The organism is Deinococcus sp. JMULE3 (genome assembly GCF_013337115.1).
Taxonomy (GTDB): Bacteria; Deinococcota; Deinococci; order Deinococcales; family Deinococcaceae; genus Deinococcus.
Genome location: NZ_SGWE01000001.1, coordinates 65,001 through 122,671 on the forward strand (window position 1 = coordinate 65,001; position 57,671 = coordinate 122,671).

Genomic DNA, 57,671 nt, shown 5'->3' on the forward strand with positions numbered 1-57,671 from the left:
AGGGGCCGTCGCGGCCGGTCACGGTGATCGCCTCGGCGGGCGTGACCGGATTGCCCAGTTCGTCGCGGATGTCGCGGTACAGGTCCCCGTCGCGCCGCAGCTGCCGGGCCGGGCCGGGCAGGAGGTCCACCTCCCCGACCTCCCCGGCGGCGCTTCCAGTGGTCGCCACGACCCGCATGAGGCCTGTGACGCGCCCCGGTGGCAGGAAGGACCACGCGGTCAGGTGCGTGACGGGCACGCGGCGGCGCAGGTTCACGCCGTCCGGGCGGCGGATCAGGATGTCCACCGGGAGGTCCGTGACGTTGCCCTGGTCGTCCAGTGGGTGCAGGACCAGCGCGGGTGGGCGGCCCTGCGTGACGCGCACGCCGCGCGCCCCGACCTTCAGCGTCAGGGGCGTGATGGGTGCTCCCGGCTGCAGCCGCAGTTCGCCGCCGAGGCGCTGCCCACCGAACTGCACGCTGAAAGGCGTCAGGCCCGCGCGGGCGTAGGGGGCGTTCAGGCTCAGTTGCCCGCCCTGCGTGGCGCGTCCCTCGGTGTGGACGGCGCCCGCCGGTGTGAAGAGCGTCAGGGTGGCCCGGTCGCCCCGGCGGATGCCGGCGCCGGAGAGGAGGACGGTCACGTCCCGCGCGCTGACGCGGGTGCTCAGCGTGGGAGGCTCGCGGCCCGGCGCGGCGCACGCCGTCAGGCACAGCAGCGCCCCGAGACTCATGGCCGCCCGCAGGTTCCGGATGGCTGCCCTCTTCACGGGCGCTCCGGGGCGGGGAGGGTCACGAAGGTCAGGCGGTACTGCCCGCCGCCCGGCAGCGGGAACGTGCCGGGCGGAACGGCGCGGGGCTGCACGGTCGCCAGGTCGGTCAGGGCGGGGGCCGCGACGTCCAGGAGGTCCTCGTGCGGCGGGGGCGTGGCGGGCAGCGTGAACGTCCAGGTCGCGCCGGGCGGCAGTTCCGGTCCGGCGGCGGCGTACACCCAGCTCACGCCGCGCGCGTCGAACAAGGTCAGCAGCGCCACGGGCGTGGCGACCGCGCGGCTGGACGCGTTGCGGGCCTGGACCTCCACCCGTCCGGCGCGGACGCGGCTGCGACTGACCAGCGGCCGCTCAAGGTGGCGTCCGGTGACGACCGCGCGGGCACTGACCTCCACGCTCAGGGCTGCCCTGGCGCGCGGATCGTCGAGGTTCACGGTGTCCGGCAGGGGCAGCCGGACGCGCAGGGGGCTGCGTTCCCCGCTGCGGAGCTTGTGCTGCGCGAGCAGTCCGGCGTTCTCCTCGGCGACGCGTTCACCGTTCACGCGCAGGATGACCGTGACGGTCAGGTCGGCGGGGCGCGCGTCGGCGCACAGGACCTCGGTGAGGTACCACACGTGGCCCCGCGCGTCCCTCGTCAGGCGGCCCGGCAGCACCTTCAGCACTGGGCGGTCGAGGACGTCGGCGGGCGCGGTGACGTTCGTGGTGATGCGGCGCGGCGCGCGGTAGAAGGTCACGTCCGGCTGCGGACTGAGGACCGGGGGGCGCAGTGTCAGGGCGCTCCCGCCGGCCTCGCTGACCTGCCAGCCACCGCGCCAGAGGGTCAGGTCGAGGCGGCGCGTGGCGAGGCGAACGCCGAGCGGAGTCCACCAGTGTTCGTTCACCTGGGCGACCGCCTGGCCCGGCCCGGTGCGGGTGATCCTCACCTGCGCCCGGTCGAGGCGGCTGTACGCGCCGCGCAGTCCGCCGGACGTCGCCAGGGGCAGCGTCGCGAGGTGCCGCTGCGCCGCCCACGCGGGCCGGTACGCCTGTGCGAGCAGCAGCAGTAGACCCGCGCCGAGCAGCAGCAGCGGCACGCGGATCAGGTCCGCGCTGCGGACCACCGCGCCCGGCAGGTGCGGGTCGGTCCGCCACGCCTGGGCGCCCAGCGGCAGCAGCAGCAGACTGCCGGCCAGGGCCAGCAGCGGCAGCGTGCCCCACAGCGCGCCGAGAGGAATCGGCAGCGCGGGGCGTGCCAGGCGGGCCGGGACGGGCGGGATGTCCTCGCGTTCCCAGACGTTCACGCCGTTCTCCAGGGTGCCGATGTTGTGCCAGCCGTGCGCGTACAGCAGCGGGTCCATGACGTCACTGCGGGCGTACACGAACTTCAGGTAGCTGCGTTCCGGGTGCGTGAGCAGTTCCGCCAGTCGCCCCTGACCGGGCACGTCCAGGCGTTCCGGGAGGGCGCCGGCCGCGCCGGGCGGCGCGAACGGCTGCGGCAGGTCCGGCGGGACGTGCCACAGGCCCGCCGGGGTCGCCGCGCGCGTCTGGGCGCTGAGCAGGCCCAGCTGCGTGCCGAACCCCACCGTGAGGTACCGGTAACGCCAGTGTTCGTCCTTCTCGATGAAGTTCAGCAGCGGCGTCAGGTTCAGCGGTGGCCCTTCGAGGACCCGCGTGGCGTTCAGGGCGCTCATGCTGACCGTCCCGAGAATCACCAGGGTGGCGCTGATCAGCAGCGGCAGCGGTGGGCGGGGCGTGCGCCGCGCGGCGTCCCAGCCGCTCAGGGCGACCAGCGCCGCCAGGGGCGTGAGCAGCAGCGTGCCCAGCAGGGTCAGGGTCTCGGGCGCGGCGCGCCACGGCACCGGCAGCAGCAGCGAGGTCAGGGCCGCGAGCAGCAGTACCGTTCCGGTCAGCGCGGCGCGGACGCTGTCCGGCGCGGCCGCCCACCGCACCGCCGCGCGCCGCAGAGGCGGGCCGGGCGCGTCGTCCCAGGCGGTGCGGGCGGCGCGCAGCAGCGTGGGCATCACCCACGCGACCGACAGCAGCGGCAGGCCCCACGTGAGCCAGATGCTGCGGCCCTCGCGCAGATCCGGGATGGGCACGCGGGTGGTCGGCCCGACCCACGCGTGGTCCGGTACGGCCAGCAGGATCAGGGCAGCCGGAACGGCGAGGGCCGCCTGCAGCGCTCGTCGCCGGGGCTGACGCGGCGCCGGGAGGGTCAGCGCCAGGGTGCCCAGCAGCAGCAGCGGCGCGGCGCTGTGCGCGGCGGCCGCCGCGACGAGCGGAACGGTCCAGCCGAGCAGGTCACGGGTCCGCGCGCGGCTCACCCAGGCGTGCAGGGTCGGCGCGGCGTTCAGCGCGAGTCCCGCGCCGAGCACGGCGCCCAGCTGACCGAACACGCTGACGCTGAGCGTCAGGGCGCTGCCCAGCAGCGTCAGGAGCGCCGCGACGCCCGCCCCGCGCGGCCCGGCGCCGACGAGCAGCGCGAAGCGGTACGTGCCGTACAGCAGCGTGACGACCGCGAGGAACTGCGCGGCGGCGTACCCGCCGTCCAGGCCCAGCTGCCCGCTCAGCGCGGCGATGAGTTGCGGGAGCAGGGGGGACTCGCCGGTCAGGGGCACGCCGCCGTACCAGCGGTCGTCGAAGGGGTCCAGTGGCGCGCGGGCGTACGCGCTGGCCAGGAACAGCCACTCGGCGGCCTGCGCGGATTTCAGTCCGGCGCGCGTCAGGACGAGCACGCCGTGGTACGCGCCGGTCAGCAGCAGCGCCAGCAGCAGCAGTCGGGAAGGGCGGCGGGTCACGGTCCCCGTCCGGCGCGCCGGGCCAGGTGGGGGCGGCGGGATGGGGGAGACCAGGTCAGGGCACGGGACCGGAGAGGGGTGGTCATGCCAGACGCGGCCGCGCGGGGGTTCACGGGTTTAGCCTACCGTCCGGGGCGCGCCGGGCGGTGTGGGATACGCCCCCGTCGGGGGCGCGTCCACGCAGGTCGAGGTGAGGCAGCGTTCCGGCGCGGGGTGTGCCAGAGTGAACGGGCGTCGCCTCGTTGGACCCGGTTCAGGTGGTGTGTTGAAACTGAGTTTCCGTTCCGGGTGAACCGTTCTTCCGGTGAGTGATGGCAGGGTGCGGATCGTTGCCTCCGGTGGGCTGGCGTGGCGTCTGACAGGAGTTCCCCTTGATCTCTGCGGTGTTCCCTGATCTCTTCGTGAACCTGTGCGTCCTGGTGACGCTGTCGTTCGTGCTGAGCCTCACGTACCGGGACTGGCCGCCCCCGCCGGGGCGCGCCCTGCGCTGGGGGCGCCTGCTGTTCACGGCGGGCATGTCGGCGGCGCTGTTCCTGCTCGCCACGCCGCATGCGGGTGGGCGGGTCAGTCTGACGCTGGTGCCGGTGGTGTTGATGACCCTGCGGCACGGCTGGCGTGGACTGTACGTGGGTGTCCCCGCGACGCTGCTGGCCGGACTGGACGGTGCGTGGGCGTTCGCCAGTGCGGCGCTGTCCCTGCTGTGCGTGACGGCGTGCACGGTCCGGGCGCGGCACCTGCTGGATCTCAGTGACGTGAGCGGTTCCCTGCAGCGGCACGGGTGGGTGGCGCTGGTGCTGTTCCTGCCTGCGAGCCTGCCGCAACCGGGCGGGCTGGAGGACTGGGCGCGGGTGTATCCGCTGGCGGTCCTGATGAACGCCGTGGGGTTCCTGAGTACCGCGACGATGCTCACGTCGCGTGTCGCGTTGATTCAGAGTACGACCCGTTACCGGACTGAGGCGCATCACGACGCGCTGACGGGACTGGCGAACCGGCGGCAGTTCGAACTGGACTTGCCGTTTACGCAGGTGGGGGACGCGCTGCTGCTGTTCGACCTGGATCACTTCAAGCGGGTGAACGACGAGTTCGGGCACCCGGTCGGGGATGAGGTGCTGCGGGTGGTGGCTCAGGCGCTGGCGGCGGAGTTGCGTGGTCGGGACCGGGCGTACCGGTACGGGGGGGAGGAGTTCGCGGTGATTCTGCGCCGCGTGCCGCCTGCGGAGCTGGAGCGGGTGGCGCGGCGTATGGCGCGGGTGGTGTCGTCGCTGGAGCCGGTGGAGGTGGCGGGCGTGAGGGGCCCGCGGGTGACGGTGTCGGTGGGTGGGGCGCCGTTCGGGTTGTGGTCGCGCACGCGGACGCTGTGGGACGCGGATGAGGCGCTGTATCAGGTGAAGAGTGCCGGGCGGGATGGTGTGCGGATCGCGGGTGGGGGGGCGCGGCGGGAGGTGGAGTATCAGGTGTGAGGGTGCCTGGAGTCTGGAGGTGTGGGTATGCTCACCTCATGCGTATCCGATTGCAGATATGAAAGACAATCGGATCTCGCCGTCGCCAGTCTGCATCTGTCCCTGTTGACGTTTCTGCATGACCAGCCTGGGGAGCCGGGCCGTGGAGCTCCCGCTCGCGCCCCACCTGCCTGGGCTGTCGCCGAAGCGGAGCGTTGCCTGTCGTGGCGTGTGTGCTGGTTGATCTGGCTGCTACAGGAACCTTCATCTGACGGCATTGCTGCAGGACTGGTATCTGAACCTGAGCTTTGGCATGAGCCGCGGCGGACTGGGGTTGTCAGGGAGTGGTCGGGTTCCGGAAAGTCGTGGAATACAGCGAGTACAGGGTATGAATCTGTTTCATATCTGCACACAGGATATAAATGAGGATGCGGCTGGCTGTCCCGACCTCTCACCCCCACCGGCCGAACGCCAGCGCCGACGCCACGTCCTCGAAAAAACGGGGGCGCAGAATCGCCAGGAAGGGGTCTCCGATCAGTTCCGAGGGGGACAGGAGGGGGGCACGCACCGCGGGCCTCTCATGACCGCTCCAGGCGCAATCACTCTCGATTGCCTCTCCGTTTCACACTAATTCCAGTTAGTGTGAAACACAGTCACGGTTGACCACCTGTTCACCGCAGCCGAGGTCCCGTCAGTTCGCATCGATCCAGGCCGCCAGCGTCGCCTTCGGCACGGCGCCCACCTGCCGCCCTGCCAGCTTCCCGCCCCTGAACAGCAGCAGGGTGGGAATGCCCTGCACGGCGTGATCGCCCGGCGCGCGCGGATGCTCGTCCACATTCACCTTCACGACCTTCAGCTTCCCGGCGCGTTCACGGGCGAGGTCCTCCAGGATGGGGCCGATCACGCGGCACGGACCGCACCAGGGCGCCCAGAAATCCACGAGGACCGGCACGGCCGCCTGCACGTCCCCCGCGAAGGTGGCGTCGGTGCCGCTGATCAGCCAGGGCAGCGCGGCGCCGCAGCGGGCGCACATGGGCACCTGTCCGGCGGGAACGGTCGCCACGCGGTTCTTCGCGCCGCACGCGGCGCAGGTCAGCACGTCACTCATGCTCCGAGTATGCGCGCCGCCCGGCCCAGGCGCGCTTTACGCAAACTGAACACAGGACCGCTAGGGTGCGCCGCATGAAACGGATGACCCTCCTGCTGGCCGCCGCCCTGTCCATCTCTCCTGCGCTGGCGCAGACTGGTCACTCCGGTCACGCCATGCCCGGCATGACCGCCCCACAGGGCCCGGACCTGAACGCACTGAGCGGCCAGGCGTTCGACCGGGCGTACCTGAGCATGATGATCGCGCACCACCAGGGGGCGCTGGACATGGCCCGCGCCGCGCAGCCGCGCCTGAAGGACAGGCAGGTGAAGGCCTGGGCGGCGGCGGTCGTGAAGGATCAGACGCGCGAGATCACCCTGATGACCGGCTGGCTGAAGGGCCTGGGCAGCGTGGACCCTGCGGCGCGCTCGCACATGCAGGGCATGATGGCGGGCATGGTCGCCCCGTTGAAGTCGGCGGCAGACGCCGACCGGGCGTTCGTGCAGGGCATGCTGCCGCACCACCAGGGGGCGCTGGAGATGGCGGGTGTGGCGCTGGCGCGCAGCGGCGACGCGCGGGTGCTGAAGCTCTCGCGGGACATCGTGCGGGCCCAGGCGGACGAGATGTACGCGTTCCGGCTGTGGCTGCGGCGCTGAGCTACCCTGGGGCGGTATGGCGCGCGTCCTGATCGTGGATGACGACCCGGCGATCCTGGAGATCCTGGGCGCGTACCTGCGGGCCGACGGGCACGACGTGCGCGAGGCCACGACCGGCGTTCAGGCGCGGGCGCTGCTGCCGGAGGTGGACCTCGCGGTGCTGGACTGGATGCTGCCGGGCGTGAGCGGGCTGGACGTGGCGCGCGAGCAGCGCCGCGCGCACCCGGACTTCCCGCTGATCCTGCTCAGCGCGCGCGGCGAGGAGGAGGACCGCCTGCGGGGCCTGGACGTCGGCGCGGACGATTACGTCACCAAGCCGTTCTCGCCGCGTGAGGTCGCCGCGCGCGTGCGGGCGCTGCTGCGGCGCAGTGGCGTGCGGGACGTGGTGGGCGGCGCGGGCCTGAGCGTGAACGCCCGCACGCGGGAGGTGACGCTCGACGGCGCGCCCCTGACCCTGACGCGACTGGAATTCGAGCTGCTGCTGACCCTGGCCGGTCACCCCGGCATGGTCTGGACGCGGGAGCGGTTGCTGGACCGGGTGTGGGGCGCGGACGACCCGGTCGTGGAGCGGGTGGTGGACGTTCACCTGGCGGGCCTGCGGCGCAAGCTGGGTGAGGACGCCGCCCGCCCGCGCTTCATCGAGACGGTGCGCGGCGTCGGGTACCGGTTCCGGGACGGCGCGTGAAGCTGTTCCCCCGGCTGCTGCTGGCGCACCTGCTCGCCGTGCTGGTGGCGCTGGGCGCGCTGCTGCTCGTGGCGGAACTCACGCTGCCGGGCGTGTACCAGCATCACGTGGATCAGATGGTGCGGGCCATGGGCGAGCCGGGCCGGGCGCTGCGGCCGGATCTGGAGGCCGGGATGCGCGGGGCGCTGACGGGCGCGCTGCTGCTGGCCCTGCCGTTCGCGGCGCTCGCGGCGGCGCTGTCGGCGCTGCTCACGTCCCGGCGGGTGGTGCGGTCCGTGGCGCTGCTGGGCCAGGGCAGCCGCGACCTGACGGGCGGGGCGTACGCGCGGCGGCTGCCGGAGGGCGGGCGGGATGAACTGGCGGATCTGGCGCGGAACTTCAACCGGCTGGCGGCGGCCCTGGAGCGGGTCGAGCAGGACCGCGTGACGCTCATCGGCGAGGTCGGGCACGAACTGCGCACGCCGCTGGCGGCCCTGCGCGGGTACAGCGAGGCGCTCAGTGACGGGGTGCTGCCCCCGGCGCAGGTGGCCCCGGCGATCGCGCGTGAGGTGCGCGTGCTCGAGCGGCTGGCGCAGGACCTGAGTCTGGTGTCGCGCGCCGAGGCGGGCCACGTGGACCTGCGCCCCGAGGCGGTGCCCGTGCAGGCGCTGCTGGACGCGGCGCGCGAGCGCTTCGCGGACGTGTACGCCGCGCGCGGGGTGACGCTGCGGGTGGGTGGGTCCGGCGCGTGGGTGCAGGCCGATCCGGAGCGGGCCGGGCAGGTGCTGGCGAACCTGCTGCACAACGCCGCGCGGCACACCCCGCCGGGCGGGACGGTCACACTGGAGGCGGCCCCGGCGGGCGGGGCGGTGGCCCTGACGGTCCGCGACACGGGCGGCGGGATCGCCCCGGCGCACCTGGAACGGATCTTCGAGCGCTTCTACCGCGTGGACGAGGCCCGCACGCGAGGCGAGGCAGGCGGCGTGGGCAGCGGCGTGGGCCTGACGGTCGCGCGGGCGCTGGCGCGGCGCATGGACGGCGACCTGCGGGCCGAGTCCGGCGCGGGCGGCAGCATGTTCACATTCACGCTCCCGGTCGCCCCGGTGGGCGGGGCAAGACCAGACACGCTAGATTGACGGCCATGCGCCCGCTGCCCGACCCGAACCTCCCCGCCCTGCTGAGGGTGCGGCTGGGACGCGGGCGGGCGGCGGCGAACGAGATCGCCCCGAACCTGCACGGGTGGTGGTGCGCGAACCTGGGACGCCCCCTGCGCCTCCTCCGGACGGACTGATTCCCGGCCGCGCCCCTGACGGCGCGACCAGCCTCTTTCCCCTGTCCCGGAGGACACCCCATGACCCTGACCATTCCCGACCACCTGCTCGCCCTCGATGCCCGTGATCCCCTGGCGCACAAGCGCGGGGAGTTCCACCTGCCGCGCGGGGTGGTGTACCTCGACGGCAACAGCCTGGGCGCGCTGCCCCGCCGCGTGCCCGCGCGGCTCGCGCAGGCCGCGCAGACCGAGTGGGGCGATCAGCTCATCCGCTCGTGGACCGCCGGGGCCGACGCCGGGCAGGACTGGATGGCGCTGCCCGACCGCGTGGCGGCCAAGATCGCCCGGCTGATCGGCGCAGCGGCGCACGAGGTCGCGGTGGGCGATTCCACCAGCGTGAACACCTTCAAGGTGCTCGCCGCGGCGCTGGGCGTGGCCGGGCCGGGCCGCCGCGTGATCCTGACCGACGCGGACAACTTCCCCACCGACCTGTACGTCGCGCAGGGCCTGAACGCGCTGCTGGGCGACACGCTGGAACTGCGCCGCGTGCCCGCCGACGACATCGAAGCGCACCTGACCGAGGACGTCGCGGCGCTGCTGCTCACGCAGGTGGACTACCGCACCGGCCGGAAGCTGGACCTGGAGGCGATCACCGCGCAGGCCCGCGCGCAGGGCATCGTGACCGTGTGGGACCTCGCGCACTCCGCCGGGGCGTTCCCAGTCGATCTGAATGGCGCGGGGGCTGACTTCGCGGTGGGCTGCGGGTACAAGTTCCTGAACGGCGGCCCCGGCGCGCCCGCGTTCCTGTACGCCGCCGAACGGCACCACGCCGCGGCCCCGGTGGCGATCAGCGGCTGGATGGGACACGCCGACCCCTTCGAGATGGCCCGCGACTTCACCCCGGCCCCCGGCGCGCGCCGCTTCGTGGCGGGCACGCCGATGGTGCTGAGCCTCAGCGCGCTCGACGAGGCGCTCGACGTGTTCGCCGACGTGGACCTGGACGCGCTGCGCGCCAAGAGCCTGTCCCTGACCGACACGTTCATCGACCTGATGGAGCCGCTGGCCGCCCGCTTCCCGCTGACGCTGGTCACGCCCCGCGACCACGCGCGGCGCGGCTCGCAGGTCAGTTACCGCCACCCGCAGGCGCGTGAGGTCATGGCCGACCTGACCCAGGCGGGCATCGTCGGCGACTACCGCACGCCGGACATCCTGCGGTTCGGGTTCACGCCGCTGTACCACTCGCACGCGGACGTGTGGCAGGCCGCGCGGGGCGTGCAGGCGGTGCTGGAGGCCCGCGCGTGACCGCGCCGCTGCCAGACCGCCCCGGCGCCCCGGACCGCGACGCGCCCGAGCAGGCGTACACCGACTTCACCCGCAGCCTCAGCTACGGCGACTACCTGCAACTCGACGTGCTGAAAAGCGCGCACCGCCCGGTCACGGCCGCGCACGACGAGCACCTGTTCATCGCCGTGCATCACGTCTCGGAGGTCTGGCTGGACCTGATCATCCGCGAATTGCGCGCCGCGATGGACCAGCTCGCGCGCGGCATCACCGACGCGCCGCAGAAGGGCCTGTCGCGCGTCGTGCGTGCCCAGGAGCAGCTCACGAACGCCTGGGAGGTCCTCAAGACCATGACCCCCGCCGACTACCTGCAGTTCCGCGACGCGTTCGGGCAGGCGTCGGGCTTCCAGAGCGCGTCGTACCGCATGGTGGAGTTCCTGCTCGGGAACCGGCACGCGGTGCTGCTGCGCCCGCACGAGCACCGCCCGGACCTGATCGGGCCGCTGCGGGAGGCCATCGAGGCGCCCAGCGTGTACGACCTGACGCTGCGCCTGATGCACGCGCGCGGCCTGATCGTGCCGGACGAGGTGCTGAACCGCGACCTCACGCTGCCGCCCGTGCTGAACGAGACGGTGCTGGAACACTGGCTGACCGTCTACCGCCACCCCGAGACGTACTGGGACCTGTACGAACTCGCCGAGAAGCTGCTGGACGTCGAGGACAACTTCCGCCGCTGGCGCTTCAACCACCTGACGACCGTGGAACGCACCATCGGCTTCAAGCGCGGCTCGGGCGGCACGAGTGGCGCCGGGTATCTGCGCCGCGCGCTGGAGACCGTGCTGTTCCCGGAACTGTGGGAAGTCCGCACCCGCCTGTGAGACGGCCTCCGGTTGAAAGGTTTGCAAAAACGTTCAACCCGAGCAGGAGCGAAACGGGTTCCGGGCGTGGAGTTGGCACCCCGGTGTGGTTCCGGGGTGTGAACGCAACAGACGGAATCCGTATGACGCGAATCCCGGTGAGGGCCTAGCGTGCCGCTGCTGGCCGCGCTGGCCTTTCTGGGCCTGAGCCTGCTGCTGGGCACCACGCTCGCCCGCGCCGCGCTGGACGTCCCGGTGCGGCTGCGCCTCCCGGCGCTGGGGCTGGCGCTGCTGGCGCTGGGCTGGGCGGGACAGGTGGCCGTGACGCTGGGTGCGCTGGGCCTGGGCTGGGCGGACGCTCCCGCGTTCCTGACCGACACGCTCACGGGTCGCGCGGTGCTGACCGGGCTGCTGGGGGGAACGCTGCTGCTCGCGGCGCGGGTGGCGGGCGCGCCTGCCGCGCTGCTGCTGCCGGGCGCGCTGCTGCTCGTGTGGGGCGCGTCCGGTGTCGGGCACGGCGCGGGGCACGCCCTGTGGGTGCGGGGGCTGCACGCCGCGCACCTGACCGCCATGAGCACCTGGGTGGGGGGCGTGCTGGCCCTGACGGTCGCGCAGCCCCTCGCGGCGCGGGCCGCGGCGCGCTTCACGCCACTGGCGACCGCGAGCGTGGCGGTCCTGGCCGTGACGGGCCTGCTGCTGGGTGCGGAGCACCTGCCCACCCTGGCCGAGTGGACCGGCACCCGCTACGGGCAGACGCTGCTGCTCAAGCTCGTACTGGTCGCGCTGGCACTGGGCGCGGCGGCACTGGTCCGGCGGGCGTTCGCCGGACGGGACCGCCGGGTGCGGACGCTGCTGGCGCGCGAGGCGCTGCTGCTGCTGGCCGTGCTGGGCGTCACGGGCGTGCTGAGCACCACCGACCCGCACGAACACCCGCCGCAGGCGACGCTCAGGGTTGCGCCTGACCGTAGTTCAGGCTGAGGTCCAGCGTCTGCCGGGCGTTCAACGTCACGGTCTGTGGGGTGGGGGCGCGCCAGGGCAGGGCGTCCACGCCGGTCACGGTGTACGTGCCGGGTTCCAGCGTGACGCTGCGGCCCGCGGACGTGACGCCCGTCAGCGTCTGATCGAAGCCTGCGCCCTGCACGCGCACGTCCGCGCTGGCCGGTCCAGTCACGAACACGGTCAGGACCGCGCGGGTCGCCTGCCCGGCCGGCTGGTACGTGAAGGTCACCTCACCGCCCCCGGTCACGCCCAGCTGACGCGCGCCGGGCGTGTCCCAGCCGTCCACTGGTTGCGGCGTGAGGGTGTACGTGCCGGGATCGACCGTGAGCGTCTCGCTGCCGCGCACGCTCACGGTGCGGACCGTGCCGCCGTTCTCGACGCGGACGCTGGCCTGCGCGGGACCCTCGACACGCAGGGTGAGGGGCACGCCCTTCAGACCGGCGCAGGCACTCAGGGCGAAGGACAGGGACAGGGCCGCGAGGAGCAGGGGGCGCATGCCCGCAGCGTACCCCACGCCCGCCCCGCGCGGAACGGTGTCCAGAGAGGTGCTCGGGACTCGGCGATCAGGGGGTGGCGATCAGGGCGCGTCCGTCACCGCTCAGGGTCACCTGCCCGGCGTGTGCCGGGACGAGCACCGTCCCGAAGGCCGGGACCTCCAGCCTCTCCCCCGCCGCCGCCAGCGTCAGGGTGCCCTCGACCACCGTCACGAGCCCGAAGGACGTCAGGGGAACCGCATCGCCGCCGCGCGCGCCCACCAGCGTGAATTCCGGGCAGCGCACCAGTTCGCCCACGCCGCCCGTCTCGGCGGCGGCCTTCCAGTCGCCACGCAGGTCGGCGCGGGTGACCGCCACGGACTCCTCGAGGTGCAGCGCGCGCCCCGCACTGGCGGGCCGGTCCCAGTCGAACACGCGGTAAGTGGTGTCGCTGGCCTGCTGCACCTCGTACAGCAGCAGCCCCGGCCCGAGCGCGTGCAGCGTCCCGGCCGGAATGAACAGCGTGTCGCCCACCTCGGGCGCCGCGCGTTCACTCACATCGAGAATGCCGCCGTGCCGGATGGCGTCCGCCAGCGCGTCGGGGGTGGTGCCGGGCGTGACGCCCGCCAGGAGTTCCGCGCCGGGTTCGACGTTCAGGAAGTGCCACGCCTCGGTCTTGCCCCGCTCTCCGGGGCCGACCATGACCTGCGCCTGCGCGTCGTTCGGGTGCACCTGCACGCTGAGCCAGTCGCGGCAGTCGAGGAGTTTGATCAGCAGCGGGAACCCCGCCCGGGGGTCAAGGTCCGGGCCGAGCAGGTCGCGGGGGTGGGCGCGCATGAGCTCATCCACCGTCTGCCCGGCCAGCGGTCCCGCCGCGACGACGCTGTGCCCGTCGGCGATCCAGGCCTCCCCGACCGGGGTGCCGCCGATCGGCGGGGCGAGGCGGTCCCCACCCCACACGCGGGCGTGAAAGCGGGGCGTCAGGAGCAACAGCGCGGGCAGTGGGGCGGGCAGATTCACGGTCATGGGATCTCCTCGGTGGACAGGTCCGGCTGAGCCGGCAGGGCAGGCGGCGTCCAGGCGCGCCACCAGCCGGGCAGGGCGTCGGGCGGCAGGGGCCGCGCGAACAGGTACCCCTGCATGTGCGCGCAGCCTAATTCCTGCAGGCGCGCGGCCTGCAGCGGCGTCTCGACGCCCTCGGCGATCACGGCGAGGTTCAGCGCGCCGCTGAGCGTCAGGATGGCCCGCACGATCGACGGGTCGGGTTCCGGGCCGTCCAGGTCACGCACGAACGACTGGTCGATCTTCAGGCCCGACACCGGCAGCCGCTTGAGGTAACTGAGGCTCGCGAAACCCGTCCCGAAATCGTCGATGCTGGCCGTGACGCCCAGGTCGCCCAGGACGTTCAGGACCCGCTGGGCGAGCGGGACGTCCTGCAGCAGCATGCCCTCGGTGAGTTCCAGTTCCAGCCGCAGCGGGTTCAGGCCGGTCTCCCGCAGCGTCCAGGCGACGACCTGCGTGAAGTTCGGGTCGCTGAACTGCGCCGGGGAGACGTTCACGGATACGTTCAGCGGCCCGAGGTCCGCCGTCCAGGCCTGCACCTGCGCGCAGGCCTCGCGCAGCGCCCACGCGCCGATCGGGACGATCAGGCCGGTCTCCTCGGCCAGCGGAATGAAACTCAGCGGGGGGCGCATCGACCCGTCCGGCTGCGGCCAGCGCAGCAGCGCCTCCACGCCGGTGACGCGGCCCGAGGACAGGTCCACCTTCGGCTGGTAGTGCAGCCGGAACTGCGCGTGGTCCAGCGCGGCGCGCAGGTCACTGACGAGCTGCTGGCGGGCCAGCAGGCCCGCGCGGACCTCGCCGGAGAAGAAGTGGTAGCGGTTACGCCCGTCGCGTTTGGCGCGGTACATGGCGGCGTCCGCGTGGCGCATCAGGTCCTCGACGGTCGTGCCGTCCTCCGGGTACAGGGCCAGTCCGGCACTGAAGGTCACGTTCAGGACCTGTCCCTCGACCGTGAAGGGTCCCTGCATCCCCGCGAGAATCTTCGCCGCGACCTGCTGCGCGTCCTGCGCCGAACGCAGGTCTGTGAGCAGCAGCACGAACTCGTCCCCGCCCAGGCGACTGACGGTGTCCGCCGCGCGCAGCAGGCCGCGCAGCCGCCCCGCCACCTGCCGCAGCAGTTCGTCCCCGGTGGAATGCCCCAGCGTGTCGTTGATGTCCTTGAAGTGATCGAGGTCCAGGAACATCAGCGCGAACCCCGACTCCTGCCGCTGGTAGTACGCCGTCGCCTGCCGCACCCGGTCGAGCAGCAGCACCCGGTTGGGCAGGTCCGTCAGCGCGTCATGCTGCGCGAGGTGACTCATCTGACGGGTCAGGGCGCGGCTCTCGGTGACGTCCCGCACGACCATCACCGCGCCCGTCACGCGGCCGTCCGCGCCGCGCAGCGGCGAGACGGTCACCGCCACCTCCCGCGGGCCGCCGGGCAGGTCCAGCAGGGCCGCGCGGTCCGCCGGGGTGCGCTGCACCTCACCGGACTGCAGCGCCCGCGTCACGAGGCGCTGACCGTCCGCGTCCGGCAGGTCCAGCAGTCCCAGCGCGCCGCCCAGCAGGTCCCCGAAGGTGTCCAGGGCGGCCGTGTTCTGGAAGGTCACGCGCCCCGCCGGGTCCACGCGCAGCACCGCGTCGGTGATGCCGTCCAGCGTCACCCGGTAGGCTTCCTGCGCGTCCAGCAGCGCCAGTTCCGCTGCGCGGCGCGCGGTGATGTCGGTGCCCAGCGCGTAGAAGCCCTGCACCTGCCCCTCGCGGACGTCCGGAATGTACGTGGCCTGCATGTACCGCGCGCCGTCGGGCGTGAGGATGTCCCGCTCGAACACGCTGCCGCGCCCGGCGAGCGCCGCCTGGATCGCGTCGGCGTTCTGCGCGTACAGCTCCTCGCCCAGCAGGTCACGCATGGTCATGCGGCCGATCTGCTCGGGCGTGCGCCCGAACACCTTCCGGTACGCGGCGTTGCTGAAGCGGTTGCGTTCCTCCCGGTCCCAGTACCCGATGGTGGCCGGCAGGTTGTCCAGGATCGCCTGCAGGTCCGCGCGGGTCTGTTGCAGCTCCAGGCGGGCCTGCACGCGCTCGGTGACGTCCAGTTGCGTGCCGGTCACGCGGGTGGGCTGACCGGCCCCGTCCCGCTCGGCGACGCTGCCGCGCAGCTGAATCCAGCGCCAGCTGCCGTCCGGCACGCGGATGCGGTACTCGGTCTCGTAGTAGGGCGTGCGCTGCTCGGCGTGCTGCAGGTACGCGCCGACCAGGCCGGGCAGGTCGTCCGGGTGGATCAGGGCGACCCAGGCGTCCTGATCGCCGTTCACCTGCGCCGGATCGAAACCCAGTCGGGACAGCCACGCGTCCGACAGGTTCACGCGCCCCTCGGACACCCGCCAGTCCCAGATGCTCTCGTGACTGCCGTCCAGGGCCAGCTGCAACTGACCCTGCAGCGCCAGCAGCTGCTCGCGCTGCTCCCGCTGCACGCTGCGGTCCTGCACCTGCGCCGCGAACAGCAGCGGCTCGCCCCCCTCGTCCCGGATGAGTGCCACGTTCAGCTGCGCCCAGATGACGTGACCGTCCCGATGAACGTAACGCTTGCTCAGCTCGAACGACGTGATCTCCCCGGTCAGCAGTTGCCGCTGCAGGTCCACGTTTGGCTGCAGGTCGTCCGGGTGCGTGACCATCTGGAATCCCGCCCCCAGGAGTTCCTCGGGCCGGTAGCCGAGCAGGTCGCACAGGCTGCGGTTCACGCGCACGAACCGCCCGTCGGTGGACGTCAGCGCCATGCCGATCGCGGCGTGCTCGAACGTCGCCTCGAACAGTTGCGTGTCGGTCGTCACGAAGGCCCCGACTCGACGATCTGGCCGCTCGGTCCGGGCCTCAGGGGCAACGCCCGGTGTTCACCGTGCATCACAGAAACAGACGGAATCCAGCTCACACCCGCTTCACCTCCCCGGTCGGTCACGCGGCCCGGAGCGTCCCCCCGGTCACCGCATCTTACGGTGCCAGCGAGCCGCACGGCACGCCAAAATCGGCACGCCGGGGGGGATACCCCTCCACGTGCCCCGCCGGGGTTCATACGGGCTGCGTTTCGCTCCTGCTCGCGCTGCGAAGCAGCTCTGCGAGTCTGCTCGGATTGAGCGGCTGTGTCCGCCATTCAGGCGGAGTCCGGATCAGAGGCCGAACACGGCGCGCTGCTGCGGGTGGATCAGGTCGTTGTACTCCGGGTGGCGGCGGATGTACGCCGCGATGAACGGGCACATCGGCAGCACCAGTTTTCCCTGCTCACGGATATCGTCCAGCGCGGCGCGGGCGAGCTGACTGCCGAGCCCCTCGCCCTCGTGGCCTTCCTCGACCTCGGTGTGGGGGAGCATCACGGCGTTCCCGACCGGGCGGAACTCCGCGAAGCCCAGCACGCGGTCCCCGTCAGTCAGTTCGTAGCGTTGCGTGTCGTCGTTGCGGCGCACCTGTGTCATGCCCGTCATGGTGCACGTCCGCGCGGGCCGGGCGCCTTGACCGGACCTTCACGCGCGCCGGGGCTGGGCAGGCGACGCAGGGCAGGACCGGGCTCATCAGGGCATACGCCGGGGCGGTATGCTGGGCGCACGAGATGAGCGACGTCCCCCCTGCCCTGACCGACACCGACACCCGCGTCCTGCTGCGCCTGCGCCGCATCGAGGGTCAGGTGCGCGGCCTGCAGCGCATGATCGAGGAGGGCCGCGACTGCCACGACATCCTGACGCAACTGTCCGGCGTGCGCAGCGCCCTCGACGCCGCCGGGGAGCAGATCCTCGAGCAGTACGCCTCCGGCTGCCGCGCCCGCCCCGGCGAGGAGATCACCCCGCAGGACGTCGTGCGGGCCGTGAAACTCCTGCGCCGCTGACCACACACCCACCCGCGCCACTCAGCGCGCGGTGTCCGAGGGACTGAGCAGTTCGTTGCGCCGCTCGAAGGCCCGCATGAAGCGGCCCAGCACCTCCGTCTGCGTGCGGTAGGCCGCCACGGCGCGCGTCTTGACCGCCAGATCCTCCGCATCCAGCGGCACCCGCTGCCACGGCAGGTGACGCGCCAGCGGCGGCGGCACCAGCGGCAGATTCGGGTGTGCGCCCTTGGGCAGCGGCCACTCCAGCCCGCCGTGCACCACCCAGTAGCGCAGGCGACCTTGCAGGCCCAGCCGCGCCGTGACCCGCTGCGCGAACAGCGTCAGGGTGTGATGATCCAGGTGGAAGTCCTCGTGGGCGGGAATCAGGATCACGTCGGGCTGCACGCGGCGCAGGACGCGCTCCAGGTCCGCCTCCAGCGCCTCGCCGGTGAAGGGCGCGCCGGGCGTCTGCGCCTCCCGCAGGTACGTGGCCGACGTCCCGGTCCGCGGGGACGTGTACGGCCGGTCGAAGTTCACGCCGTTCAGGAAGCGCAGGCCACCGTCCGGGTACCCCAGGACCACCTGATGGTCCAAGGGGATGCCCAGCACGACGGCGGCCGCGCGGGCCTCCCCGACACGGCGTTCACCCAGCGCCCGCAGCGCCAGGCCCTGCGGGTGCAGGGTCCGTTCGGTCAGGGCCGCGTCGAACTCGAAGCCGTCCCCGGCGGTGATCCAGGTGACGAACACCTCGGCGCCCGCCGCGCGCGCCCGGTTCAGCATGCCCGCGCAGCACAGCGTCTCGTCGTCCGGATGCGGTGAGAGCAGCAGCACCCGCTGCCCCGCCCGGAACGCCGGGGCGACCGGCAGGGCCGCCACCGCGCGCGCCTCGCGGCCCGTCACGCCAGGAATCGGCTCGTTGATCCACGCGGCCAGCCCCAGCAGGACCAGCAGCGTCGCGGGCAGGGTCCAGCGGGGCAGGGGTCGGGGCAGCGCGCGGCGCGGGCGGGTCATCACCGCGGAGTGTAGCGGTCAGCGGGCCGCCTGCTCAGGCCTTCAGTGTCCGTCGTGGCTGGCGTCCGTATGACCATCCGTGTGACCGTCCGTGTGGGTATCGCCGTGGGCCTCGTCGTGGGCGGGCGCCGTCACGGGCGTGGCGACCGGCTGGGCGGCACCTGGGGAGGTCTCGGCTTCCGGAACCGTGGTGCGGACGGGCGCGGCCGTGATCTTCTCCGGCGTGGCGGCGGAGGTGTCGGCTGGCGCGGCTGAGTGGTCGGAGGCACCGTGAACCCACCGGTTGTTCCCCAGGCGGAGACAACACCGGCTGGTCAGGCTCAGTGCTTTTCCGTAAAATGAAATTCAAGTTCATCCAGTGAAAAACCCCGAGCTGTCTGTCCCCCCAAGGAGTGCCCGCATGACCCAGACCCTGCCCGCCGGCCTGACCATCACCGCCCCCATCACGGACGCGCAGCGTGAGATCCTCATGCCCGAGGCGCTGGCCTTCGTCGCCGACCTGCACCGCCGCTTCGAGGAGCGCCGCCGCGACCTGATGGCCGCCCGCGAGACCCGTCAGGCCGCGCTGGACGCCGGGGCGCTGCCGGACTTCCTGCCCGAAACCCGCTCAGTGCGCGAGGGCGACTGGCGCATCAATCCGCTGCCCGACGACCTGAAGGACCGCCGGGTGGAGATCACCGGCCCCGTGGACCGCAAGATGATCATCAACGCGCTGAACAGCGGCGCGCGGGTGTTCATGGCCGACTTCGAGGACGCGAGCAGCCCCACCTGGGAGAACTGCGTGGACGGGCAGATCAACCTCCGCGACGCGGTGCGCCGCACCATCCGCCTGGACACGAACGGGAAGACGTACCAGCTGAACGAGAAGACGGCCGTGCTGCTCGTGCGCCCACGTGGCTGGCACCTCCCGGAAAAGCACGTGCAGGTGGACGGCGAGACCGTGTACGGGGCGCTGTTCGACTTCGGGCTGTACGTGTGGCACAACGCGCAGGAACTCCTGGCGCGCGGCTCGGGGCCGTACTTCTACCTGCCGAAGATGGAATCGCACCTCGAAGCGAGACTGTGGAACGACGTGTTCAACCTCGCCGAGGAGACGCTGGGCCTGACGCGCGGCACGATCAAGGGCACGGTGCTGATCGAGACGATCCTCGCCGCGTTCGAGATGGACGAGATCCTCTATGAGCTGCGCGAGCACTCGGCGGGCCTGAACTGCGGCCGCTGGGACTACATCTTCAGCTACATCAAGAAACTTCGCACGCACAAAGGCCGGATCCTGCCCGACCGCGCGAAGGTCAGCATGGCCGTCCCGATGATGCAGGCGTACAGCAAACTCGCCATCCAGACCTGCCACAGGCGCGGCGCGCCCGCCATCGGCGGCATGAGCGCCTTCATTCCCGTCAAGGGCGACGAGGCGAAGAACGCCGCCGCGTTCGAACAGGTGCGCCTCGACAAGGAACGCGAGGCGACGAACGGGCACGACGGCACCTGGGTCGCGCACCCCGGCATGGTGGCCCTCGCCACCGAGGTCTTCGACCGGCTGATGCCCGAACCCAACCAGATCGGCAGCGGCAAGCAGGCCGACCTGACCGTCACCGCCGCCGACCTCCTCACCCCGCCCGACGGCACCGTCACCGAGGCGGGCGTGCGGATGAACGTGAACGTCGGCATCCAGTACCTCGCGGCGTGGCTGCGCGGCTCGGGCGCCGTGCCCATCCACAACCTGATGGAGGACGCCGCGACCGCCGAGATCAGCCGCGCGCAGCTGTGGCAGTGGCGGCACCACGGCGTGACCCTGGAGGACGGCCGCGTCCTGACCCCGGAGCTGTGGGACGAACTGTTCGACGACGAGGCCGCCAAACTGGGTGAGGGGTACGCGGACGCCGCGCGGCTGTTCCGCACCACCGCGACCGGCACGCCCCTGATGGACTTCCTGACCCTGCCCGGCTACGAGGCGCTGGCCTGAGCGTGACCGAGAACGCCTCTCGCGGGGGACGCCCGCGCGGCGCGGACGCACCGGGCGGCGTCCGCACCCTGGAACGCGGCCTGAGCGTCCTGTGGGCGCTCGCCACGCTGCGCGAGGCCCCGCTGTCGCAGGTGGCGCGCGCCGCCGGACTGTCGGCCAGCACCGCGTACCGCCTGCTGGAGACGCTGCGGCAGCAGGGCTTCGTGGAATGGGAGGAAGCCTCGGGACTCTTCCGGGTGGGTCTGCGGGCCTATCAGGTGGGGGCGGCGTTCGACGCGGCGCACGCCCTGACCGCCGCTGCCGCGCCGGAGATGCGCGCCCTGGTTGCCGAGCTGGGCGAGAGCGCGAACCTCGCGGTGCTGCGCCCGCACGGGGCAGGGCTGGAGGCCGCGTACGTGCATCAGGTCGAGGGGCCGCAACTCGTGCGGATGTTCACGCAGACCGGCGCGAGCGCGCCCCTGCACGCGTCCGGGGTGGGCAAGGTGCTGCTGGCCGCGCGGCCCGAGGCGGAGGCGCGACGGGCGCTGGAGGCCACCACCCTGACCGCGTACACGCCGCACACCCTGACCACCGTGGACGCGGTACTGGCCGCCGTGCACCGCGTGCGCGAGGACGGCTACGCGCTGGACGACCAGGAACGTGAGCTGGGCGTGCGCTGCGTGGCCGTCCCGGTGCCCGGCGCGGACGGGCGGGTCGCGGCGGCGCTGAGCGTCTCGGCCCCCACGTCCCGCCTGACGCCCGAGCAGGTGCCGCGCTTCCTGGCGGCAGCGCAGGCGGCTGCCGGGCGAATCTCGTCCCGGCTGGGCCACCGGGACGCCTGAGCGGCTCTATGCTGCGGCGCATGCCCGACCCGTGCCGGTGGTGTCCGTGAAGCCGCCCGATCTCCCCTCCCCCACCGCCCGCGCGCTGGCGGCGGCGCTGCACGCCGCGCTGGCAGACGCGTGGACGGCCGTGGACGCGCCCGGCCCGCTGGACGCCGCGCCGCCCGTCACGGACTACCGCGCCGCTCCCGTCCCGGACGACCTGAGCGCGGGCCGCGCGGAACTGATCGTGGAGGCCAGCGACCTGCCCGCGCTGCGCGCCGCCCTGAGCAGCGGCGCGGACGCCGTCGTGATCGACTTCGACGATACCTTCGCCCCCACCCCGGCGAACGTCGCGGCGGCCTGGGCGGCCCTGCCGGAGTGGCTCGCGGCGGACGTGCCGCTGCTGGCGCGGCCCCGCGCGCTGTACGCCCCGCAGCCGGGCCTGACCTTCGCGGGACAGCCCGCGCGGGGCGCGCTGTGCGATCTGGCGGCGCTGCTGACCGCGCGGCCGGGCCGGGTGCCGCACCTGTACCTGCCGAAACTGGAATCCGTGCCGCAGGCCCGCGCGTGGGCGACCGCGCTGCGCGCCTCGGAGGCGCACCTGGGCCTGAACCCCGGCACGCTGCGGGTGTGCCTGCAGATCGAGACCCTGCCGGGCCTGCTGCACATGGACGCCCTGCTGTCCGAACTGCGCGGGTGGGCGTTCGGGCTGAACGCGGGCCGCTGGGATTACGTGTTCAGCCTCGTGAAGACCACCGGGGCCACCCGGCCTGTGCCGTTCCCACCCCGCTCCGGGCTGGGAATGGACGTGGACGCCATGCAGGCCTACGCGCAGGCGCTCGTGGACGTGTGCCGCGCCCGCGGCGCGCAGGCAGTCGGCGGGACGGCAGCGGTGAGCCCCGACCCCCTCGACCCCACCCCGGCGCTGGACGCCGTGCGGGCCGACAAGGCCCGCGAGGCCGCGCAGGGCTTCCAGGGCGCGTGGGCGGGCCTGCCCGAACTCCTGGACGCGGTGCGGGAGGGACTGGCGACCCCCGCTCCTCCCCCTGCCCCGACCGGTCCCGTGACGCGCGAGCAGCTGCTGGCCCTCCCCGACCCCGGCCCGCTCCCCGCCGCCGAGGTGCGGGACACGCTGGGCCTCGCGCTGGACGTCTTCGGCGCGTGGTTCGACGGGCGGGGCGTGATCACGCGGAACGGGCGGATCGAGGACACCGCCACGGCGGAACTCGCCCGCGCGCTGCTGTGGCAGTGGGTGCGGGTGGGTGCACCGCTGGACGACGGCAGCGTCTTCGACCGCGCCGCGTACCGCACGCTGCGCCGCGCCCTGCGCCCCGACGACGCCCCGGAAGCCAGGCTGCTTGATCATGTCGTCCTGGCCGACGCGGCCCCGGCGTATGTTCCCCTGGAAGCCCACCGCCTGACCCTCACCCCAACCAGCCCCGCATGATCATCCCGTTCCGCTGGTCTCGACGCCCCCTCACCCTTCCGTCGCTCCGCTCCACTGCTGCGCAGCTCTCCGAGTCCATCCCTCTCCCACCAGGGGAGAGGGGAATATGGAACGAGTTTCCGTTGGCTCCAGGCCCTGACCTTTCACCTTCAAGGACCTTCCATGACTGACCTGACCCTGCTGTCGCGCCGCGCGCACGACGCCTGCGCGACCCTGGCTGCCCACACCGAGGTGCCGGGCGAGATCACCCGCACGTTCCTCAGCGCGCCCAGCCGCGACGTGACGGCCTTCCTGACCGCCTGGGCGCACGAGCTGGGCCTGGAGGTGCGCGTGGACAGCGCCGGGAACCTCCGCGCGCGGCGGGCCGGGCCGACGCCGGACGCGCCCACGCTGTTCCTGGGGTCGCACGTGGACACCGTGCCGGACGCCGGGGCCTTCGATGGCGTGCTGGGCGTGACGCTGGCCTTCGCGGTCGCGGAGGCGCTGCGGGGTGAGGCGCTGCCGTTCGCGCTGGAGCTGCTGGCGTTCAGCGAGGAGGAGGGCGTGCGCTTCGGCGTGCCGTTCATCGGGAGCCGCGCCCTGACCGGCACGCTGGAGCCGCTGCTGACCCTGCGGGACGCGCGGGGCATGAGCGTGCTGGACGCCATCCGCGCGTACGGCCTGGACGACGCGGCCCTGCCGGACGCCGTGGTGCAGGGCGGGGCGCTGGGCTTCCTGGAGTTCCACATCGAGCAGGGGCCGGTGCTGCAGGCGGCGGGCGCAGCGGTGGGGGTGGTGAGTGCCATCGTGGGGCAGGACCGCGTGCTGCTGGACTTCACGGGGCAGGCGGCGCACGCGGGCACCACACCGATGGGGCACCGCCGGGACGCGCTGGCGGCGGCCGCGCGCTTCGCGGTGGCGGCGGAGGATCTGGCGCGCGCCACGGCGGGGCTGGTGGCGACGGTGGGCGTGATGACCGCGCGGCCCGGCGCGATCAACGTGATTCCGGGCTCGGCGCACTGCACACTGGACCTGCGGCACGAGGACGACGCGGTGCGGGCCGGGGCGCTGGAGACACTGCTGAGCTCGGCGCGCGCCTTCGCGGAGGAGCGGGGCGTGACCCTGGACGTCACGCACAAGATGGCGCAGCCCGCCATCCCGATGGACGCCTCCTTCCGTGAGCTGCTGCGCGCGGCGGCCGCGCAGGAAGGCCTGAGTGCGCCCGATCTGGTGAGCGGGGCGGGGCACGACGCGATGATCCTCGCGGAGCGGATGCCCGCCGCGATGCTGTTCCTGCGCTCGCCGAACGCGCTGAGTCACCACCCGGACGAGATGGTGAACCCGGAGGACGTGGACGCCGCGCTGCGGGTGGGCGTCGCGTTCGTCCGCGCGCTGGCGGCCCGCGAGGGGACGCGCTGATGGCGCTGGACCTGCTCGTCCGGGGGGGACGCTGGTCACGCCGCACGGCCCGGTGCGGGCCGATCTGGCCGTCGAGGACGGGCGGATCGTGAGCCTCGCGCTGGACGTGTTCGCGCCCGCCCGCGAGGAGATCGACGCGACCGGGCTGCACGTCTTCCCCGGCGTGGTGGACGCCCACGTGCACCTGAACGAACCGGGCCGCACCCACTGGGAGGGCTTCGACACCGGCACCCGCGCGCTGGCGGCGGGCGGCGCGACGAGTTTCCTGGACATGCCGCTGAATTCCTCGCCGCCGCTGCTGGACGCGCGGGCCTTCGCGGAGAAACGCGCGCTGGGCGAGGCGAAATCCCGCCTGGATTTCGGCCTGTGGGGCGGCCTGACGCCGCTGAACCTCCCGGAACTGGACGAGCTGGCGGCGTGCGGCGTGATCGGCTTCAAGGCGTTCATGAGTCACAGTGGCCTGGACGAATTTCCCGCCGCAGACGACGTGACGCTGTTCGAGGGGATGCGCGCCGCGCGCCGGGCCAGGCTGATCGTCGCGACGCATGCCGAGAGCGACGCGTTCACCCGCACGCTGTCGCAGGCGGCCCGCGAGCACGGGCAGACGGGCGTGCGGGACTACCTCGCGTCACGCCCGCCGGTCACGGAGGCCGAAGCGGTGGGCCGCGCGATCCTCTTCGCCGAGGAGACCGGCGCGGCCCTGCACCTCGTGCACCTCAGCACCGCGCGCGGCGTCGCCCTGGCCGCCGAGGCCCGCGCGCGCGGCGTGGACGTCACCGCCGAAACCTGCCCGCACTACCTCCACTGGACCGGGGAGGACGTCGAGCGGGTCGGGGCGCTGCTCAAATGCGCGCCGCCCATCCGGGACGCCGGCACCCGCGAGGCGCTGTGGACGGCGCTCAGGGCCGGGCGGATCGACACGGTCGGCAGCGACCACTCCCCCGCCCCGCCCGAACTGAAGACCGGGGAGGACTTCTTCGCCATCTGGGGCGGGATCAGCGGCGCGCAGTCCACCCTGAACGTGCTGCTCGACGGCGGGTACTGGCAGCGGGACGTGCCGCTGGAACTGATCGCGGCGGTCGCCTCGCTCAATCCCGCGCGGCGCTTCCGGCTGGCCAGCAAGGGCGCGCTGCGGCTGGGTGCGGACGCCGACCTCGCGCTGGTGCGGCTGGACGAGACGTTCACGCTGACCGAACTGCACGACCGCCACCACGGCAACCCGTACCGGGGGCAGAGCTTCCGGGGGCGGGTGCAGGCCACGTACCTGCGCGGGCAGCGCGTGTTCGCGCAATTGCCCGGCGGGGCGATTTTCGACGAGTCCGTACGGGGGCAGCTACTGCGCCCGGCGAAGGAGACCGCATGAAACACCTGGGAGTCACCCGTTCCGCGTTGCGTGAGGCGCACGCGGTGATCACGCCCGACACGTTCGTCCGCACGGCGCTGGCCGAGTGGCCCGGCAGCGCGGTGGTGCTGCACATCGCGCCGGTGATCGGGCTGGGGGCGAGGTTCGTGCAGTTCACGGCGGAGATGACAGCTGGGGCGCGGGCGCGCGAGTCGGCGCTGGGCTACCAGCGGTTCGTATTCGTGCTGAGCGGCGAGGTGCAGGTGGAGGTGGACGGCGAGTCGCGGACGCTGCGCGAGTCGGATCACGTGTTCTTCCCGGCGGGGGTCATGCACACGCTGGAGGCGCGGGGTGCGGCGCGGGTGGCGGTGTTCGAGAAGCCGTACCAGGGCGCGCCGGGCGTGGACGCCCCGCCGGTGTGCTGGGGGAACGAGCGGGAGAATCCGGGGGCGCCGTTCGAGGGCGACGAGCGGCTGATCGCGCGCAAGCTGCTGCCGGACGATCCGCGTTTCGATTTCATGATGAGCACCATGAGTTTCGCGCCGGGCGCGACCCTGCCGTACACGGAGGTGCACTACATGGAGCACGGCCTGCTGCTGCTCTCGGGCGAGGGCCTGTACAAGCTGCAGGAGGCGTATTACCCGGTGCAGACGGGGGACGTGATCTGGATGGGCGCGCACTGCCCGCAGTGGTACGGCGCGCTGGGCCGTGACTGGAGCAAGTACCTGCTGTTCAAGGATATGAACCGCCATCCCCTCACCCTGACCGGAGGCCAGCCGTGAACCGACGCACCCTGCCCCTGACCGACCACTACGACGTCCGCCGCGGCGAGGACGGCCACCGCTATCTCCACCCGCTGGTGCGCGGGTTTCCGCTGCTGCGCTTCCCGCTGCTCAACAAGGGCACGGCGTTCACGGAGGCCGAGCGGGAGGCGCTGGGCCTGGACGGCCTGCTGGCCCCGCAGGTGGACACGCTGGACGCGCTGGTCGAGCGGCAGTACGCGGAGTACGCGCAGATCACCGAGCCGCTGGACCGGCACGTGTTCCTGCGCAACCTGCAGGACCGCAACGAGGTGCTGTTCTACGCGCTGCTGTCCGCGCATGTCGAGGAGATGCTGCCCGTGGTGTACACACCGACGGTGGGCCTGGCCGTGCAGAAGTTCAGCCAGATCTACCGCTACCCGCGCGGCCTGACGCTGAGCACCCGGAACATCGACCGGGCCGGGGCGGCGCTGGCGAACGTGCCGCTGAACGACGTGCGGATCATCGTGGCGACCGATTCCAGCGCGATCCTGGGCATCGGGGATCAGGGTTTCGGGGGCATGGCGATCAGCATCGGGAAACTGTCGCTGTACACCGTGGCGGGCGGCGTGGGGCCGGACAAGACCCTCCCGGTGGAACTGGATGTGGGGACGGGGCGCGCGGACCTGCGGGACGACCCGGCGTACCTGGGCGTGAAGCACGAGCGGCTGACCGGGGACGAGTACCTGCGCTTCGTGGACCGTTTCGTGGAGGCGACGCTGCAGCGCTACCCGAAGGCGATCATCCAGTGGGAGGACTTCAGCAAGGACGCGGCGTTCGAGGTGCTGCGCCGCTACCGCCGGGTCGTGCCGAGCTTCAACGACGACATCCAGGGGACGGGCGCCGTGGTGCTGGCCGGGGTGCTGAACGCCTGCCGGATGAAGGGCGAGGCGCTGCGCGATCAGGTGGTCGTCGTGCATGGCGCGGGCGCGGGTGGGGCAGGGGTGGCCCTGGCGATCCGCGAGGGAATGCGCCGCGAGGGCCTGAGTGAAGCGGGGATCGCGGCGCGGGTGTTCGTGCTCGACTCGCGTGGGCTGCTGACCGACGACCGCCACATGGAGGACTACAAGCGGGCGCTGGCCACGCCGAAGGCCCTGACGGACGGCTGGGCGGGCACCGACCTGGAAAACGTGATCCGCGAGGCGAGGGCAACGGTGCTGCTGGGCCTCAGCGGGCAGCCCGGCATCTTCAGCGAGGGGGTGGTGCGCGCCGCGCACGCCAATACGCCCCGCCCGCTGGTGTTCCCGCTGAGCAACCCCACCGCGAACACGGAAGCCCTCCCGGCGGACATCCTGGCCTGGACTGGCGGGCAGGCGATCGTGGCGACCGGCAGTCCCTTCGACCCGGTCCGCCTGCACGGCGAGATGCACGAGATCGGGCAGGGGAACAACGCGTTCATCTTCCCCGGGCTGGGTTTCGGCGCGATCCTGGCGCGCGTGCGCGAGGTCACGGACGAGATGGTCACCGCCGCCGCGTACGCCCTGGCGGAGTACACGCAGGCGAACCACCCGGGCCGCACGTACCCGCCGGTCGATGAACTGAGTCACGCGAGCATTCACGTGGCGGTGGCCGTGATCCGGCAGGCCCTCGCGGACGGCGTCGCCACCGAGTTTACGCTGCGCGGTCAGACCGACGCGCAGCTGCTGGACACGGTCCGGCGCAAGTTCTGGCAGCCGAAGTACCTCCCGTTCCGGCCGCGCGAGTAACGCGGGGCAAACCGCCACGCGGATGAGGAGGCACTGAAAGAATCCTGCATGACCTCACGGCTTACGCTGCCCCCATGAGCGACGTTCCCGTTCCGCCCGCCGCCGAGGTGCCCGCCGAGGACCCCCGGCTGCAGGAACTGCGCCTGTACGCCGCGCAGCTCGAACGGTACGCCGAGGAGTTCGGCGCGCTGTTCCACCGCTACAAGATGCAGGAGGCGGAACTGGAAGCCGCGACCCTGGCGGTCGTGAACGCCTTCGTGGTGGCGCTCGGCGCGCACGACGCGTACACCCGCGACCACACGCAGCGCGTGCAGCGCAGCGCCCTCATGATCGCCCGGACGCTCGGCTGGAGCGACACGCAACTGGAGGAGGTCCGGCTGGGCGCGGTCCTGCACGACATCGGCAAGACGTCCATCTCGGACACGGTGCTGTGTAAACCGGGCCGCCTGAGCGACACCGAGTACCGCAACATCCAGCGGCACCCGGTGATCGGCGCGCACATGATCAGCGGGTTCCCCGCCCTGACCTCCGCCCGGCCGTACGTGCTGTACCACCATGAACGCTTCGACGGGACCGGGTACCCCGAGGGCCTGCGTGGACAGGACATCCCCATTCAGGGGCGACTGCTGGCCGTCGCGGACGCCGTGGACGCCATGCTCACCCTGCGCCCCTACCGCCCCCGCTGCGGCTGAAGGAAGTGCTGCGCGAACTGCGCGCAGGCAGCGGCACGCAGTTCGACCCGCAACTCGTCGAGGCGTTCCTGATCAGCGGCGCGCTGAACCTCTACGATCTGTCCGACGAACCCGAGCCGACCTGACGCCGGGTGCGCCGCGCGTGGGGGACGCAGCGGGCATGACGTCCTCCCCGGGGTCTCTCACGCGCGGGGGACCTATAGTGACCGCATGAACGACACGCTCCTGAACGCCGCGCTCGACTGGCAGCGTGGGGCGCTGACCCGCGACGCGCTGGTCACGCAACTGACCGCGCTGGGCCGCGAGGACGCCCCACTGATCACCGACCTGATCGTGCGCCTGCGCGCCCACACCGCCGGACACGAGCAGAACGGGGACGCGCCGCGCAGCACCGACGGCTGGCGCGACGAACTGATGGGCAGCCGCGCCTGCACCTGGGGCGGCGCCGGGATGCTGGTCGGCCCGAGCGTCCTGATCCTCACCGACGGGCAGCGGGGCGTGGTGCTGGGCGAGCACGACACCCGCGCGCTGTCCAGCAGCGTCAGCGGGTCCCTGATGCTGCTGTGCCAGACCATCGTCATGGCCGAACACGCCCTGAACCAGCGGGAGATGCAGGACCTGCGCGAGCAGCGCCTCCAGAGTGCGTCCACGTCCCTGAGCGAGATCGACCCGATCCGCTGAGCGGAAACGCCACCCTCGGCGGGGACGAGGGCGGCACCTGTCCTTCTTCCCCGCCGCCCCGCTTCAGCTCAGGGCGTTCAGGATGCCGCCCAGGTCGCGGTGCAGTTCCCCGGTGCGTTCGAAGTGCTTCAGGGGGCTGGGGAAGGTCGCCTGGAGCCACGCGGGGCCGCGCGCGGCGAGCGGGTCGCGCAGGTGGGGGACGCCCAGGTCGGTGAACAGTCGGGCCAGCGCGTCGGCGTAGCCTTCGGGCGTGCGGGGTCCGGCACTGGTGAACACCTTCTTCGGGGGGGTCCCGGCGCGGGTCATGCGGCGGTAGACGTCCAGCGCGTGCCGCGCGAGGCGCAGTTGCTCGGGCGTGAGCTTGCCGGGCGGCTGGTGCACGGCGCGGCTGACGGCGCGGCGGTGCGCTGAGGGCACGAGGCTGGACAGGCCGCGACCCCAGCCGTCCTGGTACTCGGCGCGTTCGGCGGCCAGCGGGTCGCCGGGCACCGGGGCGTCGGCCTTCGGAGGCTGTGCCGCCTGCTTCTGAGCCTTCTGTTTCTTGGGGGCCTGCGCGGTGGGCTGTGCCGGGGGCGTGGCGGGCGTCTGCGCACCTTTCCTGCGGCTCTGGCCTGCCTGCTGGGTGGCGTTCGCGGCGGGGCTGTCCTTGCGGGTGCCGTTCGTGCCGGGGCTGTCCTTGCGGGTGCCGTTCAGCGCGCGGCCGATCAGTTCACTCTCGGGGATGGGTTTCCCGTCGCGGTAGCGTTGCCACAGCCCGTCCAGGACGACCAGGCTGGTGGCCTGCCGCCGCTGGTGCAGCAGTTCGCGGGCGCGCTCGACGCGTTTCTCGCGGCCCAGCAGCAACGCCACGTAAGTCAGGAACTGCCGCGGCGTGCGGGGCTGACCGGGTTCGGCCTGTTCGGGCAGGGCCAGCAGCGTCTGCCTCAGCGCGGCGTAATCGTCGGCGCGCAGCGCGCCGGTGTTGATCCCGGCCTCCACGCGCCGCCACTGCGCCGCGCCGAACACGGCCTTCAGGCCCCACAGCCACTCGCGGGCGCCCTGCACGTGCGTGTCGTCGCGGACGTCGAGCAGTTCCAGGCCGCTCTCGGGTTCGATGACGCGCACGGCGCGTGGCGCGCGGGTGGCGGGCCGCAGTCGTTCAGGGGGCCCGAGGTCGCGCAGCTGCTCCAGCACCGCCTCGTCCCGCGCGAGGCCCTGCAGCAGCGTCAGGTCCTCCAGGCGGAAGGGTCGGCGGCCCCGGATGGTCTCCAGCAGGAAATCGCGGGTGTCCTCGGGCAGGTCGAGGGTGTCCTGCACGGTCATCCAGTGACCCACGAGGTTCGTGAGGCGGCTGGCGCGCAGGTACTCCTCCCACTCGGTGTGGTCCATGCGGTTCCCGGCGCCCGCGCGGGCCTTGCGGGTCTTCTTCGGCCGGGCGAGGTCCGGGGTGGCCTGCGCCTGGAACGCGGCGGGGGCGGGCACGAAGGCGCTCGGGGCCGGGGTGTCCTCGCGCGCGCGGGTCAGGACGCGCAACTCGGACAGCACCGCCAGCGGCAAGGGCTTGCCCTCGTCCTGGAGGCGCTGGAGTTTCTCGCGCAGTTCGGCGCTCAGGCCGCCGCCGCCCGCCATGGCGGTCAGGACCCAGTCCAGGCCCTGGGCGCGCAGGTACTCGCGCCAGTTCCCGGCAGCTGCGAGGCGTTCGGCCTGCGTCTGCACCTGCGTGCGCCGCACGTGCGCGCCGACCTGATCGGTGAGGTGCGCGCCCACCTGCCGCCCGCGTTCCTCGCCCAGCACACGGGCGAACACGCAGGAACTCCCGATCGGGCCGATGACCTCGCCGCCCAGGGTGGTCACGCGGAACTCGTAGCGCAGGTGGTGGCCGCTGCCGGGCGGGCACAGCAGGCACTTCAGGTGCGCCTGCCGGGTCTCGTGGTCCACGACGTGCAGGCCGGTGAACAGGTCGAAGGGCAGCGCGTCCTCGCGCCCCGGTACGGCCAGGGTGGGGTGCGTGAGGCCCTGGGCGGTCAGCTGCTGGTGGACGTGCTCCAGGGTGGCACGCGCGGCGGGAACGTGGGCAAGCAGGTACATGGTGACTTCCGTTTCGGGTGAGTGGGAACGCGGCGCGGGGCCGCGCGGACAGGCAGAGCACACGTCCGGGGTGGGCGCGGGGGTCTCCCCGGCTGTCCTGAGCCCGCCGCACGATGGCCTCCGTTATGGAGCACCGCGGGGCGGGCCGCCGCGTGACGCGGCCCGGAACGTGACCGCGCCGGTCGGGCGGGCGCGGGTGAACACCCCAGCATACGACATGCCCCCCGGCGCCGGTCACGCGCCTTCAGGTCAGCACCAGCCGCCCCAGCTTGCGGTACTCGAGGTGCAACGCCTCCTCCACCAGGGCGTGCGTGAGCGCCTGCCCGCGCGACACGCTGATGAAGACCGCGTTCAGCGCCACCGAGCGGATGTTGCCCCCCGCGACGTCCGCCTGCGCCAGCCGCGCGAAGTCCACGTCGGTGGTATCCAGCGCGGGTGGGAACGCGCCGCGCCACAGCCGCTCGCGTTCGGGGGCCTGCGGCGCGCGGAAGTTGATCACGAACTGCAGGCGGCGCATGAACGCCACGTCCATGCTGCTCTCCAGGTTGGTGGTCAGCAGCGCCAGCCCGTTGAAGGTCTCCAGGCGTTGCAGGAGGTAGTTCACCTGGGTGTTGGCGTAGCGGTCGTTGCTGTCGCGGACCTCGCCGCGCTTGCCGAACACGCTGTCGGCCTCGTCGAACAGCAGCACGCACCCGCCCTGATCGGCCGCGTCGAAGATCTTTTTGAGGTTCTTCTCGGTCTCGCCGATGTACTTGCTGACGGTGCTGCTGAGGTCCACGCGGTACAGGTCGAGGTTCAGTTCGCGGGCCAGGACCTCGGCGCTGAGGGTCTTGCCGGTGCCGCTGGGGCCACTGAACAGCGCCGTGATCGAGCGGCCCCGGCCCGGCCGGGCGAGACCCAGGTCCTCGAACACCACCGAGCGGTGCCGGACGTGCGCGGCGATCTGCTCCAGCGCCAGCCGCTCGGCGTCCGGCAGGATCAGGTCCGCCCAGGTCGCGCGGGTGTCGATGCGCTGCGCGAGGCTGCCCATCAGGCGGCGGTTCGCGCCGCGCGCCGCGTCCCAGGCGCCCTGGAGCCGCGCAGCGTGGCTGGCGTTGCCGGGCAGTCCGGCGCGGGCATCGCGGGCCAGCGCGTCGATGCGGTCCAGGTTCAGGTGGAACTGGTCGCCCAGCTGCCGCAGCAGCGGCTGGTCCCCGCCGACGCCCAGCGCGTGCGCCCAGCGTTCCCGTTGCTCGGCGGGCGTGGGCGCACCGACCTCGGCACTCAGGACCGCGTGGGGGGATTCCAGCGGCAGCGGGTCGGCCGCCAGGATCACCACGGGGCCTGCCGCGACGTCCAGCACGCGGTCCACCAGCCCTTCCGGCGGCTGGGCGTCCGGGAGGGGCGTGGCGGCGTCCACGGCCAGCCGCGTGCCGCGCAGCCGCGTGTCCCGGCGCAGGGCGCGCAGCACGCCCTCCTGCTCCTCGGCGGGGCGGGAGGCCAGGACGGGCAGGTCCAGCAGGTGCGCGCTGTCCCCCAGCAACTGCGCGGCGACCGCCTGCATCCCGGCCGCGTTCGAGCCGAACAGCAGCGCCGCGCGGTCCTCGCCCTTCAGGTGCCGGGCCAGCGTCTCGCGCTGCGCCTCCTGCGAGTCGCTCAGCAGGCCGCCGCCCGGTAGGGCGCGCAGCACCCCGCGCAGGTCCGGCGGGACGCCCGGCGCGCCGCGCAGGTCCGCGAGCAGCGCCCCGCTCAGCCGCAGCGGCGTCAGGGCCTCCAGCACGCTGGCGTTCGCACTCACGCCGAACTCGATCAGCCCGCAGGCCAGCAGGGGCCGCTCGGGGCTGAACGCCTCGCCCTGCGACCAGTCGTCCCCGAGCAGCCAGCGGCGCGTCAGGGACGGCGTCAGGAACGCCGCGTACAGGCTGTCCATCTGCAGCGCCGCCGCGCACGCCGCGAGCATCCGCTCGGGGAACAGCTCGGTCGAGAGGGCCAGGGCCAGCACCCCCACCTCGAACTCCGTCAGGTCCAGCCTCGCCTGCACGTCCGCCAGTCGCGTCCCGCCCAGGTCCGGCGGGGCCACCACGTACCGCACGTCCGGTTCCGCCTGCTCGTTCAGCGCGACGTCCAGCACCTGCGCGCTCAGGGCGTCGCACAGGGCGTGCAGGGCCTGCACTCGTGTCCCGTCCATCAGTTGAGGTTGATCAGGACGCCCTTCACGTCCACGTTCCCGCCGCCCCCGTCGATGCGGATGCCGCGCGTCGCCTTCAGTTCCAGCCGCCCGGTACTCGTGATGGTCAGCGTGTTGCTCTTGCTGTCCAGTTTCACCTCGTTCCCGTTCTTGTCCCGCAGGACCACGAACGGCCCCTTGGGGTCGTCCATCAGGGTGAGGCGGTGTCCGGCCTTCGTGCGGTACTCCGCGAAGGGTTTCTTCTTGTCGTCGTTCAGTTCGATGGCGTGCCCCTTGCTGCTCTGCACGGTGATCTTCGGCGGATCGGGATCCTCCGGGTCGTCGTAGATGAACTCGTGCCCCAGGCGCGTGCGGTACACCCGCTGGATGACCTTGCCGTTCTTGATGACCTTCCCGGTGGGACGCGGCGGGGCGTCCGTGCCGTTCCACAGGCCGCCGATCACGTACGGGTGGTGGATGTCGCCGTGCTCGAAGCCGACGAGCACCTCGTCGTTCACTTCCGGGGTGTGCTGCGAGCCGCGGTTCGGGCCGCCGCCGAGGTTCACGACGCGCGCCCAGTCGGTCTCGTCGTCCTCGGTCAGCGCGGGGAGTTTGAGTTTCACGCGGCCCTGGTTGTCCGGGTCGTCGTTGTTGGTGACGATGCCGATCATCAGGCCCGGCGCGGGGGTCATCACGCCGCCCGCACTGCCGCCCGCCCCGCCGGTCGCCTGCCGGATCATCCCGGCCAGGGACTCCGGGTGGCTGCCCGTCACGGCGAACTCGGTGCTGTACCCTTCCCCGTTGCGGTACACGTGCCGGACGCTGCTCGCCACGTACGACCCGCTGAAGCGCTGCCCCACGTTCCGGATGTCCAGTTGCGTCCCGGCCGTCAGGCGCGGATACCCGGCCGCCTGCCCGCGCGCCTCCAGCAGCCCCTCCGCCACGCGGTTGCGCTGCGCCTGCGCGATCGCGTCCGCGTAGCCCTGATCCCGCACGATCAACGCGCTGCTGGTGGTCGGGGCCTTCATGCTGAACGCCTCCTGCGCCACCCCCTCGCTGCGGGTCCCCTCCTGCACCTTCGCCTTGCCCTCCCCGCTCTGCTTCTCGCTGCTCACGGCGCGCTTCTGCTTCGGGTCCCACGACCGCACCGTGCTGCCGCTCGTCTGGTTCAGGCTGCTCAGGCGCGGCAGGAACTCGCTCAGGTTGTCCCCCCACGTCAACGTGATGGGGTCCTGCCCGCGCACCGGCTCGCAGTGCAGGGTCGTGCCGTCCACGAACAGGATGTACCCCAGCCGCGCTGCCCGCTCACGCAGGAACGCCAGATGCGACTGGTTGTGCTGCAGCACGTACCCGTGCACCACGCTCGCCGGACCGGTCTTCGCGGTCAGGCCGACCTCCGAGGCGATCTTCTTCACGAGGTCCATGTCACTGACGTTCTGGTACGACTTCGTGTGCGTTCCGCGCGCCAGTCGGTGCAGGCGGTCGAAGGCCCGCACGCGCAGCTGCTGCGTGCCCCGCGTGAAGCGCGGCTCGATCTCCACGATCTCCCCGTCGAACACCGTCTCCCGGTTGCCCTTCACCTGCGCGATCACCCGGATACGCGCCCCCAGCCTGTACGTCGTGTCGTCCACGAGCTCCCCGGCCGGGTCGCGCAGCGTGACGGTCGCCACGTCCGGCAGTTGCAGGCTGCTGTCCACGGTGATCTCGTCGATCATCCGGAACTGCTCGGGCGGCATGTCCCGCCCGTCCAGGTTCAGGTACAGCGTGCTGACCGCACCCTCCAGCGAGTCACGCTGCACCCGCGTCACGTCTGCCCCTTCCCGAACGGCGCGCGGCGCAGGTCACCCACGAACCCGCGCTGACCGGCGGCGTCCCGGATGCCCTGACTGACGTGGTAACTCTTCAGGCCCCCCTTCCCCTCGAAGGACGTGGCGGTGTCGGCCTGCTCGAAGGTGGTCTTCATGACCGACCGGACCGGCGTGCCGTCCGGCATGAACAGCGTGAACTGCTGCTCGATGTCCGTGATGACCGCCTGGAAGTGCCACGTCTGCCCCCACTGGAACAGCACGCTGGTCGGCTTGCCCTTCTTGATGCTGCTCCCCACGCCCTTCTCGCCGTCCCCGGTCTGCATCTCGCTCAGGGCCCACAGGGCCGCCGTGTACTTCCGGACGTCCTCGACCACGCCCGCCGACTGCCGCCGCGCGTACGTGTCGAAGAACAGTTCCAGCGTCAGTTTCGCCGGGGACCCCCCCAGGTACACCTTGTTGCCGTTGTCGTTGTTGTCGTTGCTCTCGGTCTTCCAGTTCACGCTGCGGCTGATCGCGTACTCACGCGGGTTGAACATGCACTCGATCGGGGAGCGGCTGCTTTTGCCTTCCATCGGGACGATCTGCGCCTTGATGAACTGCCCGCCGCCACTGCTGCCTGCGATGTCGATCATGATGAGCCTCCTTGAATGGCCTGCGCCGCGCTCACTTGCACTCGGCGGGTCTGGGCGTGCCCGGGCGGTACATGCACCACCGTTCCTGCTCGCCCTTCAGGGTGTACGTGCCCAGCATGGCCTTGCGGCCCGAACGCAGGGACGCCACGAAACTGAAATCCGGATTCTTGGGGGACGTGGCGCTGAGGGTGTCCCCGTTGAAGAACACGGTGATGGGCACGCTGGGAATGCCGGGGCGGTTGCTGCTGAACGTCCCGGTGGCGGTCTTCCCGGTGACGGTCATGGTGACCACGCCGAAGGGGTGCGTCCAGGTTCCGCTCAGGTCGCTGTAGTCGCTGCCGGTGTCACGGACCTCGACGGTGATGGACGTCTTGTACGGTTTGTCGTTTGCGGTCAGCGAGTACGTTCGCGTCTGCGTGGGCTGGATGGTCAGTTTACCCTTGGGCGGCAGGTCCCCGTCGATCCCGTCGATGCGGACGACGGAGGTGTTCACGGTGTACCAGTCGAACGTGACGCTCTCTCCGGCGTTCACGATGCGGCGGTTGACGTTGAAGCGCGTCACGATGGGTCCCTGGTTGCTCAGGTCTGTCGAGGTGCCCTGCCCGTTCGGGGGCGGCGTGACCCCACCGGTCTGCGGCGCGGGTTTCACCGTGACGGTGACCTTGCGGCTCTGGCCGCCAGCCGTGACGGTGTACGTTCCGGTCTTCGTGACCTGCACGCGCGCCTGACCGCTGGCGGGATGCGTGGTGCCGATCATTCCGGCGGGGCCGCTGAGGCGCACGGCGCTGGAGTTCTGCGCGGTCCAGCTGAGCGTCACGGCGCCGGGGCCGGTCAGGGTGCTGGGGGACGCGCTGAACGAGGTGATCTGCGGGGTGGGGGCAGCGGTCACGGTGACCGCCTGGGTGGCCTTCGCGGTGCCGGCGCGAAGCACGAACGTGCGCGTGGCACTCACCGGGACGGGGGTCTGCCCCTGCGCGGGCCAGCTGCCGTCGCGGTTCGGACCTTTCACGCCGTCGATCCGGACGGCGCTGGCGTTCTGCACCTTCCAGCTCAGCACAACGACGCCCTTCCCGGTGATCTGCGTGGGGGTCAGCGTGAACGACTGCACGGTTGCGGGCGGCAGGGTCACCTTCACGGTCTGCTTCTGCACCTGATTCCCGGCAGTCAGCGTGAAGGTGCGCGTCGCACTCACCGGCACGGGGGTGCTGCCCCGGGCGGGCCACTGACCGTTCGCGAGGGGACCCTTGAGTCCGGCGAGGCGCACGCTCTGGGCGTTCGCGACGTCCCAGCTCAGCGTGACGGTGCCGGGGGCGCTCAGTTGCGTCTGGCTCAGCGTGAAGGTGTTGATCTTCACGGGCAGCGGGACGACCTTGACCGTGCGTTCGATGGTCTTCTGTTTGTTGTTGCGCAGGTACAGCACCAGCGTGTACGTGCGGGTGGTGTTGACCTTCTCGATGCGCTTGGTTCCGGTCGGGTCGAACCGTCCGTTCGGGCGGTTGCCGATCAGGGGTTTGATACTGACCTCCGCGAAGCCGTCGGCCTGCCAGTTCAGCGTTACGTCCCCTTCCCCGGTGATCGTCTGGGGTTCGGCGGTGAACGACACCTTGCCGACGTTGGTGTTTTCCTGCTCCTGCGCGGCCTTCTCCGCCTGCTGGGCCTGCTTGGCGGCCTCGGCGGCGGCCTTGGCGGCCTGATCGATCAGCTTGACGTTCAGCTGTTTGCTGACGGAGACCTGGTCTCCGGCGTCGTTGCGGGCGGTCAGGGTGATGGTGGTGCTCAGGAGTGGCGCCTGTTTGATGGTTTCACCGGACGGCCCACTTTCCTCGGTGCCCTCGCCGTACTGGACGCTGACGCCGGTGGCGTTTTTCGTCTTCCAGCTGATCTTGAACTGCTGGTCGCTGTCGACCGGGTTGGGTGTGACCTCGAAGCCCGTGAATTCGGGTTTGGGTGTCACGAGTTCCAGGCGGATGTTGGCGCTCTTGGTCAGGCCGCCCGCACCGGTGGCGGTGATGACGTACGTGGCGTTGCCCTCGTCGCGGGGAGTGACGGTGCGCCTGCCGGTGGCGGCGACGGTGCCCAGGCCGTCGATGCTGACCTGGGTGGCGTTCACGACGTTCCAGGAGAGGACGGCGCTCTCGCCCTTCTTGACCCTGGGTGGCGTGAGTTTGAATTCCTTGACTTCGGGCCCGAGGACGCTGACGGTGCGCTGGTCGCTTTCGCGTTCGCTGCCGTTCTGCGCGGTCAGGGTGAAGGTGGTGTCCTTGTTCGGGATGAACTTGCGGGTGCCACTGGCCTCGACCTTACCGAGTTCGCTGATGCTGACCTGCGCGGCGTTCTTCACGCGCCACGTGACGGTCACCGGCTGGTTGCCGGAGACGCGGGCGGGTGTCACGTCGAACTGTTCGATGACGGGCCGTTCGAAGCGGGCCTGCACGACCTGCGAGCGTTCCACGCGCCGTCCGAGCAGCGAGCGGGCGACCAGGGTGTACTTCTGGTCCTTCTGGATGCCGTCGACTTTCAGCTGGCCGTCCCCATTCAGGTTCTGGCCGGTCCCGCCGAGTTCGAGAATGCTGACGTTCCGGGCGTTGCTGGTGTCCCAGCGGAGTGTGAAGGGCTGACCGGGTGCGACGACGGTGTCGCTGCCGGAGAGGTCGAACTGCGTGATCTGCGGGGGCGGGTCAGCCACCAGATCAGGACGCCCAGCAGCAGGATCAGGATCGGCAGCAGCCACAGCGGGATCAGGGGGAGGTGGTGCAGTTGGCCCTCGGCGCTGGTGACGACACGGTCCTCGATCTCGTTCTGTTCGTTGACGGGCTGGACGTTCACCTGCAGGGTGTGCTGGCTGGGGCTGCCGAACCAGCGCAGCGGCACGCGCACCTTCACGGTGTCCTCGCTGCGCGCCCCGGCGGCCAGGGTGACGCGGGCGGGCATGTCGGTCACGCGGATGCGGCCCTGGCCCATCAGGATGCGGCGGGCGGCGCTGGTCGCCTGGTTGCGGGCCTCCATCGCGGCCTGCCGGGCGGCCTCGCGGGCCAGCTGTTCGGGGTTCACGACGTGCCCGGCAGCGTTGGGCGCCTGCGGCAGCTGCACGAGGTCCTGCAGTCTGGGCAGGACGTGCACCTCGCCCTCATTGTCCCGCAGGATGGGCGCAAGGACCAGGTCCGTGTTGCCCTTGTTCTCCAGTTTCAGGGTGTAGGTGGTGTGCCGCCAGGTGCGGCGGGTGGGGGGCAGCAGCGTGGCGACCGTCTCGTGGAACGGCGTGACGACGACCTTCAGCGGGGCCGTGCCGGTCTCCTCGGGGTTCTCGCGCGAGCGGGCCACGACGGTGACGTCGTAGGTTCCGGCGCGGGCGCGGCTGTCGCGGGGGGCCTGCACGGTCAGGGTGGCGCTGCCCTGCGTGCCGGGGTTCAGCTGCAATTCCTGGTGCGCGTCGAGCACCCACTCCTCGGGGATGCCGTCCAGGGTCAGGCGGAAGTGGTCCACGGTCACGCCGGTGTTGGCGAGGTTCAGGTGCAGTTGCGCGGGGCGGCCGGGCGTGAGGGTCAGGCGGTCCACGTCGGGCGTGACCACGATCCGGGCGCGGGTGGGCGCGCGGCGGGGCGGGACGAGCACCAGCCAGTAGGGCCGCAGGTACAGCGGCGTGCGCTCGGGCCAGCGCAGCGGGGTCATGGGGGTCAGGGGCAGGCCGTCCATGACTGCGCCGTTCGTGGCCGTCAGTTCGGTGACGCTGGCCTGCCCGGCCTGGAAGGTGACGTTCAGGTGGTGGCGGCTGACCCCGGCGTGTTCCAGCACGACGCTGTTGCTGTGCGCGCGGCCCACGGTCAGGGTGTCCTGCGTGACGGGCAGGGTGCGCAGCAGTTCGTGCCGTTCGCTGAAGATCAGCAGGTTCAACTCCGCGCCGGGTGTCACGCCGTCCAGCGGGGGGGGCGGCGGCAGGAACGGCAGGGCGCTGAGGCGCACGGTGGGTTCCGGTCCGCCGGGCATCAGGGTGTTCAGGATGCCCTGCAGCGCCGCTTCCAGGGCGGCGGCGTCGGGGTAGCGGTCCTCGGGGTCCTTGGCGAGGCAGGTGAGGATCACCTCTTCGAGTGCCTCGGGCAGTTCGGGGCGCAGGGCGCTGGGCTGGCGGGGCGCGACGTGCTGGTGTTTTTCCAGCGCGTCGGCGGCGTCGCGGATGTCGAACGGCACCATGCCGGTCAGCAGTTCGTACAGCACGAGGCCCAGGGCATACAGGTCGGTGCGCAGTTCGTTGCGCACGCCCCGGCACTGTTCGGGGCTCATGTACGCCAGGGCGTTCACGACGGCGCGGTCGTGCGTGCCGTAACTCCCGGCGCGCAGTTCCGCCAGGCCGAAGTCCGACAGTTGCGTCACGTACCCGGTGTGGCCGAGCAGGGCGCGGCCCGGCTGGAGGATCAGGTTCTCGGGTTTCAGGTTGCCGTGCATCAGGCCGTGCGCGTGCGCGTGCGCGAGCCCGGCGGCGGCCTGCCGCACGAGTTCCACGGCAGTCACGAGCGGCAGTGGCCGGGCTTCTTTCGCCTGGGCCTGCAGCAGCGCGCGGGCACTCCCGGCGCGGCCGAGGTCCATGGCGTAGAAGGCGCGTCCGGCCCGGGTCTGGAGTTCCCCGGTGGGCAGCAGGTGCGCGTGCTTGAGCGTGCTGACGCGCAGCAGCAGCCGCTCGAGCTGCATCAGGATGAACGACTGGCCGCTGGTGGTCTCGTCGAGGACGCGCAGGGCGACCTCGCGGCCCTCGTCGAGGTCGGTGGCGACGTGCACGGCGCCCAGCCAGTCGCCGCCCAGGGGGCGGGTCAGCTGGTAGTGGTGGAAGATTTTCGTGTCGGTCATGCGGTGGGTCCGTCGGGTGCAGCGGGAGGCGGGGTGGGCTGGGCGGTGACCGGTTCGGGTTCAGGGGGTGGGGCCGCGTCGGCCGGGGCGGGCGGGGAGGGACGGGCGGCGTCGGCGCCGACCCACTCGACGTCCACGCGGGTGTGCGCGGGGGCGTGCGCGTGGATGAACGCGGTGACGGCCTCGCGGCTGGCGGTGTCGTCCCCGTCGGGCGGGTCGAGCAGGCGCACGGTCAGGGTGTGCGGCTGGGCGCTGTCCTCGCGCAGGACCGGGCTCAGGCCGTACACGGTCTCCAGGGCGCGGCTCAGGCCGTACCTCGTGCCGCGCCAGCGGTAGAGGGTGACGGCCTCGCGCAGCCACGCGCGCTGGCGCGCCTCGGGCCAGTGGGGGTCCAGGGGCACGCCTAGCCACGCGGCCATCCACGCGAGCACGCGCGGCGGCGCGACCCTGGGGTCGAAGATCATGTCCACGCTGTCCTGGCGGCGCTGGAGGGGTTCCCAGATCGCCTCGAAGATCTTCAGGTACCGCGACAGGAATTCGGATTCCTGGAAGAACGGGGGGAGGAACTCGGTGTACAGCGCCAGCGTGCCGCGCGCCGGGGCTTCCGGCGGGTAGGTGGGCAGCGGCGCGCGGGCGGGCCGGGCCGCGAGGTCGCCCTGTTCTCGCACGCGTCCGGCGGGGGCGGGCGCGGGGCGGGCCTCGGACGCGGCGGTCAGGAATGCCAGCGTGAACGGGCCGATCTGGATCTCGTCTCCGGCTTCCAGGCGGCGCGGTTCGTTCGGCGCGAGGCGGTGGCCGTTGACGAACGTGACGTGCTCGCCGCCCGCGAGGTGCGTCAGGAGCAGCGCGCCGCCCTCGGCGCTGATCTCGGCGTGGCGGATGGCGACCGCAGGGTCACGCAGCGGCAGGCCGTTGTCGGGCGTGCGGCCGATGGACAGCGCGCGGGCCAGCGGCAGGACCCGCAGGACCTCACCGCCTCGGCGCACCTGGAGGGACGCACTCATCCCTGTTCCACCCGGACGTGGTGGACGTCACTGACGATCAGCGCCTGCGGCGGCATAGGGAGGCTACCGGTCACGACCTCGCGCGTCTCGGGCTGGCCGGGTTCGGTCAGGACGACCTGCACGTCCTCGACGACTTCCAGGTCCGGCACGGCGCGCAGCAGGCCGTACAGTTCGCTGAGGGTCAGGGTGCGGCCGAAGGGCCAGCCCTGCCCGTCGGGGCCGCCGGTGTAGGGGCTCAGGTAGGTGTACAGGGCGTGCAGGGCGCGGCGACGGACGTCCTCGCGGGCGGGGCGGCTGGCGGCGTGCGCGGCGCGGACGGTGGCGGTGACGCTGACCCACACGTACTGCGGGGCGCGCAGGTCCAGGGTGGTGCCGACCGGGCGGCGCAGGTCGAGTTCCTCCTGCGCGGCGGCGCGCAGTTCGGCACTCAGGGTCAGGCGTTCCGGCGCGACCCGGCCGGGCGTCAGGGGGTCGGCGTCCACGCCGGGGTCGCCGGGGCGCACCTCGGGCAGCAGCGCGACCGTGACCTGTCCGGGCGGCACGTGCAGCGCGCGGATCTGCCCGGGGTACGTCTGGCCGGGCGCGTGCATGTTCGGGTGACGCAGCGGGCGCGGGCGACGCCGGGCACCTGCGCGGCGAGGTGTTCGTAGTCGTCGGCGGTGACGGCGCGGGTGCGGGTGCGCAGCAGTTGCGGGACGCGCTGCACGGCGTCCTCGAGCTGCTGGGCGTTGCGGCCGCCGACGGCGGGGGCGTGGTTGGTGACGCGCGCCACGTACGGCAGGCTGCTCTTGAGGACGCTGAGGCTGCGCGCCGGGACGTTCCCGACCGCGCCGCCGCCGTACTGGTAGCGGGTCATGCGGATGGTGGCGCCCTGGGCGGGGGTCAGGCCGAAGCGGTACACGCTGCCGTCGGGTTGCAGGACGCTGGAGCCGAAGGCGACCTCGCGGGTGGCGGTGTCGAACGTGAAGTGCGGGTCGAGCGGTGAGGACAGGCTGAAGTCCGTGACCGGGGTGTACAGGGTACGGTCGCCCTCGGGGGTGAGGACCTCGATCAGGTCGCGATCCGGGTCGAGGTGCAGCACCGGGCCGTTCAGGAGCGTGAAGCGCTGACCCGGCGTGCCGTCACTCTGGCCGAGCAGTTCGTTCCGGACGACGGTGGCGTGCCGGGCGGGAACGGTGACGCCGCGCGCGTCCACGCGCAGGGTTTCCAGGTCGGGGCTGACGCGGTACCCGGCGTGCATCTGCTCGTTGGTCAGGCGGCAGCGCAGCCAGTACCCACGCTGATCGAAGAAGGTGCCCTCTCGCAGGGTGGGCAGGCGCAGGATCAACTCGCCGGACACGTTGAAGGCCTGGGTGCCGTCGTACTCGGTCTCGCACTGTGCCCAGCGGCTCACGCCGCCCTGCCACGCCTCCCACACGTAGGGGGGGTGATTGGGATTCACGCCGGCACCCCCGGCGAGTTCCACGCCGAAGTGCAGCGCCAGGACGTGGTCGCTGTGGTCCTCCTGCAGCTGCACGAACAGCGCGTCGCCGGGTTGCGGCTGCGGCTGGAAGATCGGGAAGCGGTAGCCGGGCAGGCCCAGCTGGGCGAGGTCGTGCCGGACGCCGCGGGTGTCGTCTGCGTCGCCGCGCACCTGTGCGAGGGTGTTGGCGGTGTACAGCCCGGTCAGGACCGGGGGACGGATCACGCCGGCGCGTTCGGTGGAGAACACGGTGGCCTCGTTCACCTCGGTGCGCAGCGTGGCGACCTCGGTGCCGACGTTGATGGCCAGCGCGGTCTCCTGCGGGGCGGACAGGTAGAACGTGACGGGGGCCTGCGCGGCGCGCGGCGGGGCGAGCTGCACGCCGATCAGGTCCAGGAACGCGATCAGCAGTTTGTCCGGCACCTGGTTCACGCGGTACAGCAGCAGGTCGGTCATCCAGGCGAACACTTCCAGGATGGCCATGCCGGGGTCGCTGGGGTTGTGGTCGGTCCATTCGGGGCAGAACTGCGGGATCAGGCGGCGGGCCTCTTCGAGGATGTCGTCGAAGCGGCGGTCGTCGAGGTTCACGGTAGGTAGCGGCACGGTGGGGTCTCCGGGGGGGTCAGGGGGCGCGGTAGAAGGGGAAGATCAGCGAGCGGGCGTCCGGGGTGCCGCGCAGCACGTAGCGCAGGTCCACGACGATCCGGCCGGGGTCGGCGGGGTCCAGGCGGGCCTGGACGCGTTCGACGGTCACGCGGGGTTCCCAGCGGCGGATGGCCTCGTCGACGTAGTAGGACGCCAGGCCCAGGGTGGTGGCGTCGCCGGGCGCGAAGACCAGGTCGTGGATGCGGCAGCCGTACTCGGGGCGCATGACGCGCTGTCCGGGCGCGGTCATCAGGAGGGTCATGATGGCCTGCGCGACGGCGCGTTCGCCGCTGACCATGCCCAGCTGCCCGCGCGGGTTCACGCCCAGCGGGAAGGCCAGGCCGGTGCCGAGCACGTCGCGGGCCGGGGGGCGAGTGAGGGGTCGGGTCACGGGGTGCCTCCGGGGGCGTCCAGGGTCAGCTGGGCCTGCTCGGTGTGCGGGGTGAGGGTGTGGGTCTGGCCGTCCAGGGTCAGGACGTGCAGGGTGCCGACCGCGTCGCGCGGCGCGTCGAGGTGGACGGTGCCGGTGGGGTCGGTGTAGCCGCGCGCGCCGCTGTCGCTGCGAACCAGCGCGTCGGCCAGCGGGCGGCCGTCGGGGGCGCGCAGCTGCCAGGAGCTGCGGCGGCGCTGTGAGGCCAGCGGGGCGTCGCGGTCCGGGCCGCCGCGCACGGCGAGGTCGCGTTCCAGGACCAGCGGCGCGTAGGTGCCGACGTTCAGGTCCAGCGGCACGGTGACGGTGTACTGCAGGTGGGGGCGCAGGCTCAGGCCCAGGCTGGTGAAGACCGACTGCGGCGTGTCACCGTGCGTGACGCTGCCCAGCACGCCCAGGTTCAGGCGGCGCGCCTCGTCGGGCAGGTAGCGGTCGTCCCAGTCGTCCTGGCGCAGCAGGGCGGCCAGGACGCGCCACAGGACGTTCCATTCGTCGCGGCCCAGTTCGTCCAGTTGCGCCTTGAAGAACACGGTGATCAGGAAGCGCAGGTCCATGCGGCGCGGGGCCAGCTGGCGCTGCACGCCGCCGGGCGTGGGGGCGTGGCTGAATTCCATGGAGCGCAGTCCGGCGTTCTCGCGCAGGTCGTGCAGGAAGAGGTTGAGGGTGGGGCGGGTCAGGCTGCTGACCCAGCTGCCGGTGGGCGCGGCGAAGCGGATGTCGATGGCGTCGCGGGGCAGCTGGGCCTCGGTGTAGATGAGTTCGCGCAGGGCCTGCTGGACGTCGGCGATCATCCGGCCCGTCCTACATGTCTAGACGGATTATGAAGAAACGGCGACACACCCACGGATGCCACCGGCGGGTGGAATGCGAGGTATTTCACTCGAAAATGACGTTGTGGAGGGATATTCTTCAAAGTTTCAACCTCGGGAACAACTGTGTGACTGGTCAGTATAGGAACGGAGACCCGCCCGCGTCTGCTCACATGCGGTTTACACGCCCGGTCAGTTCTGGAAGCCTGTGGACCTCAGCGTTCAACGCCCACCCACGCAGCAGCCGCGGGGGTCGTCAAACACTGCACTTTCACCGGAGGAACCCATGGCTGAATACCTATCCCCAGGCGTCTACGTCGAAGAAATCCAGAGTGGACCCCGCCCCATCGAGGGCATCAGCACCACCACCGCCGCCTTCGTCGGCTTCGCCCCCAGCGGCCCCGCCAACACCCCGGTCTTCGTCGCCAACTGGCAGCAGTTCAAGGAGATCTTCGGCACCACCGACGCGCGCGGCGAGAAGAACCCCTTCATGGACGGCGCGTACCTCGCCCAGAGCGTCTACGCGTACTTCAACAACGGCGGCACCCGCTGCTACGTCGTGCGTCTCGTGCCCGCCCAGGCCACCCAGAGCAAACGCACCGTCGAGGCCGCCCGCCCCCTGCAACTGCCCAGCCGCGCCAGCAAGGCCGTGCCCAGCCTCAGCATCGCCGCCCGCGACGGCCGCCAGAGCGACATCCAGATCGAGGTGCTGCCCGCCGACCCCGTCAAGCCCGGCGACGCCCCCAAGGGCAAGGACGGCAAGACCGACCCCGAGGAAGGCAGCGACGGCCTGTTCACCCTGAAAGTCACCCGCAACGACGTCACCGAGACCTTCCCCAACGTCAGCATGGGCAAGAAGCACGCCCGCAGCGTCGCCGAGGTCGTGAACAAGGACAGCACCCTGATCACCATCGAGGAGACCAGCAGCGCCGGTCCCCTCGTCGAGCGCGCCCCGGAACCCGGCGCGTACGTCCTGCAGGCCGACAGCAACGTCATCGAACAGGGCCGCGAGATCCGCGGACAGGACTTCGTGGGCAGCGTCGACGGCCGCAGCGGCATCGAGAGCCTCGAGATCGCCGAGGAAGTCAGCATGATCGCCGTGCCCGACCTCATGAGCGCCTACCAGGCGGGCATGATCAACGAGGACGGCGTCAAGAGCGTCCAGCGCGCCCTGATCGACCACTGCGAACGCAACGCCAACCGCATCGCGCTGCTCGACACGCCCCCCGACCTCACCCCGCAGCAGGTCGTGAAGTGGCGCAACGTCGACACCAACTTCGACTCCAGCTACGCCGCGCTGTACTACCCCTGGGTGAAGGTCGAAGGGCCCGACGGCAACCCCATGATGGTCCCCCCAGCGGCTTCGTGGCCGGGATCTACGCCCGCAACGACGTCGAACGCGGCGTGCACAAGGCCCCCGCCAACGAGATCGTGCGCGGCATCCTCGGGCCGGCCCTGCAGGTCACCAAGAGCGAACAGGACATCCTGAACCCCATCGGCGTGAACTGCATCCGCGAGTTCCCCGGCATGGGCGTGCGCGTCTGGGGCGCCCGGACGCTGTCCAGCAACGCCCAGTGGCGCTACGTGCCCGTGCGGCGCCTGTTCAACTACGTCGAGAAGAGCATCGAACGCGGCACCCAGTGGGCGGTGTTCGAACCCAACGACGAGAACCTGTGGTTCCGCATCCGCCGCGACATCAACTCCTTCCTGAACAGCGTCTGGCGTGACGGCGCACTGTTCGGCAACACCCCCCGCGAGGCCTTCTACGTCAAGTGCGACGGGGAACTCAACCCCGCCGAACTCCGCGACCGCGGCGTGCTGCAGGTCGAGATCGGCCTCGCGCCCGTCAAGCCCGCCGAGTTCATCGTGTTCCGCTTCAGCCAGTACGCCGGTGGCGGGCAGTAACGCCCGCTCAGACATCCGCCCTCTCGTTCCCCTGACCCCGGAGGTACCCCATGACCGCACCCACCCGCAAAGATCCGCTCGTCGCCGCCTACTTCAGCGTTCAGTTCGACAACAAGGTCGTCGGCGCCTTCCGTGAATGCACCGGCCTGGGCAGCGAGAGCCAGGTCGTCGAGTACCGCGCCACCGACGAGAAGGGCCGCGCCGTCCTGATCCGCGAACCCGGCACCATGAAGTACAACGACATCGTCCTCAAGCGCGGCATCACCAACGACATGGACATGTGGGGCTGGCGCCAGCAGGTCGAGGAAGGCAAGATGGACGAAGCCCGCCGCAGCGGCACCATCACCCTGCACAACCAGAAGGGCGAACCCGTCGCCGCCTGGACCTTCGAGCGCGCCTGGCCCAGCAAACTCAACGGCCCCACCTACGACGCCAAGAGCAACGAGGTCGCCATCGAGGAACTGACCATCACGCACGAAGGCTACAAGCGCGTGCCCGTCGGCGGCTGAGCCCCCACGCGGGGGGCGCGCACACCGCTCCCCGCACCCCTCCCAGTCCATCGACTGGCCCCGCCCCACACCGGGGGCCAGCTTCGGGGGTAACCGAGCGTGAACGAACTGCCCTTCATGCTGCCCGTCGGACTGCTCACGTCCGACGGGCACCTTCACCGCCAGGGTCTCATGCGCCCCGCGACCGCCCTCGACGAGATCGAACCCCTGGGCGACCCGCGCGTGCAGCGCAACGAGGCCTACTACCCGCTGCTGCTCCTGGCGCGCGTCACCACCCGCCTGGGTCCCTTCGCGCCCGTCACGCCCGACGTGCTGGCCGCCCTGCCCGCCGCGGACTTCGCGCACCTGCAACAGCTGTACGCGCACCTGAACAGCGCCCAGGCGCCCCTTCAGGCCTCCCCGCAGAGGCAGGCCATGGCCGCCCCCCTGCCCGACACCGTCGAGACCGAATGCCCGCACTGCGGCGCCGTGCTGGAACTCGACCTGAGCGCCGACCCGGTGGGCGCATGACCGCCCCCCGCTCCGCGCGTCCCGCCAGCCAGAACGAGCAGACGGCCGTCGGCACCCGCGCACCCCGCCCCACGCTCCCCGACCTGGACGAGATCACCCGGCGCGTGTACGCCCTGATGCTCGAGGACCTGCGCCTCGACCACGCCCGGCGCAGCGGCGGCCAGCGGTGACCCGCCCGCGCGTCACCGCCACCGCGCGCGGCGGCGTGGCCCGCGTCGGCACGCCCGCCGGACAGGCCACCGTCCGCGTGGACAGCCGCGGCGTCCACGCCAGTCACAACATGAGCGCCGAGGCCGCCGCACGCCGCCTCGGGCTGCCCATTCCCACCACCCCGCAGAAGACCGCGCACCAGGTGCTATCCAACCACCGCTATCACGTCGCCATCGACGGTCTGGAGCAGGCGGCGTTCAGCGAGGTCAGCGGCCTGAGCATCGAGACCGAGACCATGGACTTCATCGAGGGCGGCGTCAACGACCGCGTGCTGCGCCTCCCGGTGCGGTCCAAGGTGGGCAACCTGACCCTCAAGCGCGGCGTGGTCGCCGGGCAACACCTGCTGCAGTGGCACCTGAACATCGTGCAGGGCTACCTGGACGTCCGCAACGTGACCATCACCGTGTACCAGACGAGCGGCGCGGTCCTGACCCGCTTCGAACTGCTCCAGGCGTACCCCGTCAAATGGAGTGGCCCGCAGTTCACCGGCAACGGGGACGCGGTGGCCGTCGAGACGCTGGAACTCGCGCACGCGGGCTTCCTGCAGATCAGCCAGTAACGCGCCACACCACCCGCCACCTCCCGCGACCCTGAAAGGAGCGCTGTGAATTTCACCGACGAGCGGCTCGCCCGCCTGAAACACGCCACGCGCATGGCGGTCACCCGCCAGGACGCCCCCCCCAGCTGGGGACCGGCCCCGGCGGGCCTGCCACTCCCGGGCCAACCACTGCCGGTCCAGTCACGACCAGTCCAGCCACCCGCGTGGCCCGACCCCACCCCACGCGTCCGGCGCGTTCCCGCCCGCCTGATCGCGGCGCCGTCCCGACCCGCACCACCCGCGCCCACGGCCGCCGGGTGGCCTGATCCGGCGCCCGCCCAGGACTGGCCTGCCCCAGACTGGCCCGCTCAGGAGTCGCCCGCTCCACACGGACACGCTGAGAGCTGGTCTGCCGCGCCTCTCCCGGCCGCCCCCCGGACGCCTGACGCGACTCCCGACCCGTACGGGGATCACGCGGCGCTGCTCGCGGCGGGCCTGCGGGAGACGCCCCCACCGAGCCTGCCACCCGCCCCGGCCCCCGCCAGCCATCCTCCGACCGCCCAATCTCCTGCGGTCCAGGCTCCTATGGTTCAGGCTCCGGCCCCCATGGTCCCCGCTCCCCAGGCGGCGGACCTCCAGCCGCGCCCGCTGCGCGCCGCGTCGTTCGCGGAAGCCCTGGCGCTGAACACCGCGCCCACCCAGGAAGGGGCCGCGCCAGCGTCCCCCACGGCTGCACCGACGATCGGAGCAACCGCACCCGATCAACGCACCACCCAGGTCACCACGGCGCCCACAACGTCACTGGCCGAAACGCCACTTGCGCCCGCACCCACCGCTTCACCCGCCGCAACGCAGGCCGACACTGCACAGCCGCGTTCTCCAACCGCCGCGCAGGAACCGGCCGCGTCGGCACCCGTCGGCACCCAGCCCGCGACCCCTGCCCACGCCGTACCGACCACCGCGCAGACGCCGGTCACAGACACATTCGACGACCGGGCCACCGGTCCAGAGCGGAACGTGGCCGACACCCGGACTTCGGCGCCGCCCCAGGCGCCGTCAGAGTCGTCCATCCATGACGACCGGACGGTGGCCGCCCGGAACACCCAGGAACCGGTCAGACCGGCCCAGGTGCCCACCCGGACGCCGTTCAGCGAGGCGCCGATGAACGAAGCGCCGATGATCGAGGCGCCCGTCACCGCTGCTCCGGTCCAAGAGGCGCGCCCCGAGCCAGCCCCACCTGAACCCGCACAGCCCGAGGCGAGCGTTCCTCCTCAGGTGAGCGTGCCCGAGGTCACTGCCGGACCACAGGCACCTGCGGCGCAGACCAGCGTGCCGGACACCGACTCGCAGGACCTGCAGGCGCAGCGGGACGCGCAGGCGCGCGAACGGCAGGAGCTTGAGGCGCTGCTGCGCGGCGGGAACAACGACATTCCCGTGCGCCTGCCGCGCCGCCCCCGTCCGGTGCCCCTGCGCGCCCCCGCCCCGCCGCCCGAACCGGAGGAGGTGAAGGTCGCGCCGCCCATCCCCACGGACGTGTCGCAGAACATCCTGGCGCGCCTGAACCGCTTCGCGGAACTGGAAGCCGCCGGGGAGACCGACGAGAGCGCCATTCCCTTCGGGCAGCTGGAGAACTGGCAGGATCACCACCCGGAACGCAACGTCGCCGCGCCGGGCGACCCGTCCCCAGTCCCGGCGCCCACGCCGCGCCCGGAGGCCGCCCCAGCCACGCCGAGCACCTCGGCGCGCGTCCGCGCCCGCAGCCGGGGTCAGGGCCGTGAACCGCAGGCACAGCGGCAGGAGGCGGCAGACAGCGACGAGGAACCCGAGCGAGGTCCGGCGCAGGCCCACCCACACGACGCGCCACCGCCGGAACAGGTGGACGGGGCGCCGCCGACAGGGGGATCGGAGCCGGCCCCCCGACGCCCACGCCCCGTCCGGTTTCTGGGGTGAATCCGGTCACGACGCCGCCCACGGGCGCCCGGCCCGCGCCTGCCGAGGCGGTCAGCACGCCCGACCCGCTGCGTCCAGAGGCCGCGCCGCCACGCTCAGCGGACCCCGAAGCACCCGACTCGCCGGTTCGTCAGGACCCGCCGGACCGTCGCCCGGCATCCACCCCGCCTCCTGCGGCACGCCCCGACCTCGTCCCAGCGGCCGCGCGGCTGCCGGTCGCCCGCGCGGACGCGGCGCCTCATGCCCGTGAGGACACCGCCGCACCCTCCCGACTGCCGCCCCGCCCCACGACCCCGCCGGTCCACGCGGGGGACGAGGCGACCATTCCCGCTGCCGAGGTTACCGCTGCCGACGTTGCCGCCACCGACGTTCCAGTCGCCGCCCCGGAGGAGACCGGAGGCCCGAACCGGTCACCGGGCAGCCCGGAACAGGACGGCCCGCCGGGCAGGACCGCCGCTCCGGCTCCGCTGGAGGCTGGGGCAGCTGCCCCTCTCCTGCCTGCCCTTCTCCTGCCTGCTCCGGGGGTGACCATGCCCGGTCCCGCCCCGACCGGGCACCACACGCCCGTCACGAATGCAGCGCCGCTGGAGGCCGGTCCGGTGGACCTCCGGACCACTCCGCCGCAACCGGACCCGACCGGAGCGCCCCGGTCGCGGGCCGTCGCCGCGCGGACCGTGCGTCCACCCGCACGGCCCAACGAGAGTCCCCGGAACGTGCCCCCGGCATCCCCGCCCCCGGTCACCGCCCCACCGCTCACCCAAGCACTGGTCAGCCAAGCACTGGTCAGCCCAGCACTGGTCACCCCGGCACCCATCCCGACGTCGCCCCTCGTGCAGAGATCGACTGACCCGTTCACGGATCGGACCACCCCTGTACCTGCGCCACGCCCGGCACCCGACGCGCCGCCGCACCGCTCGACGGGTCTGCTCGGGGTAGACGTTTCTGAACATCGTTCACCCGAGGTCGGTGACCCACCCGTCCCCGTTCCGACCGCGCCAGCACCCGCCCATGCACCCATCGGCCGCAGCGTCCCGGCCCCGGCGACCGCACCGGCGGGTCCCGCCACCGTCGACTGGCCTCGGCGGTCCGCCGACCCGATGGCGGACGGGCAGGACCTCACGGTCCCGGCACCAGGTCCGGCACCCGTGGAGCAGGCATCGGCACTCACAGGGTGGGAAGCGGCGGCACGCCTCTCGCCGCTGGTCCCCTCGCCACTGGTCCCCTCGCCGCTGGTCTCTGCGGCGCCCGGTCAGTCTGATCCCATCGCCGGGGTGGACGGCACGCCACCCTGGGCAACCCCGCAGAACGTGGTCCCGATCCAGGCTGCGCCGCTGCCCGCAGACTGGACAGTGTCCTGGCTGTCCGGGCCTGCCACCCCCACCATGTCCGGCTCCCTGCCGGCCCCCGGCACGGTGGACGTGAACGGACCGGTCGACCGGCTCGTCTCAGCGTCGCCCCTGGACACGCTGGGGGCAACGCCCGACCGCCGGACCGGTCATCCTGCGTGGACGTCCGGTCCGGCCCGCGGGGTGCCTGCGCCGGTGCTGCCATGGGGCACTCAGGCGGGTCCAGCCCTTCCGGCATCCCTTCACGATGCAGGAGGCTGGCGGGCAGCGCTGCAGCAGGGCGGGATGCCCGCGCCCCTGCTGCCGCTGAGCGCGCCCCTGCTGCCGCTGAGCGCGGACCCGCTGCCCGGCCAGACGATGGTGGACCGCCCGGCATCGGCTGCGCCGACACTGAGCGGCCCATCCCGCTCGACCGTGGCGGGCGCCTTCCCGGTGGTCACCGCGCCGCGCCCACCCATCCCACCGGCCGCTCCCGCACCGGCCCTGGAGAACTCGCCAGCGGTCCAGCGTGGCCTGCCGCCCGTCGGGAACGGTCCGGTCCGCACCAGTCCGTTCACGGGCGCGCAGGAGGCAGCCGCGCAGGACGTGGCGGGCGACCTCCCGGAGCGAATCGGCGGCCCTCCCGCGGCCGGTCTGCCCGGAGTGCCGCACGTTCCGGAGGTCGCGTCCCCGGACGACAGCACCCGGACCCTCCTGACGCACGCCACCCGGACGCCGGGGGTCAGCCCCGTGACCTCGCGCCCGGCTCACGCCGTGACCCCGGACCTGAGGGGCAGCGCGGTTCAACCGGTCTACCCCGGCGCGCCCCTGCTGTCGCCCGCCGCGTCACGCCGCGCGGCACCCGGTCCCCAGCTCAAGGCCGCCCCTGCGGGCCGCACCCGCACGGGCACGGATCAGGCGGTCCTGGCGGCGCTGGAGCACGCGCTGGCCCGCGACGGGCACGGCGCGCCGCTGTCGCCCGGCGAGCAGGTCGCCCTGCGGGGGGTGCTGGGGACGAGTGTCGCGGACGTGCGGGTCGTGCGCCGCCCCGAGGTCACTCCGGCGCTGCGCGCGGCCCGCGCCGACGGCCTGACGGTCAGGGAGACGGTGTTCCTGCCGCACGACGTGCCGCTGGGCAGCGCGGCGGGGCTGGCGCTGGCGGCACACGAGGTCACGCACGCCCGGCGCGCGCGCGATCCGCTGTTCGTCCCGGCGGCCCTGACCCGCCCGGAGAGGCCCCAGTCGGTGGGCCGTCCCGCTCCCGCGGATGAGGAAGGCGTGGCCCTCGCCACCGAACACGCCGCGTTCGCGCAGGCCGACCCCACACGCCAGTCCAGGGCGGATGCGCCGCGCCGCGCGCCGGGCCTGCCCGCCCCGTGGGAACCGCTGCCCGCCTGGGACGCACCGGACCTGCCTGCGCGCCCGTCCGTGAGTGCGGACGCGTGGGCACCCGCGGTTCCGTCCGTACCGGCGCCCGACCAGTCGGTGTCCGCCGCGCTTCCCGCCGCACCGCCCCCGGCCACCACGCCGCTGTGGCACGCGGCCGCCACCGACCGCGCGCCCGCCCCGGCCGCGAAACCGGCCCGACCACCCGAGGATCAGGCGGTGGGCCGCCGCGCCCAGCCGCGCAGCAGCGTGGACCTGGATCAGGTGGCGCGCGAGGTGTACGCCCGCCTGCGCGAGCGACTGAGTCAGGAACTGCGGCGGCTGAACTGACCGGACAGGTGAGGGGCGCCGCGATTCACGCCGCGGCGCCCCTCGCCTGTCCGGTTCAGGCGCTGTCGTGGACTGTGACGCCGGCTTCTTCGAAGGCGCAGCGGGCGACGGGGCCGGCGTGGTCGGTGACCCAGTTGTGGATCTGGTTCAGGGTGGCGAAGGTGGCGAAGCCCGTGGGGCCCCATTTGCTGTGGTCGGCGATGAGGACGGTGCGTGTGGCCTGGGTCATGATGGCGGCTTTCTGCTGCGCCTCGATGAGGTTGCTGTTGGTCAGGCCGCGGGTGGGGTCGATGCTGGTGCAGCCGACCAGGAAGAGGTCGTAGCGGTAGCGGCGGATGGTGTCGAGGGCGTCGGGGCCGGTGAGGCTGTACGTGCTGCCGTAGAGTTCGCCGCCGACGACGTAGAGGGGGCATTCGCCGTTGAGTTCGTAGGCGACGTCGATGCCGTGGGTGACGACGCGCAGGGTGCGGGTCAGTTGCGGCGCGCGTTTCAGGGCGTGGGCGACGGCCTGGGCGGTGGTGCCCGCGTCGAGGTAGAGGGTCTGGCCGGGCTGGATGAGGTTCAGGGCGGTCTGGGCGAGGCGGGTCTTGGCGTCCTGGTGGAGCTGCTGCCGGTCGGCGTACTGCTGGTCCTGGCTGGCGAGGGCCGCGCCGCCGTGGAGTTTGCGGATCAGGCCGCGGCTGGCGAGCAGGTCGAGGTCGCGGCGGGTGGTGGCGCCGCTGACGCCGAGCGCTTCGGTCAGGGCGGTGGTGCGCATGCGGCCGTTCCGGGAGAGCAGGTCGAGGATGCGCTGGAGGCGGTCCTCCGCGAGGGGAGCGTTCATCTCTGCTCATGGTAGCGCGTGGGGTGTGGGGGGCGTGTGGGTGGGTTTCTGCCGTGGTGGTGCGGGTGTCCAGGCAAGGGTGATCGGGGCACTTGATGGTCAGGCCAATGTCAACTATGATCGAAATTGCTCAAAATTGATCACGATTCGTCAGGAATCGGCAGGCGAGCGGGTGGCTGTCCCGCTCTCCGCACAGGAGAAGCAACCATGATCAACCTCCCCCGCTCACTGATCCGCCTCGGCGCGCAGGCCAGCAGCAAACAGGCCGCCATCGAACAGGTCGCCGCCCTGCTGGCCCAGGCGGGCCGCGTCGACCCCGCCTACCTGGGCGGCATGCTCGCCCGTGAAGGTCAGGCGAACACCTACCTGGGCAGCGGCATCGCCATCCCGCACGGCACACCCGACACCCGCCACCTCATCCGCCAGACCGGCATCGCCGTGCTGCAACTCCCGCAGGGCGTCGCCTGGGGCGAGGGCGGCGAGACCGTCCGCCTCGTGGTGGGGATCGCGGCGGCCAGCGACGAGCACCTCGACATCCTGCGCCGCCTGACCCGCGTGCTGGCCGACGACGCGCTGGTCGAGCAGCTCTCGACGACCGCCGACCCGGCCCTGGTGCAGCGCGCCCTGACCGGCGAGGCCACCGCCGAGGACGCCGCGCCCGTCAGCGACCCGGAGCTGCCCTTCAGCGCGCAGGTCACGCTGCCCAACCCGCTGGGCATGCACGCCCGGCCCGGCACGATGCTCGCCAATCTGGTGCGGCGTCTGGGCGCGCGCGTGCGCGTCGAGCACGGCGGGCAGAGCGCGGACGCACTGCGACTGATGGAACTGCTCAGCCTGGGATTGAAGCGCGGCAGCGTCCTGACGGTGCGGGCCGACAGCGAGGCCGCGCTGGGCGCCGTGACCGACGCGATCCGCGCCGGGCTGGGCGACGACCTGAGCCTGAGCGCCCCGGCCGCGCCCGTGCGGCGCGAGGCCGACTGGCGCCCCACGCAGGTCGGCGCGACCATCGAGGGCGTTCCGGCCAGCGACGGCCTGGTGATCGGCGAGACCCGCGTGTACCGCCCGGCCGACCTGCACGTCACGGACCAGCCCGGCGAGGCCGCCGCGCAGGCGCAGGCGCTGGACGACGCGCTGAACGCCGCCGCCGCCGAACTGGACGGCCTGATCGAGCAGCAGGCCCAGGCGGGGCACGCCGACCGCGCCGCGATCTTCCGCGCGCACCGTGAACTCCTGACCGACGAGGGCACCGTGCAGGACGCCGTGAACCTCGTGCTGGACGGGCACGGCGCCGCCTGGGCGTACCAGCGGGCCAGCGGCGAGCGCATCGCGCAGTTGCAGAAACTCGACGATCCGACCCTCGCCGCGCGGGCCACCGACCTGGGCGACGTGCAGCGCCGCGTGCTGCGCCGCCTGCTGGGCCTGGGCGAGGACCACCTGGAGGGCGCCGCCCCCGCGATCCTGCTCGCGCCGGACCTGACGCCCAGCGACACCGCGCGCTTCAGCGAGGGGAGCCTGCTGGGCTTCGTGACCGCGCAGGGCGGCCCGACCAGCCACACCGCGATCATCGCGCGCGGGCTGGGCCTGCCCGCCGTGGTGGCCGCCGGGACCGGCCTGCTGGACGTGCCGGACGGCACCCCCGCCATCCTCGACGGGCAGGCGGGTGCCCTGTACCTGAACCCGTCGGCGGCGGACGTGCAGGCGGCCCGCGCCCGGCAGGAGACGCTGCGGGCCGAACTGGACCGCGCCCGCGCCGACCGGCACCGCCCCGGCGCGACCCGCGACGGCGCCCGCGTGGAGATCGCCGCGAACATCAACCGCGCCGCCGCCGCACCTGGCGCGCTGGACGCCGGGGCCGAGGGCGTGGGCCTGATGCGCACCGAGTTCCTGTTCCTCGAACGTGACAGTGTCCCGACCGAGGATGAGCAGGAACGCGAGTACCGCGCTATGGCCGAGGCCCTGGGCGAGCGCCCGCTGATCATCCGCACGCTGGACATCGGCGGGGACAAGGACGTGCCGTACCTGGGCCTGGAACGCGAGGACAACTCCTTCCTGGGCCTGCGCGGCATCCGGTTGTGCTTCGAGCGTCCGGACCTGTTCCTGCCGCAGCTGCGCGCCATCGTGCGCGTCGCCAGGGACCACCCGAACGTGCACGTCATGTTCCCGATGATCAGCACCCTGGAGGACTTCCGCCGCGCCCGCGCGCTGCTCGATGACGTGCGCGCCGAGCTGGACGCGCCGCGCATCCCGCTGGGCGTGATGATCGAGGTGCCGTCCGCCGCGCTGCTGGCGCCTCAGCTGGCGCCCGAGGTGGACTTCTTCAGCGTCGGCACGAACGACCTGACGCAGTACACCCTGGCGATGGACCGCCTGCACCCGCAGCTGGCCCGCCAGACCGACGCGATGCACCCGGCCGTGCTGCAACTCGTGGCGCTGACCGTGCAGGCCGCCGAGGCGCACGGGAAGTGGGTGGGCGTGTGTGGCGGCGCCGCCGGGGACGAGGTGGGCGCGCTGATCCTGACCGGGCTGGGCGTGAAGGAACTGTCGGTCAGCGCCCCGCAGATCCCGGCCGTGAAGGCCGCGCTGCGGCAGCACGACCTCGCGGCGCTGCGCGACCTAGCCGCCCGCGCGCTGACGCAGCCCGACGCGGCGAGCGTGCGCGCCCTGACCCGCACCCTGAGTCCGAACCCGCAGGATCCCGAGGTCCGCGCGTGAGCGTCACGCCGCGCGTCCTGACCGTCACCCTGAACCCCGCGCTGGACCTGACCGTGCAGGCGGCGGGCTGGCAGCGGGGCGAGGTGAACGCCGCCCAGGGCGCGCAGCAGGACGCGGGCGGCAAGGGCGTGAATGTGGCCGCCATCCTGGCCGACTGGGGCGCCCCGGTCGCCGCGACCGGCCTGCTGGGCCGCGACAACGCCGCCCCGTTCGAGACGCTGTTCCGCGACAAGGGCGTCAGCGACGAGTTCGTGCGCGTGCCCGGCGCGACCCGCGTGGGCCTGAAACTGGTGGACCCCGCGCGCGGCGACACCACCGACCTGAACCTGCCGGGCCTGACCGTCAGCGCCCGCGCGCTGGCGCACCTGCAGGCGACGCTGCGCTCGCAGCCCGCCGGGGTGGAGGTCGTGGCGCTGTGCGGGAGCCTCCCGCCGGGCGTCCACGCGAGCTTCTACGCCGAGGAGGTCGCCCGCCTGCGCGAGCAGGGGCGCTTCGTGGCGCTGGACACCAGCGGCGAGGCCCTGCGCGCCGCGCTGACGGCCGACACGCTGCCGCAGCTGATCAAACCGAACATCCACGAGCTGGAGGCCGCACTCGGTCACCCGCTGCCCACCGACGCCGACGTTCTGGCTGCCGCGCGCGAGCT

Annotated in this window: 49 protein-coding genes (2 of these 49 cut by a window edge); 29 read left to right on the plus strand and 20 right to left on the minus strand. The window is 72.4% G+C overall.

Annotated elements, in window-relative coordinates:
* On the minus strand, positions 1-745 hold the 5' portion of the coding sequence (locus tag EXW95_RS00265; RefSeq protein WP_174365829.1) for a hypothetical protein. The gene continues 98 nt to the left of window position 1, outside the view; the window shows 745 of its 843 coding nt (coding positions 1-745); its start codon is at positions 743-745; its stop codon lies off the left edge, out of view.
* A complete protein-coding gene (locus EXW95_RS00270; RefSeq protein ID WP_174365830.1) occupies positions 742-3,522 on the minus strand; it encodes a hypothetical protein in 2,781 nt (926 codons plus the stop codon). The genes EXW95_RS00265 and EXW95_RS00270 overlap by 4 nt, the downstream gene beginning before the upstream one ends.
* Positions 3,523-3,893: 371 nt before the next feature.
* Between EXW95_RS00270 and EXW95_RS00275 the strand changes: the two genes are divergently transcribed.
* The gene (locus tag EXW95_RS00275) at positions 3,894-4,982 is read left to right on the plus strand and encodes a diguanylate cyclase (protein WP_174365831.1); all 1,089 of its coding nucleotides are present in this window, start codon (positions 3,894-3,896) and stop codon (positions 4,980-4,982) included.
* A gap of 670 nt (positions 4,983-5,652) precedes the next feature.
* On the opposite strand, the gene trxA is transcribed toward EXW95_RS00275, so the two are convergent.
* On the minus strand, positions 5,653-5,994 hold the full coding sequence (gene trxA / locus EXW95_RS00280; protein ID WP_305852123.1) for a thioredoxin: 342 nt from the start codon (positions 5,992-5,994) through the stop codon (positions 5,653-5,655).
* 149 nt (positions 5,995-6,143) lie between these two features.
* Here trxA and EXW95_RS00285 point away from each other — a divergent pair, with 149 nt between their 5' ends.
* The 7 genes from EXW95_RS00285 (at position 6,144) to EXW95_RS00315 (ending at position 11,754) form a co-directional block, all read left to right on the plus strand.
* Positions 6,144-6,704 (plus strand): DUF305 domain-containing protein, encoded by a 561-nt coding sequence (locus EXW95_RS00285; RefSeq protein WP_174365833.1) that lies wholly within the window; start codon positions 6,144-6,146, stop codon positions 6,702-6,704.
* Between the two features lie 16 nt (positions 6,705-6,720).
* Positions 6,721-7,389: a response regulator gene (locus EXW95_RS00290; protein ID WP_174365834.1), complete on the plus strand. Its 669-nt coding sequence runs from the start codon at positions 6,721-6,723 to the stop codon at positions 7,387-7,389.
* On the plus strand, positions 7,386-8,504 hold the full coding sequence (locus EXW95_RS00295; protein ID WP_174365835.1) for a HAMP domain-containing sensor histidine kinase: 1,119 nt from the start codon (positions 7,386-7,388) through the stop codon (positions 8,502-8,504). Before EXW95_RS00290 ends, EXW95_RS00295 begins: the two co-directional genes overlap by 4 nt.
* Before the next feature lie 5 nt (positions 8,505-8,509).
* Positions 8,510-8,659, plus strand: coding sequence for a hypothetical protein (locus tag EXW95_RS00300; protein WP_174365836.1), 150 nt, complete (start codon positions 8,510-8,512; stop codon positions 8,657-8,659).
* 60 nt (positions 8,660-8,719) lie between these two features.
* Positions 8,720-9,940 carry a kynureninase gene (gene kynU, locus EXW95_RS00305; protein ID WP_174365837.1) on the plus strand — a complete coding sequence of 407 codons (1,221 nt, stop codon included), beginning with the start codon at positions 8,720-8,722 and terminating at the stop codon, positions 9,938-9,940.
* Positions 9,937-10,797 (plus strand): tryptophan 2,3-dioxygenase, encoded by an 861-nt coding sequence (locus tag EXW95_RS00310; RefSeq protein ID WP_371809841.1) that lies wholly within the window; start codon positions 9,937-9,939, stop codon positions 10,795-10,797. Before kynU ends, EXW95_RS00310 begins: the two co-directional genes overlap by 4 nt.
* Positions 10,798-10,947: 150 nt before the next feature.
* On the plus strand, positions 10,948-11,754 hold the full coding sequence (locus EXW95_RS00315; protein ID WP_174365838.1) for a CopD family protein: 807 nt from the start codon (positions 10,948-10,950) through the stop codon (positions 11,752-11,754).
* Here the strand turns inward: EXW95_RS00315 and EXW95_RS00320 are convergent.
* The 4 genes from EXW95_RS00320 to EXW95_RS00335 all read right to left on the minus strand — a co-directional run bounded on the left by EXW95_RS00320 (position 11,723) and on the right by EXW95_RS00335 (position 16,756).
* Positions 11,723-12,271, minus strand: a complete 549-nt coding sequence (locus EXW95_RS00320; RefSeq protein WP_174365839.1) for a hypothetical protein — start codon at positions 12,269-12,271, stop codon at positions 11,723-11,725. The genes EXW95_RS00315 and EXW95_RS00320 overlap by 32 nt on opposite strands.
* A gap of 67 nt (positions 12,272-12,338) precedes the next feature.
* Positions 12,339-13,274 (minus strand): type I phosphomannose isomerase catalytic subunit, encoded by a 936-nt coding sequence (locus EXW95_RS00325; protein ID WP_174365840.1) that lies wholly within the window; start codon positions 13,272-13,274, stop codon positions 12,339-12,341.
* Entirely contained in the window at positions 13,271-16,120 is a 2,850-nt protein-coding gene (locus EXW95_RS00330; protein WP_174365841.1) for an EAL domain-containing protein, read from the minus strand. The genes EXW95_RS00325 and EXW95_RS00330 overlap by 4 nt, the downstream gene beginning before the upstream one ends.
* 333 nt (positions 16,121-16,453) lie before the next feature.
* Positions 16,454-16,756, minus strand: a complete 303-nt coding sequence (locus EXW95_RS00335) for a GNAT family N-acetyltransferase (protein ID WP_174365842.1) — start codon at positions 16,754-16,756, stop codon at positions 16,454-16,456.
* A gap of 134 nt (positions 16,757-16,890) precedes the next feature.
* Here EXW95_RS00335 and EXW95_RS00340 point away from each other — a divergent pair, with 134 nt between their 5' ends.
* Positions 16,891-17,163 carry a metal-sensitive transcriptional regulator gene (locus EXW95_RS00340; protein WP_174365843.1) on the plus strand — a complete coding sequence of 91 codons (273 nt, stop codon included), beginning with the start codon at positions 16,891-16,893 and terminating at the stop codon, positions 17,161-17,163.
* Between the two features lie 21 nt (positions 17,164-17,184).
* Here the strand turns inward: EXW95_RS00340 and EXW95_RS00345 are convergent, their stop codons facing one another.
* The gene (locus EXW95_RS00345) at positions 17,185-18,153 is read right to left on the minus strand and encodes a PIG-L deacetylase family protein (RefSeq protein ID WP_174365844.1); all 969 of its coding nucleotides are present in this window, start codon (positions 18,151-18,153) and stop codon (positions 17,185-17,187) included.
* Between the two features lie 69 nt (positions 18,154-18,222).
* Between EXW95_RS00345 and EXW95_RS00350 the strand changes: the two genes are divergently transcribed.
* The 10 genes from EXW95_RS00350 to EXW95_RS00395 all read left to right on the plus strand — a co-directional run bounded on the left by EXW95_RS00350 (position 18,223) and on the right by EXW95_RS00395 (position 28,985).
* The gene (locus tag EXW95_RS00350) at positions 18,223-18,408 is read left to right on the plus strand and encodes a hypothetical protein (protein ID WP_174365845.1); all 186 of its coding nucleotides are present in this window, start codon (positions 18,223-18,225) and stop codon (positions 18,406-18,408) included.
* A 145-nt stretch (positions 18,409-18,553) separates the two neighbouring features.
* A complete protein-coding gene (gene aceB, locus EXW95_RS00355) occupies positions 18,554-20,116 on the plus strand; it encodes a malate synthase A (RefSeq protein ID WP_174365846.1) in 1,563 nt (520 codons plus the stop codon).
* A gap of 2 nt (positions 20,117-20,118) precedes the next feature.
* Positions 20,119-20,937 (plus strand): IclR family transcriptional regulator, encoded by an 819-nt coding sequence (locus EXW95_RS00360; protein WP_371809842.1) that lies wholly within the window; start codon positions 20,119-20,121, stop codon positions 20,935-20,937.
* A gap of 46 nt (positions 20,938-20,983) precedes the next feature.
* On the plus strand, positions 20,984-22,366 hold the full coding sequence (locus tag EXW95_RS00365; protein WP_174365847.1) for a malate synthase A: 1,383 nt from the start codon (positions 20,984-20,986) through the stop codon (positions 22,364-22,366).
* A 162-nt stretch (positions 22,367-22,528) separates the two neighbouring features.
* On the plus strand, positions 22,529-23,764 hold the full coding sequence (locus tag EXW95_RS00370) for an allantoate amidohydrolase (protein WP_174365848.1): 1,236 nt from the start codon (positions 22,529-22,531) through the stop codon (positions 23,762-23,764).
* Between the two features lie 52 nt (positions 23,765-23,816).
* Complete coding sequence (gene allB, locus EXW95_RS00375; protein ID WP_371809843.1) at positions 23,817-25,127, plus strand: allantoinase AllB; 1,311 nt, start codon at positions 23,817-23,819, stop codon at positions 25,125-25,127.
* Positions 25,124-25,888: a (S)-ureidoglycine aminohydrolase gene (gene allE, locus EXW95_RS00380; RefSeq protein ID WP_174365849.1), complete on the plus strand. Its 765-nt coding sequence runs from the start codon at positions 25,124-25,126 to the stop codon at positions 25,886-25,888. The genes allB and allE overlap by 4 nt, the downstream gene beginning before the upstream one ends.
* Positions 25,885-27,612 carry an NAD-dependent malic enzyme gene (locus tag EXW95_RS00385; RefSeq protein ID WP_371809844.1) on the plus strand — a complete coding sequence of 576 codons (1,728 nt, stop codon included), beginning with the start codon at positions 25,885-25,887 and terminating at the stop codon, positions 27,610-27,612. Before allE ends, EXW95_RS00385 begins: the two co-directional genes overlap by 4 nt.
* Before the next feature lie 74 nt (positions 27,613-27,686).
* Entirely contained in the window at positions 27,687-28,304 is a 618-nt protein-coding gene (locus tag EXW95_RS00390; RefSeq protein ID WP_174365850.1) for an HD-GYP domain-containing protein, read from the plus strand.
* Positions 28,305-28,514: 210 nt separating this feature from the next.
* Complete coding sequence (locus EXW95_RS00395) at positions 28,515-28,985, plus strand: hypothetical protein (protein WP_174365851.1); 471 nt, start codon at positions 28,515-28,517, stop codon at positions 28,983-28,985.
* Positions 28,986-29,048: 63 nt separating this feature from the next.
* On the opposite strand, the gene EXW95_RS00400 is transcribed toward EXW95_RS00395, so the two are convergent.
* The 10 genes from EXW95_RS00400 to EXW95_RS00440 form a co-directional block, all read right to left on the minus strand.
* Positions 29,049-31,052: a hypothetical protein gene (locus tag EXW95_RS00400; protein WP_174365852.1), complete on the minus strand. Its 2,004-nt coding sequence runs from the start codon at positions 31,050-31,052 to the stop codon at positions 29,049-29,051.
* A 244-nt stretch (positions 31,053-31,296) separates the two neighbouring features.
* Positions 31,297-33,219, minus strand: a complete 1,923-nt coding sequence (locus EXW95_RS00405) for an ATP-binding protein (protein WP_174365853.1) — start codon at positions 33,217-33,219, stop codon at positions 31,297-31,299.
* A complete protein-coding gene (locus tag EXW95_RS00410; RefSeq protein WP_174365854.1) occupies positions 33,219-35,006 on the minus strand; it encodes a VgrG-related protein in 1,788 nt (595 codons plus the stop codon). The genes EXW95_RS00405 and EXW95_RS00410 overlap by 1 nt, the downstream gene beginning before the upstream one ends.
* Positions 35,003-35,638: a hypothetical protein gene (locus EXW95_RS00415; RefSeq protein WP_174365855.1), complete on the minus strand. Its 636-nt coding sequence runs from the start codon at positions 35,636-35,638 to the stop codon at positions 35,003-35,005. The genes EXW95_RS00410 and EXW95_RS00415 overlap by 4 nt, the downstream gene beginning before the upstream one ends.
* Positions 35,639-38,173: 2,535 nt before the next feature.
* The gene (locus tag EXW95_RS00420) at positions 38,174-40,477 is read right to left on the minus strand and encodes an FHA domain-containing serine/threonine-protein kinase (RefSeq protein ID WP_174365856.1); all 2,304 of its coding nucleotides are present in this window, start codon (positions 40,475-40,477) and stop codon (positions 38,174-38,176) included.
* On the minus strand, positions 40,474-41,481 hold the full coding sequence (locus tag EXW95_RS00425) for a phage tail protein (RefSeq protein WP_174365857.1): 1,008 nt from the start codon (positions 41,479-41,481) through the stop codon (positions 40,474-40,476). Before EXW95_RS00425 ends, EXW95_RS00420 begins: the two co-directional genes overlap by 4 nt.
* A complete protein-coding gene (locus tag EXW95_RS20400; RefSeq protein ID WP_254605365.1) occupies positions 41,478-42,023 on the minus strand; it encodes a hypothetical protein in 546 nt (181 codons plus the stop codon). Before EXW95_RS20400 ends, EXW95_RS00425 begins: the two co-directional genes overlap by 4 nt.
* The gene (locus EXW95_RS00430; protein WP_371809845.1) at positions 41,945-43,546 is read right to left on the minus strand and encodes a putative baseplate assembly protein; all 1,602 of its coding nucleotides are present in this window, start codon (positions 43,544-43,546) and stop codon (positions 41,945-41,947) included. Before EXW95_RS00430 ends, EXW95_RS20400 begins: the two co-directional genes overlap by 79 nt.
* A 19-nt stretch (positions 43,547-43,565) precedes the next feature.
* Positions 43,566-43,979 carry a GPW/gp25 family protein gene (locus tag EXW95_RS00435; protein WP_371809846.1) on the minus strand — a complete coding sequence of 138 codons (414 nt, stop codon included), beginning with the start codon at positions 43,977-43,979 and terminating at the stop codon, positions 43,566-43,568.
* The gene (locus EXW95_RS00440; RefSeq protein ID WP_174365858.1) at positions 43,976-44,809 is read right to left on the minus strand and encodes a Pvc16 family protein; all 834 of its coding nucleotides are present in this window, start codon (positions 44,807-44,809) and stop codon (positions 43,976-43,978) included. Before EXW95_RS00440 ends, EXW95_RS00435 begins: the two co-directional genes overlap by 4 nt.
* Positions 44,810-45,113: 304 nt before the next feature.
* Here EXW95_RS00440 and EXW95_RS21215 point away from each other — a divergent pair, with 304 nt between their 5' ends.
* From EXW95_RS21215 to EXW95_RS00465, 6 genes are all read left to right on the plus strand, one after another.
* Positions 45,114-46,316, plus strand: coding sequence for a hypothetical protein (locus EXW95_RS21215; protein ID WP_371809847.1), 1,203 nt, complete (start codon positions 45,114-45,116; stop codon positions 46,314-46,316).
* The gene (locus tag EXW95_RS20405) at positions 46,232-46,732 is read left to right on the plus strand and encodes a phage tail sheath family protein (protein WP_371809848.1); all 501 of its coding nucleotides are present in this window, start codon (positions 46,232-46,234) and stop codon (positions 46,730-46,732) included. The genes EXW95_RS21215 and EXW95_RS20405 overlap by 85 nt, the downstream gene beginning before the upstream one ends.
* 50 nt (positions 46,733-46,782) lie before the next feature.
* Positions 46,783-47,241, plus strand: coding sequence for a phage tail protein (locus EXW95_RS00450; protein WP_058979232.1), 459 nt, complete (start codon positions 46,783-46,785; stop codon positions 47,239-47,241).
* Between the two features lie 99 nt (positions 47,242-47,340).
* Positions 47,341-47,751, plus strand: a complete 411-nt coding sequence (locus EXW95_RS00455; protein ID WP_174365859.1) for a hypothetical protein — start codon at positions 47,341-47,343, stop codon at positions 47,749-47,751.
* A complete protein-coding gene (locus tag EXW95_RS00460) occupies positions 47,748-47,921 on the plus strand; it encodes a hypothetical protein (protein WP_174365860.1) in 174 nt (57 codons plus the stop codon). Before EXW95_RS00455 ends, EXW95_RS00460 begins: the two co-directional genes overlap by 4 nt.
* Complete coding sequence (locus tag EXW95_RS00465) at positions 47,918-48,520, plus strand: phage tail protein (RefSeq protein ID WP_371809849.1); 603 nt, start codon at positions 47,918-47,920, stop codon at positions 48,518-48,520. The genes EXW95_RS00460 and EXW95_RS00465 overlap by 4 nt, the downstream gene beginning before the upstream one ends.
* A 740-nt stretch (positions 48,521-49,260) precedes the next feature.
* Here EXW95_RS00465 and EXW95_RS00470 read toward each other — a convergent pair.
* Positions 49,261-49,695 (minus strand): hypothetical protein, encoded by a 435-nt coding sequence (locus tag EXW95_RS00470; protein ID WP_174365861.1) that lies wholly within the window; start codon positions 49,693-49,695, stop codon positions 49,261-49,263.
* An 85-nt stretch (positions 49,696-49,780) separates the two neighbouring features.
* Here EXW95_RS00470 and EXW95_RS00475 point away from each other — a divergent pair, with 85 nt between their 5' ends.
* Positions 49,781-50,449 (plus strand): hypothetical protein, encoded by a 669-nt coding sequence (locus EXW95_RS00475; RefSeq protein WP_174365862.1) that lies wholly within the window; start codon positions 49,781-49,783, stop codon positions 50,447-50,449.
* Between the two features lie 1,631 nt (positions 50,450-52,080).
* Positions 52,081-53,490, plus strand: a complete 1,410-nt coding sequence (locus EXW95_RS00480) for a DUF4157 domain-containing protein (protein WP_174365863.1) — start codon at positions 52,081-52,083, stop codon at positions 53,488-53,490.
* Positions 53,491-53,545: 55 nt separating this feature from the next.
* Here EXW95_RS00480 and EXW95_RS00485 read toward each other — a convergent pair whose 3' ends face one another.
* A complete protein-coding gene (locus EXW95_RS00485) occupies positions 53,546-54,313 on the minus strand; it encodes a DeoR/GlpR family DNA-binding transcription regulator (RefSeq protein ID WP_174365864.1) in 768 nt (255 codons plus the stop codon).
* Between the two features lie 207 nt (positions 54,314-54,520).
* Here EXW95_RS00485 and ptsP point away from each other — a divergent pair, with 207 nt between their 5' ends.
* Both ptsP and pfkB read left to right on the plus strand, forming a co-directional pair.
* Positions 54,521-57,025, plus strand: a complete 2,505-nt coding sequence (gene ptsP, locus EXW95_RS00490) for a phosphoenolpyruvate--protein phosphotransferase (protein ID WP_174365865.1) — start codon at positions 54,521-54,523, stop codon at positions 57,023-57,025.
* Positions 57,022-57,671, plus strand: the 5' portion of a protein-coding gene (gene pfkB / locus EXW95_RS00495) for a 1-phosphofructokinase (protein WP_371809850.1). Its footprint extends 316 nt past the window's final position; 650 of the gene's 966 nt are visible here — the first part of the coding sequence; its start codon is at positions 57,022-57,024; its stop codon lies beyond the right edge, outside the window. Before ptsP ends, pfkB begins: the two co-directional genes overlap by 4 nt.

Coding starts and splice junctions, on each gene's coding strand:
- EXW95_RS00485 (WP_174365864.1), bottom strand. CDS start 54,313: ATGAACGCTCCCCTCGCGGAGGACCGCCTCCAGCGCATCCTCGACCTG.
- EXW95_RS00405 (WP_174365853.1), bottom strand. CDS start 33,219: ATGGACGGGACACGAGTGCAGGCCCTGCACGCCCTGTGCGACGCCCTG.
- trxA (WP_305852123.1), bottom strand. CDS start 5,994: ATGTGCGCCCGCTGCGGCGCCGCGCTGCCCTGGCTGATCAGCGGCACC.
- EXW95_RS00335 (WP_174365842.1), bottom strand. CDS start 16,756: ATGACACAGGTGCGCCGCAACGACGACACGCAACGCTACGAACTGACT.
- EXW95_RS00440 (WP_174365858.1), bottom strand. CDS start 44,809: ATGATCGCCGACGTCCAGCAGGCCCTGCGCGAACTCATCTACACCGAG.
- EXW95_RS00370 (WP_174365848.1), top strand. CDS start 22,529: ATGACTGACCTGACCCTGCTGTCGCGCCGCGCGCACGACGCCTGCGCG.
- EXW95_RS00300 (WP_174365836.1), top strand. CDS start 8,510: ATGCGCCCGCTGCCCGACCCGAACCTCCCCGCCCTGCTGAGGGTGCGG.
- EXW95_RS00395 (WP_174365851.1), top strand. CDS start 28,515: ATGAACGACACGCTCCTGAACGCCGCGCTCGACTGGCAGCGTGGGGCG.
- EXW95_RS00420 (WP_174365856.1), bottom strand. CDS start 40,477: ATGACCGACACGAAAATCTTCCACCACTACCAGCTGACCCGCCCCCTG.
- EXW95_RS00415 (WP_174365855.1), bottom strand. CDS start 35,638: ATGATCGACATCGCAGGCAGCAGTGGCGGCGGGCAGTTCATCAAGGCG.
- EXW95_RS00450 (WP_058979232.1), top strand. CDS start 46,783: ATGACCGCACCCACCCGCAAAGATCCGCTCGTCGCCGCCTACTTCAGC.
- EXW95_RS00390 (WP_174365850.1), top strand. CDS start 27,687: ATGAGCGACGTTCCCGTTCCGCCCGCCGCCGAGGTGCCCGCCGAGGAC.
- EXW95_RS00460 (WP_174365860.1), top strand. CDS start 47,748: ATGACCGCCCCCCGCTCCGCGCGTCCCGCCAGCCAGAACGAGCAGACG.
- EXW95_RS00325 (WP_174365840.1), bottom strand. CDS start 13,274: ATGACCGTGAATCTGCCCGCCCCACTGCCCGCGCTGTTGCTCCTGACG.
- EXW95_RS00350 (WP_174365845.1), top strand. CDS start 18,223: ATGACCATCCGTGTGACCGTCCGTGTGGGTATCGCCGTGGGCCTCGTC.
- EXW95_RS00400 (WP_174365852.1), bottom strand. CDS start 31,052: ATGTACCTGCTTGCCCACGTTCCCGCCGCGCGTGCCACCCTGGAGCAC.
- aceB (WP_174365846.1), top strand. CDS start 18,554: ATGACCCAGACCCTGCCCGCCGGCCTGACCATCACCGCCCCCATCACG.
- EXW95_RS00320 (WP_174365839.1), bottom strand. CDS start 12,271: ATGCGCCCCCTGCTCCTCGCGGCCCTGTCCCTGTCCTTCGCCCTGAGT.
- EXW95_RS00480 (WP_174365863.1), top strand. CDS start 52,081: ATGCCCGCGCCCCTGCTGCCGCTGAGCGCGCCCCTGCTGCCGCTGAGC.
- EXW95_RS00425 (WP_174365857.1), bottom strand. CDS start 41,481: ATGAGTGCGTCCCTCCAGGTGCGCCGAGGCGGTGAGGTCCTGCGGGTC.
- EXW95_RS00340 (WP_174365843.1), top strand. CDS start 16,891: ATGAGCGACGTCCCCCCTGCCCTGACCGACACCGACACCCGCGTCCTG.
- EXW95_RS00345 (WP_174365844.1), bottom strand. CDS start 18,153: ATGACCCGCCCGCGCCGCGCGCTGCCCCGACCCCTGCCCCGCTGGACC.
- kynU (WP_174365837.1), top strand. CDS start 8,720: ATGACCCTGACCATTCCCGACCACCTGCTCGCCCTCGATGCCCGTGAT.
- EXW95_RS21215 (WP_371809847.1), top strand. CDS start 45,114: ATGGCTGAATACCTATCCCCAGGCGTCTACGTCGAAGAAATCCAGAGT.
- EXW95_RS00290 (WP_174365834.1), top strand. CDS start 6,721: ATGGCGCGCGTCCTGATCGTGGATGACGACCCGGCGATCCTGGAGATC.
- ptsP (WP_174365865.1), top strand. CDS start 54,521: ATGATCAACCTCCCCCGCTCACTGATCCGCCTCGGCGCGCAGGCCAGC.
- allE (WP_174365849.1), top strand. CDS start 25,124: ATGAAACACCTGGGAGTCACCCGTTCCGCGTTGCGTGAGGCGCACGCG.
- EXW95_RS00285 (WP_174365833.1), top strand. CDS start 6,144: ATGAAACGGATGACCCTCCTGCTGGCCGCCGCCCTGTCCATCTCTCCT.